Source organism: Pseudanabaena mucicola FACHB-723 (assembly GCF_014696385.1).
GTDB lineage: Bacteria > Cyanobacteriota > Cyanobacteriia > Pseudanabaenales > Pseudanabaenaceae > Pseudanabaena.
Window position 1 is genome coordinate 1 of sequence record NZ_JACJQB010000020.1, and the last position, 57,671, is coordinate 57,671.

The 57,671-nt window shown below is 43.7% G+C and carries 51 protein-coding genes, 2 tRNA genes and 1 other RNA gene (1 of these 54 running past the window's edge); 24 read left to right on the forward strand and 30 right to left on the reverse strand.

Annotated elements, in window-relative coordinates; all coding sequences use genetic code 11:
- Positions 1–155: 155 nt before the first annotated feature.
- Positions 156–710: a sterol desaturase gene (locus H6F41_RS10915; protein WP_190403511.1), complete on the forward strand. Its 555-nt coding sequence runs from the start codon at positions 156–158 to the stop codon at positions 708–710.
- Between the two features lie 69 nt (positions 711–779).
- On the opposite strand, the gene H6F41_RS10920 is transcribed toward H6F41_RS10915, so the two are convergent.
- The 6 genes from H6F41_RS10920 to thrB all read right to left on the reverse strand — a co-directional run bounded on the left by H6F41_RS10920 (position 780) and on the right by thrB (position 5,723).
- On the reverse strand, positions 780–1,274 hold the full coding sequence (locus H6F41_RS10920) for a hypothetical protein (protein ID WP_190403512.1): 495 nt from the start codon (positions 1,272–1,274) through the stop codon (positions 780–782).
- A 121-nt stretch (positions 1,275–1,395) separates the two neighbouring features.
- Entirely contained in the window at positions 1,396–2,157 is a 762-nt protein-coding gene (locus H6F41_RS10925) for an SIMPL domain-containing protein (RefSeq protein ID WP_190403513.1), read from the reverse strand.
- A gap of 118 nt (positions 2,158–2,275) precedes the next feature.
- Positions 2,276–3,310, reverse strand: coding sequence for a DUF928 domain-containing protein (locus H6F41_RS10930; RefSeq protein ID WP_190403514.1), 1,035 nt, complete (start codon positions 3,308–3,310; stop codon positions 2,276–2,278).
- A gap of 81 nt (positions 3,311–3,391) precedes the next feature.
- Positions 3,392–4,390 carry a Gfo/Idh/MocA family protein gene (locus H6F41_RS10935; RefSeq protein WP_190403515.1) on the reverse strand — a complete coding sequence of 333 codons (999 nt, stop codon included), beginning with the start codon at positions 4,388–4,390 and terminating at the stop codon, positions 3,392–3,394.
- Between the two features lie 68 nt (positions 4,391–4,458).
- Complete coding sequence (locus tag H6F41_RS10940) at positions 4,459–4,746, reverse strand: hypothetical protein (RefSeq protein ID WP_190403516.1); 288 nt, start codon at positions 4,744–4,746, stop codon at positions 4,459–4,461.
- Between the two features lie 68 nt (positions 4,747–4,814).
- A complete protein-coding gene (thrB, locus tag H6F41_RS10945) occupies positions 4,815–5,723 on the reverse strand; it encodes a homoserine kinase (protein WP_190403517.1) in 909 nt (302 codons plus the stop codon).
- 138 nt (positions 5,724–5,861) lie between these two features.
- Here thrB and H6F41_RS10950 point away from each other — a divergent pair, with 138 nt between their 5' ends.
- The gene (locus tag H6F41_RS10950; RefSeq protein WP_190403518.1) at positions 5,862–8,522 is read left to right on the forward strand and encodes an ATP-binding protein; all 2,661 of its coding nucleotides are present in this window, start codon (positions 5,862–5,864) and stop codon (positions 8,520–8,522) included.
- A 14-nt stretch (positions 8,523–8,536) separates the two neighbouring features.
- On the opposite strand, the gene H6F41_RS10955 is transcribed toward H6F41_RS10950, so the two are convergent.
- The 9 genes from H6F41_RS10955 to H6F41_RS10995 form a co-directional block, all read right to left on the reverse strand.
- The gene (locus H6F41_RS10955) at positions 8,537–11,368 is read right to left on the reverse strand and encodes a hybrid sensor histidine kinase/response regulator (RefSeq protein WP_190403519.1); all 2,832 of its coding nucleotides are present in this window, start codon (positions 11,366–11,368) and stop codon (positions 8,537–8,539) included.
- A gap of 15 nt (positions 11,369–11,383) precedes the next feature.
- Positions 11,384–14,125, reverse strand: coding sequence for a methyl-accepting chemotaxis protein (locus H6F41_RS10960; RefSeq protein WP_190403520.1), 2,742 nt, complete (start codon positions 14,123–14,125; stop codon positions 11,384–11,386).
- Between the two features lie 73 nt (positions 14,126–14,198).
- On the reverse strand, positions 14,199–14,720 hold the full coding sequence (locus H6F41_RS10965) for a chemotaxis protein CheW (protein WP_190403521.1): 522 nt from the start codon (positions 14,718–14,720) through the stop codon (positions 14,199–14,201).
- A gap of 113 nt (positions 14,721–14,833) precedes the next feature.
- Entirely contained in the window at positions 14,834–15,199 is a 366-nt protein-coding gene (locus H6F41_RS10970) for a response regulator transcription factor (protein WP_190403522.1), read from the reverse strand.
- A complete protein-coding gene (locus H6F41_RS10975) occupies positions 15,196–16,380 on the reverse strand; it encodes a response regulator (protein ID WP_190403523.1) in 1,185 nt (394 codons plus the stop codon). Before H6F41_RS10975 ends, H6F41_RS10970 begins: the two co-directional genes overlap by 4 nt.
- 432 nt (positions 16,381–16,812) lie before the next feature.
- A complete protein-coding gene (locus H6F41_RS10980) occupies positions 16,813–18,084 on the reverse strand; it encodes a hybrid sensor histidine kinase/response regulator (RefSeq protein ID WP_190403524.1) in 1,272 nt (423 codons plus the stop codon).
- Positions 18,085–18,121: 37 nt separating this feature from the next.
- Positions 18,122–18,595, reverse strand: a complete 474-nt coding sequence (locus H6F41_RS10985) for a nitrate reductase associated protein (protein ID WP_190403525.1) — start codon at positions 18,593–18,595, stop codon at positions 18,122–18,124.
- Positions 18,596–18,800: 205 nt separating this feature from the next.
- Entirely contained in the window at positions 18,801–20,849 is a 2,049-nt protein-coding gene (locus H6F41_RS10990; protein WP_190403526.1) for an endonuclease MutS2, read from the reverse strand.
- A 115-nt stretch (positions 20,850–20,964) separates the two neighbouring features.
- Positions 20,965–21,183 (reverse strand): hypothetical protein, encoded by a 219-nt coding sequence (locus tag H6F41_RS10995; RefSeq protein ID WP_190403527.1) that lies wholly within the window; start codon positions 21,181–21,183, stop codon positions 20,965–20,967.
- A gap of 184 nt (positions 21,184–21,367) precedes the next feature.
- Between H6F41_RS10995 and H6F41_RS11000 the strand changes: the two genes are divergently transcribed.
- On the forward strand, positions 21,368–22,528 hold the full coding sequence (locus H6F41_RS11000) for an NAD(P)/FAD-dependent oxidoreductase (protein WP_190403528.1): 1,161 nt from the start codon (positions 21,368–21,370) through the stop codon (positions 22,526–22,528).
- On the opposite strand, the gene H6F41_RS11005 is transcribed toward H6F41_RS11000, so the two are convergent.
- Both H6F41_RS11005 and H6F41_RS11010 read right to left on the reverse strand, forming a co-directional pair.
- Positions 22,490–23,740: an MFS transporter gene (locus H6F41_RS11005; RefSeq protein WP_190403529.1), complete on the reverse strand. Its 1,251-nt coding sequence runs from the start codon at positions 23,738–23,740 to the stop codon at positions 22,490–22,492. The two genes, H6F41_RS11000 and H6F41_RS11005, sit on opposite strands and share 39 nt — an antisense overlap.
- Positions 23,741–23,826: 86 nt before the next feature.
- Complete coding sequence (locus H6F41_RS11010; RefSeq protein WP_190403530.1) at positions 23,827–24,483, reverse strand: pentapeptide repeat-containing protein; 657 nt, start codon at positions 24,481–24,483, stop codon at positions 23,827–23,829.
- A 306-nt stretch (positions 24,484–24,789) separates the two neighbouring features.
- On the opposite strand from H6F41_RS11010, the gene H6F41_RS11015 reads away from it, so the two are divergent.
- Both H6F41_RS11015 and gcvH read left to right on the forward strand, forming a co-directional pair.
- On the forward strand, positions 24,790–25,518 hold the full coding sequence (locus H6F41_RS11015; RefSeq protein ID WP_190403531.1) for a TerC family protein: 729 nt from the start codon (positions 24,790–24,792) through the stop codon (positions 25,516–25,518).
- A gap of 170 nt (positions 25,519–25,688) precedes the next feature.
- Positions 25,689–26,075, forward strand: coding sequence for a glycine cleavage system protein GcvH (gcvH, locus tag H6F41_RS11020; RefSeq protein WP_190403532.1), 387 nt, complete (start codon positions 25,689–25,691; stop codon positions 26,073–26,075).
- Here gcvH and H6F41_RS11025 read toward each other — a convergent pair.
- A complete protein-coding gene (locus tag H6F41_RS11025) occupies positions 26,072–26,713 on the reverse strand; it encodes a TMEM165/GDT1 family protein (protein WP_190403533.1) in 642 nt (213 codons plus the stop codon). The two genes, gcvH and H6F41_RS11025, sit on opposite strands and share 4 nt — an antisense overlap.
- 524 nt (positions 26,714–27,237) lie before the next feature.
- Between H6F41_RS11025 and gatB the strand changes: the two genes are divergently transcribed.
- Positions 27,238–28,707 carry an Asp-tRNA(Asn)/Glu-tRNA(Gln) amidotransferase subunit GatB gene (gene gatB, locus H6F41_RS11030; protein ID WP_190403534.1) on the forward strand — a complete coding sequence of 490 codons (1,470 nt, stop codon included), beginning with the start codon at positions 27,238–27,240 and terminating at the stop codon, positions 28,705–28,707.
- A 59-nt stretch (positions 28,708–28,766) separates the two neighbouring features.
- Here gatB and H6F41_RS11035 read toward each other — a convergent pair whose 3' ends face one another.
- Positions 28,767–29,705 (reverse strand): alpha/beta hydrolase, encoded by a 939-nt coding sequence (locus H6F41_RS11035; RefSeq protein ID WP_190403535.1) that lies wholly within the window; start codon positions 29,703–29,705, stop codon positions 28,767–28,769.
- Between the two features lie 196 nt (positions 29,706–29,901).
- Between H6F41_RS11035 and H6F41_RS11040 the strand changes: the two genes are divergently transcribed.
- From H6F41_RS11040 to H6F41_RS11065, 6 genes are all read left to right on the forward strand, one after another.
- A tRNA-Leu gene (locus H6F41_RS11040) sits at positions 29,902–29,982 on the forward strand.
- 135 nt (positions 29,983–30,117) lie between these two features.
- Positions 30,118–30,297, forward strand: coding sequence for a hypothetical protein (locus H6F41_RS11045; RefSeq protein WP_190403536.1), 180 nt, complete (start codon positions 30,118–30,120; stop codon positions 30,295–30,297).
- Positions 30,298–30,409: 112 nt separating this feature from the next.
- Positions 30,410–33,829: a transcription-repair coupling factor gene (gene mfd, locus H6F41_RS11050; RefSeq protein ID WP_190403537.1), complete on the forward strand. Its 3,420-nt coding sequence runs from the start codon at positions 30,410–30,412 to the stop codon at positions 33,827–33,829.
- A 173-nt stretch (positions 33,830–34,002) separates the two neighbouring features.
- Positions 34,003–35,736, forward strand: coding sequence for an EamA family transporter (locus tag H6F41_RS11055; protein WP_190403538.1), 1,734 nt, complete (start codon positions 34,003–34,005; stop codon positions 35,734–35,736).
- An 80-nt stretch (positions 35,737–35,816) separates the two neighbouring features.
- On the forward strand, positions 35,817–36,569 hold the full coding sequence (locus H6F41_RS11060) for a hypothetical protein (protein WP_242023018.1): 753 nt from the start codon (positions 35,817–35,819) through the stop codon (positions 36,567–36,569).
- Between the two features lie 45 nt (positions 36,570–36,614).
- The gene (locus tag H6F41_RS11065) at positions 36,615–37,118 is read left to right on the forward strand and encodes a hypothetical protein (RefSeq protein WP_190403539.1); all 504 of its coding nucleotides are present in this window, start codon (positions 36,615–36,617) and stop codon (positions 37,116–37,118) included.
- A gap of 64 nt (positions 37,119–37,182) precedes the next feature.
- On the opposite strand, the gene H6F41_RS11070 is transcribed toward H6F41_RS11065, so the two are convergent.
- Complete coding sequence (locus tag H6F41_RS11070) at positions 37,183–37,530, reverse strand: hypothetical protein (protein WP_190403540.1); 348 nt, start codon at positions 37,528–37,530, stop codon at positions 37,183–37,185.
- A gap of 325 nt (positions 37,531–37,855) precedes the next feature.
- On the opposite strand from H6F41_RS11070, the gene H6F41_RS11075 reads away from it, so the two are divergent.
- The 3 genes from H6F41_RS11075 to H6F41_RS11085 all read left to right on the forward strand — a co-directional run bounded on the left by H6F41_RS11075 (position 37,856) and on the right by H6F41_RS11085 (position 40,962).
- Positions 37,856–38,257 (forward strand): pentapeptide repeat-containing protein, encoded by a 402-nt coding sequence (locus tag H6F41_RS11075; protein ID WP_190403541.1) that lies wholly within the window; start codon positions 37,856–37,858, stop codon positions 38,255–38,257.
- 165 nt (positions 38,258–38,422) lie between these two features.
- A complete protein-coding gene (locus H6F41_RS11080; protein WP_190403542.1) occupies positions 38,423–39,499 on the forward strand; it encodes a PIN/TRAM domain-containing protein in 1,077 nt (358 codons plus the stop codon).
- Positions 39,500–39,543: 44 nt separating this feature from the next.
- Positions 39,544–40,962, forward strand: coding sequence for a hypothetical protein (locus tag H6F41_RS11085; RefSeq protein WP_190403543.1), 1,419 nt, complete (start codon positions 39,544–39,546; stop codon positions 40,960–40,962).
- 38 nt (positions 40,963–41,000) lie between these two features.
- On the opposite strand, the gene H6F41_RS11090 is transcribed toward H6F41_RS11085, so the two are convergent.
- Positions 41,001–41,468, reverse strand: coding sequence for a tetratricopeptide repeat protein (locus tag H6F41_RS11090; RefSeq protein ID WP_190403544.1), 468 nt, complete (start codon positions 41,466–41,468; stop codon positions 41,001–41,003).
- 91 nt (positions 41,469–41,559) lie between these two features.
- On the opposite strand from H6F41_RS11090, the gene H6F41_RS11095 reads away from it, so the two are divergent.
- Positions 41,560–41,898, forward strand: coding sequence for a rhodanese-like domain-containing protein (locus H6F41_RS11095; protein ID WP_190403545.1), 339 nt, complete (start codon positions 41,560–41,562; stop codon positions 41,896–41,898).
- Positions 41,899–41,910: 12 nt separating this feature from the next.
- Here H6F41_RS11095 and H6F41_RS11100 read toward each other — a convergent pair whose 3' ends face one another.
- On the reverse strand, positions 41,911–42,093 hold the full coding sequence (locus H6F41_RS11100; protein ID WP_190403546.1) for a hypothetical protein: 183 nt from the start codon (positions 42,091–42,093) through the stop codon (positions 41,911–41,913).
- 158 nt (positions 42,094–42,251) lie between these two features.
- Here H6F41_RS11100 and H6F41_RS11105 point away from each other — a divergent pair, with 158 nt between their 5' ends.
- Positions 42,252–43,226: a M48 family metallopeptidase gene (locus H6F41_RS11105; RefSeq protein ID WP_190403547.1), complete on the forward strand. Its 975-nt coding sequence runs from the start codon at positions 42,252–42,254 to the stop codon at positions 43,224–43,226.
- A 365-nt stretch (positions 43,227–43,591) separates the two neighbouring features.
- Positions 43,592–44,866 carry a two-component system response regulator gene (locus H6F41_RS11110; RefSeq protein WP_190403548.1) on the forward strand — a complete coding sequence of 425 codons (1,275 nt, stop codon included), beginning with the start codon at positions 43,592–43,594 and terminating at the stop codon, positions 44,864–44,866.
- On the opposite strand, the gene H6F41_RS11115 is transcribed toward H6F41_RS11110, so the two are convergent.
- The gene (locus tag H6F41_RS11115) at positions 44,863–46,758 is read right to left on the reverse strand and encodes a tetratricopeptide repeat protein (protein WP_190403549.1); all 1,896 of its coding nucleotides are present in this window, start codon (positions 46,756–46,758) and stop codon (positions 44,863–44,865) included. The genes H6F41_RS11110 and H6F41_RS11115 overlap by 4 nt on opposite strands.
- Positions 46,759–46,918: 160 nt before the next feature.
- On the opposite strand from H6F41_RS11115, the gene H6F41_RS11120 reads away from it, so the two are divergent.
- Positions 46,919–47,137, forward strand: coding sequence for a hypothetical protein (locus H6F41_RS11120; protein WP_190403550.1), 219 nt, complete (start codon positions 46,919–46,921; stop codon positions 47,135–47,137).
- An 8-nt stretch (positions 47,138–47,145) separates the two neighbouring features.
- Here H6F41_RS11120 and H6F41_RS11125 read toward each other — a convergent pair whose 3' ends face one another.
- A complete protein-coding gene (locus H6F41_RS11125) occupies positions 47,146–48,558 on the reverse strand; it encodes a serine/threonine protein kinase (protein WP_190403551.1) in 1,413 nt (470 codons plus the stop codon).
- 15 nt (positions 48,559–48,573) lie between these two features.
- A complete protein-coding gene (aat, locus tag H6F41_RS11130) occupies positions 48,574–49,155 on the reverse strand; it encodes a leucyl/phenylalanyl-tRNA--protein transferase (protein ID WP_190403552.1) in 582 nt (193 codons plus the stop codon).
- Positions 49,156–50,309: 1,154 nt separating this feature from the next.
- Here aat and H6F41_RS11135 point away from each other — a divergent pair.
- Together H6F41_RS11135 and H6F41_RS11140 are read left to right on the forward strand one after the other, a co-directional pair.
- Positions 50,310–51,362 carry an NADP(H)-dependent aldo-keto reductase gene (locus H6F41_RS11135; protein ID WP_190403559.1) on the forward strand — a complete coding sequence of 351 codons (1,053 nt, stop codon included), beginning with the start codon at positions 50,310–50,312 and terminating at the stop codon, positions 51,360–51,362.
- A 70-nt stretch (positions 51,363–51,432) separates the two neighbouring features.
- The gene (locus H6F41_RS11140) at positions 51,433–53,238 is read left to right on the forward strand and encodes a phosphodiester glycosidase family protein (protein ID WP_242023021.1); all 1,806 of its coding nucleotides are present in this window, start codon (positions 51,433–51,435) and stop codon (positions 53,236–53,238) included.
- A 45-nt stretch (positions 53,239–53,283) separates the two neighbouring features.
- Here the strand turns inward: H6F41_RS11140 and hemH are convergent, their stop codons facing one another.
- From hemH to H6F41_RS11155, 3 genes are all read right to left on the reverse strand, one after another.
- Complete coding sequence (gene hemH, locus H6F41_RS11145; protein ID WP_190403553.1) at positions 53,284–54,297, reverse strand: ferrochelatase; 1,014 nt, start codon at positions 54,295–54,297, stop codon at positions 53,284–53,286.
- A 173-nt stretch (positions 54,298–54,470) separates the two neighbouring features.
- Positions 54,471–54,863: a response regulator gene (locus tag H6F41_RS11150; protein ID WP_190403554.1), complete on the reverse strand. Its 393-nt coding sequence runs from the start codon at positions 54,861–54,863 to the stop codon at positions 54,471–54,473.
- The gene (locus H6F41_RS11155) at positions 54,850–55,815 is read right to left on the reverse strand and encodes a DUF362 domain-containing protein (RefSeq protein ID WP_190403555.1); all 966 of its coding nucleotides are present in this window, start codon (positions 55,813–55,815) and stop codon (positions 54,850–54,852) included. The genes H6F41_RS11150 and H6F41_RS11155 overlap by 14 nt, the downstream gene beginning before the upstream one ends.
- Positions 55,816–55,990: 175 nt before the next feature.
- On the opposite strand from H6F41_RS11155, the gene H6F41_RS11160 reads away from it, so the two are divergent.
- From H6F41_RS11160 to H6F41_RS11170, 3 genes are all read left to right on the forward strand, one after another.
- Positions 55,991–56,731 (forward strand): DUF554 domain-containing protein, encoded by a 741-nt coding sequence (locus H6F41_RS11160; RefSeq protein WP_190403556.1) that lies wholly within the window; start codon positions 55,991–55,993, stop codon positions 56,729–56,731.
- Positions 56,732–56,747: 16 nt separating this feature from the next.
- Positions 56,748–56,935: non-coding RNA, 6S RNA (gene ssrS, locus H6F41_RS11165), on the forward strand.
- Between the two features lie 77 nt (positions 56,936–57,012).
- A tRNA-Met gene (locus tag H6F41_RS11170) sits at positions 57,013–57,086 on the forward strand.
- Positions 57,087–57,133: 47 nt separating this feature from the next.
- Here H6F41_RS11170 and H6F41_RS11175 read toward each other — a convergent pair.
- Together H6F41_RS11175 and H6F41_RS11180 are read right to left on the reverse strand one after the other, a co-directional pair.
- Positions 57,134–57,412, reverse strand: a complete 279-nt coding sequence (locus H6F41_RS11175; RefSeq protein WP_199288747.1) for a hypothetical protein — start codon at positions 57,410–57,412, stop codon at positions 57,134–57,136.
- A gap of 26 nt (positions 57,413–57,438) precedes the next feature.
- On the reverse strand, positions 57,439–57,671 hold the final stretch of the coding sequence (locus H6F41_RS11180; RefSeq protein WP_190403557.1) for a PP2C family protein-serine/threonine phosphatase. Its footprint extends 1,180 nt past the window's final position; the window shows 233 of its 1,413 coding nt (coding positions 1,181–1,413); the start codon falls outside the window, past its right edge; the stop codon is at positions 57,439–57,441.

Sequence of the window (57,671 nt, forward strand, 5' to 3'; positions counted from 1 at the left end):
GAACTTTAGACAACGCTAATGCGAGAATTCATCTTTGCTTTATTAGGCTTATGCTTAAGCGCCTTGCCAAAGCTTCCTAAGATACCAAATGGGTTCTATATAAACCTAACTTTAACTTCATCTCTTAGGCTTAAACCAAGTTATGAGGATTTACTTTGGAAGTTACTTTAGAGTTTCTTAAAGCGATCGCAGCAACAACGCTACTACTTCTGCTAGGCGACTTCTTTTCCACATTTCTGTATCATGTTCCTGAGCATGTATTTGGTAAGTTCCATTGCCTCGTGCATCATGGTAAAAATCGCAGCTTTCTCCATTATGCAGTTTTAACCAAAAATCCTTTAGTCTTGCTAGACGGTATTCTAGGCGCAGTTCCCTATTTCATATTTATTCCATGGCTATGGCAATTATCGGCAGTGGGAACAGTAATTGGGCTTTTGTTGGGTGAATTTCATGTTGTGTGGCGGCATGTCTCAATCCTTGAATGGAAAACACCAGAACCTTACAAATCTTGGTGCGATCTATTATTTATAACCACTCCCGAAAGACATTGGCTACATCATCAAAATGCCTTTGCCGCCTATGGTGATATTTTTTCTTTTTACGACTATCCAGCACAAAAATGGCTATCTTTCTTGCGTCTAGTGCGTCGCAAGTTCAAAAATAAACATCAAACTAGTGCCACCCATGTTGTGGGCAGCACTAGTTTCTAGAGTCTATATCTATGGAAAGGCGAGGCGGCGCGATGCGCCGCCTTTCTATTCTTAGGTTAGCGACGGTAGCTATAACTTTGACTTGAGATTGGATAAAAACGATCGCCAATATGCACCAATCGGAAACTGGGTGTAGTCTTGCATAATCGATAACAACACCGACAAATGTCCGACAAATGTGGCGACTGCCCAAAATTTGGGAAACCAAGCTAAGGGAACATCAGGCTCAGTCGGGAAAAGATATACGGCTGTAGTAATGATCGCAGTTGGCAAAATGACTAGCAAAATCCCCAAAATGCTGAGCCAACGACTGTTATAAACCTGAACTGCATTAGCGTTTTCCCAGCGCTTGCCAGTCCACAGCCACCGCAATGTCGAGATTGTATCCGCCATTCGCAAAACCTGCTGCCTTGGATCAGGACTTTGGTCAAGCACAAAAATATGACTACAAAAGTTACAACCCAAAGAGTCCATCATCGGCATCTCGGCGATCGTGCCACGCATACAGACGGGACAAGGTGCAGATCTAAAGGAAAATTGCGATCGCGAACTAGCGTAAGTCATGGCTGAATCCAAAAGATTAAGTAGTGGCAATTATTAAATTGTCACTACTTGAATGATTATAGCGATAGAGAAGAACCCACAACAAAGCCCAAAATGGCGTTGCCATTTTGGGCTTGAGGACTTATTCCACAGCAAAGGTAATGGCAACCACTGCGCGAATGTCTTTATCAATGGAAGTGGTGTTATAGGAACCACTGTTGCTTACTTCGGTGGAGTACCTTGCCGTAATTTGGAAGACATCGGTTTCGGCTTTACGAATTGTGCCAAGACGACTACCTGAAACATTGACAATTGCCTCACCTCTAGCTTTGGCATCCTTAGTCGCTTCCGAAATCATTTCCACGCGCAACTGACTAAGCTGCGTATAGAGATATTCAGGAGGTTCGGAGGTAAAAGGAATTCCTTCATTAATCAAATCGGTACTCGACTGAGCGATCGCACTGATGCCATCAACATCCTTAGAGCGAACCTCAAAACGTTGAGTCAATCGATAGGCTAAATTGCGACCTGTTTGATAGCCATTAGCATTCGTTTCAGGAATCGGTTGGGTATCAATGGCACTGAGGGCAATCGCATCGGCGGGAATATTTTTGCTTTGCAGATAAGCACTTACCCGCTCATTGTGGCGTTTGAGTTCTTGATAAGCCTGCGGCAAGGTCGGCTGCTGACTCGCCACAGAGCTACGCCAAATCACATAATCTGCACGGATGGGGCGGGTTGAGGAACCAATGACCGTTAAGACATCATTGGAGCGCAATGCTTTGAGGGCATTACCCGCAATATAAGCACTACCAACGAGGGCGATCGACAATGCCAACATTCCGCTAAAGAGTTGGGGGAATTGTGGCACTTTGGGAGGTGAAGCATTATGTTCAGGCAACATGGCTTTGAGGGGAATGAAGGCTATGGAGATCGACGAAACCTCGGATTATCTAGTTACGGGCTGCAATAAAACTCAATGTAGATAAGTTTTCATTTTGCCTACGGCAAAATGAAAATCGCTATAGTTGCTCAGCAGGAACATTTTGGGGATCAATTTCTTTCTCGTTAGTATCTAAATCAGCACCAAAATCAATATTGAGATTTGTGAGCAGACTATCCACATCTAAGTTGTCATGGTTGGCAAAACCTGCCTTCAGAATTTCATTTCTTGCAGTCCTCGCACCACTGTCACTAGGTTTGAAATTCAACCATTTTGTATAACCATCGATCGCTTCAAACCAATAGCCCGCTTGGGCGTAAATTTTGGCGCGATCGCGAGAGGTCAAAGCCCTTGTTAAGGCAATTTGCAGACTTTGCTGAGGCGGTGTATAAACAACCCATCCACTGACATTAACTTGTTCTCCCTTCGCAGAGGGAAAACTGATCTGCCAGCGATAGTTTTTATTAGGTTGTAAGGAAGCTGCGATCGGTAATTTAAAACTAGACAAACCGCTAACTAGGTTTAATTCAGTTTCAAAGATTGTTACCACTCCTTTGTCAACCTTGGTGAGGCTAAACTGACCAACCAACTTGCTATGGCAATCGCTTGCCGCAGGATTATCATTAGCAAGAGCAGTCAAGGCTTGAGGCGATAGATACCAATATAGTGTTGGTTGTGGGCTAGCAGTCCTTGCGCCGTCCTCAGGTGTGAGCAAGGTGATGAGCGGCAAGTTCGGAACGATTTTGCGGTATAGCAAGGGTGGTCTCGAGCGTGGCGCAGTGCGAGATCTAGGTATACTCGGGACAACCTTAGGAATAACTGGGGCTGTAGGTTGTCTTTCCCAATTTTGTTCAGGTGGCTCGATTAGCCTTGTGCCGCCGCCTGTGCTAGCGGTTTTGGGCAAGCCTAAACCGTAACTATTGCCACTCGCCTGTGCGATGATCCAAGTCTCTGCGATCGCAATTGAAGGCATCAGGAAACTAAACATTTCGAGGCTCAAAAAAGAGCAGGAAAAAACCACAAATAAGCCACCTAGATAGGCCCGTGTTTGCTGTCTATTATTGGTCGGGCAGATGGAACTAGTTGAGCGAATTTGTATCTTAGAGCTAGACATGGTTTTAAGCCCTAGAAATGTTATTCCTACTAAAGATCATAGCCCTATATTTGGAGGCTTGGAGCGCAAAGTATACAATGCTTAAAGTATGACGGTTTGATTAGTGGCGGCAGATTTTTCGGCGGCATTGGCAACGGCTAGGGAATGCAATACACTGTCATGATCGTTATACAGAGGTGTGCCTGTAAATAAATGGGAAAGCACATTTTCAGTATCTTTCTTAAAGAGTCCTCTGGTTGTACCTGCATCAAGTTCCATTTCACCATCGGCAGAAATTAGCTTGCCCTTATCTCCTGAAAAGATGATTGCGCCATGACTGCCCTGCAATTCCATAACTCGCTCTGGCTGCCAAAAGTTTTCACCTTTGCTATAGCTAATGTCGGCAATTACTCCATTCTCAAACTGAAGTTGAGCATTGCAAACACAGGAAGTAAAATGATGCGGTAAATTGTCGCCACTATAGCGCAACTGGCAGGAAACTGCCTTCACCTTGCCAAATAGAACGATGATGCGATTGAGGCGCGAAACGGCGGCAGTGAGAGGAAATCCAAATAAGTCAGGGCGATATGTCCATTTGTCGGGAACGGGACGTTGAGGGCTTTTGGTGGAATATCGCGCATAAAATGGATTGCCCACTTGATCTAGATGTTGCAGCACCAATTGATGCACGCCGCCCAATAGCTCAATATGTTCGACATGGAGCATTAAATTCTTCTGCTTTGCGATCGCAATTAGTTCTTCTGCTTCCGCAACAGTAAAGGCAAGGGGATATTCGACAATGACATGTTTTCCCGATCGCAGTGCTTGTCCAACCACGGCGGCATGATCACGATTGACATTGCAAACCACCACCAAGTCAACATCATTCCGCATCACTAGTTCTGACCAATATTGATGCACATGGGGAATGGCAAACTCTTGGGCAATTGCCTCAGCCTTGGTGATTGTGCCTGCAATGGCTTGTACCTTTAGCCGCAGATCTTGACTAAAAATTTCGGTGCGTAACTTTGCCACAAAGCCAGTGCCAACAATGCCAACTCGTAAAGGTTGCTGAAATGTCGCGTAGCTATTGCTGGTCATAATTTGTGGGTTATTTTGATGTTGTTTAAAAGAAGTCTCTCCTATAGGAGAGGATTAAGATCTAACTATTATTTGAGGCGATGGAGTTTGGAGGGTGGGAGGAGTTTGCGCTCGGGGACAACTTTTTGGCGAGGGGCGCGCACATAAAAGATCTTACGTCCTGTCACTTGATTGATCCAACGGGCAAAGCGACTCCAGACTTTTTCGGATAGATAGCGCTGAGCCACGATCGCTAGACCGATGACTACTGCGATCGGGAATACAGAGTCAAAGGGATTGCCATCGCGGCTACCGACAAATAACAGTACCACTGAGGAAATCAGCGCCGAGATTAGTAAAAATTGAAATTTAGACATATCTTTCCTACAGTAAAGGCTTTTTAAGCGATTGTTTCCCCGCCTTCGGCGGGGAAACAATCCTCTAATTAACGAGTTGTGAAGGTTGTACCATCTTTTGCGATCGCAAGACATTTGGTAATTGCCGTCACCCCAAGCGCTGACCATGCCTGTTGCATAGCGCTTGCGACTACTTCTATTGTACCCACGGGCGCTAAAGACAGTAAGGTTGGACCAGCACCACTAATGACCATGCCATAGGCTCCCGATGCCAGCGCCGCCGCCTGTACCTCTGCCATCCCTTTAATTAAGCTCTGGCGATAGGGTTGATGCAGCCGATCTTGCAGTCCCGCCCTGAGCCAACTCGCATTGCCCGACTGAATGCCATGACTCAATAGTGCTAAGTGAGAAGCATTAAAAATAGCATCTGCCATCGAGACTTGCTTGGGCAAAACCTTACGCGCCTCAGCAGTCGATAGCTCAAAATCGGGAATTGCTACTGCGATCGCAATTTCGGCTGACCAACCTAAATCACAAAATTCCCATCCCTCCGCTTGATTGGAAGCCATCAGTTGACAACCGCCCAACATCGCAGGGGCAACATTATCAGGATGTCCTTCCATGGCGATTGCAAGGTCTAATAATTCGTGACGCTCAAGGGGTGCACCCGCCAACAAATTTGCGCCGACGATGCCCCCGACAATTGCCGTTGCCGAGCTACCCAAACCACGGGAGAGGGGAATTGCCGTATCGGTGTGAAATGCGATCGCAGGAATCGGGCGATCAATATGTTGGTAAACCTTAGCAATTGCCTGATATACAAGGTTTGTTTCGTCCCGTTCCACCTTGTCTGCGCCTTCACCCGATGCCGTAATCGTCAAGCGATCGGCGAGGGAAAACTCAAAGCGGTTATATAGCGATAGGGCAGCCCCAAGGCAATCAAACCCAGGGCCAAGATTGCCAGTAGTCGCAGGAACGGAAACTTCAAAAATGGTCATGTTGAATTTTTTTATTTTTTAATGCAGGTGCTAGGAGTTACCAGCTAACCTCTGTCAACGTAGGACATTATATCGCCTCATAAAAACAATAAAAAAGTAATAGAATCAGACTTGAGCGCCAAACTAAACTAAATTCCCATGACCAACGCCAACATGCCCCGCCGCGAAAGTTTAGTTAACCGTTTGATCTTTGGTCTAACTACGAGTACATCATTGCTAGCCACGGCGACCTTGATCCTGTTGCTCCATATTCAACAAGGTACGCCTGAACTAGAAGCTTTTACGACATGGCTAGCGATCATTATTTTTTCAGTGGGATTAGGTTCAAGTTTATTTGTTGCGATCGCAATTGTGCGGAGCATCCAACCGCCACTGATGGAATTAGCAGAAACGGCGGAAGAACTATCGGCGGGCAATTTGTCGGCGCGATCGCAACTGAATCGGGCGGATGAAATTGGTGAATTTGCCAGAGTCTTTAATCGCATGGCAGCCCAGTTCCAGACCAAAACTGCCACCCTCGAAGCGCGAGATATTCAATTTGCTTTACAAGCCCTCGATCGCGTCTTGGTGAACACCACCGATCAGTACAAATTAATTAAGGCAAGTCTCGAAGAAATTTGTAAACTCACAGGCGCTCAGCTCGGTAGTATTTATCTCTGGGAAACCTCAACGGCTAGACCCGATGGACAGCTAGTGCTGGCGGCGGAATGGGGCTATAAAACCAGTCAAGCCCTCACGGAAATCACATTGGGGGAAGGCATTATTGGTCAAGCGGGACAATTGGAAGAGCCGATTATTTGGGAAGGCGATCGCCTCAAAGGTCAGACTTTGGTCTATCGCACTCCCGTTGGCGATCTCTTACCCCAAAGTCTTTCAGCATACCCTCTGATGTTGCGGCGTAGCTTGGTGGGGGTTTTGTTCTTAGGCAGCCTGACCCCACTGTCAGAAAGGGGTCAGAATATTTTGCAGTCCATTGGTCGTCGTCTTGCCACGGCAATTAGCAATGCCCAGAGCATTGAAACCATTGCCCGTCAACGTGAAGAATTAACAACCGTATTTGAACAGCTTGCCGATGGCGTGCTGCTCAGTGATCCCGCAGGACGCATTCTCAAAATCAATTCCGCAGGACGCAAAATTCTTAGTTTCAATGCGATGACCGCTGTTAATGGCGTGCCTGTGTCGCCTGTCATTGCCAAATCCATGGAAGAGATTGTCAAACAATTTGACATCAGACACCAAGATGGCGAACCCGTTGATTTAGCTAATTTGGTCGTATTTCGGGCGATGTCCACAGGGGAAGTTGTCGAAGATCAAGTCGTGTTGCGTCAACCTGAAGGCAATGAAATCATTCTCAGCACCAAGGCTGCACCGCTAGTTGGCACGGAATCAGAACTGATTGGGAGTGTAATGATTTTGCGTGATGTCACGGAGCAACGTTATCGCGACAAGGTGATGCAAGAGACCAACAAAATCATGATTGAGCAGCAAAAGCAAATGAGCATTTTGCAACGCCTCACCAACTTGATCAACCAGCAATTACAGGATCTTGATGTTCTCTTGGAGTCAGTAGTAGAGGCAACCTGTGATGCGATTATGTGGGCGCAGATTTGCGTAATTGCGCTCTATGACCCTAAGGAAAATCGCTTAATTCTATCGGCGGCTAAGGGTTTACCCGAAGATTTTCCTTTGCAAGAGTCATCCGAGCTAGGTGCGCCTAATTTGATTGCACAGGTTTTTAAAGAGGGTATTCCCATTGAAATTAAGGCAGGGGAATCGCAACTGGTGGATTCGCTACCTGTAAAAAGTGCTTTATGTGTGCCCATTGAATCCAATCGTTCGGGGCGTTTGGGCGTGTTGGCAATTGGGCACTTTGAGATTGAGCGGGCGAGTTCTCGTGAGGATTTGAACCTGTTGGCATCCTTTGGCATTCAAGCTGCGATCGCAATTGGCAATGCCCAGTTAATCAATCAGATTGAAGCCCAAAATGCCCAGTTATTAGAGGCAACGCAACTAAAGAGCCAATTTTTAGCCAATATGAGCCATGAGTTGCGGACACCGATGAATGCAATTATTGGCTTCTCACAGGTGCTATTACGTCAGCGTCGCGAAGCTCTGTCTGCGAGTCAGATGGATATGGTCGAACGTATTCTCCGTAATGGTAAGAATTTACTAGATTTAATTAATGACATTCTTGACCTGTCAAAGATTGAAGCAGGGAAAATGGAATCCCATCCTGAATTTTTCAACCTCGATGAATTGATTCACCATACCTGTGAGAGTCTCCAGCCCTTAGCTAATATCAAGTCCCTCAATTTTGTGTTTGAGAATCGCATTGGCACTTGCGCGATTTACCATGACTCGATTCGGATTAAACAGGTGATTACTAATCTCGTGTCCAATGCGATTAAATTTACGGATCATGGCGAAGTCTGTGTCGAGTTGAAATACGCCTCAGATAGTGCTAATGGCTCAAATGTAAAGCTAGCCAATCCAGAAACCAATGATGATTCTCGTAATCTCGCTAATGAAACTGTGCCAGCTTCTCCCTTTGCGACCTCAAATATTCTCATCTCGGTACGTGATACAGGTATTGGCATTGAGCCTGAGTTTCAGCGTACAATTTTTGAGCAGTTTCGACAGGTTGATCAATCTTCTACTCGCAAGCATGGTGGCACAGGCTTAGGATTAGCGATTACGGAGCAGCTGGTGTTGCTGATGGGTGGCACAATTTATGTGGAAAGTGCCGTTAATCAAGGTTCGACTTTCACGATTGAGTTGCCCCCAAGATTAAGAGATTAGCTATCTCTGAGAAGTTATTTAACGAACTCTGATAAACAATCAATCAATTCGCTAACTACAACTGGCTTGCTGAGATATTTATTTGCCCCAAGACTGATTGCCTTTTGGCGATGACGATCGCCTGTGCGTGAAGTCAGCATCACCACGGGCAGCGCATACCAATGCTCGTGGGTGCGGATATTTTGCAACAGATTAAAGCCATTAACTCGCGGCATCTCGATGTCAGAAATGACCATACTGACCTTACCTTGTGAACGAGTGAGCATATCAATTGCTTCTTGTCCATCACGACAAGCAATGACCTCAAAATCTAACTGTTTCAATAATCTTTCTAAAAGGTTACGAGTGGCGATGGAATCCTCGGCAACCAACACTGTTTTAATTGTCGGAGATGTATTGCTGCTTTTAACAATTCTACGACGAGATTTCTTGACCTTTTTCTCAATGCTTTCTTGCAGCAAAATATGTAAGTTCTCAGCGCTCAACACTGGCACAACCTGACCAGTACCAAGGACAGTACAGCCCATTAAATAGCTAGGCACAGCCACACTATTATCAAAGGGTTTAAGAATTAATTGTCGCTCTTCTTGAATGGAATCAATAACTACCGCGATTGCTTGATCATTACGATTTAAAATCAAACAGATTTTACCCTGATCTCCATCGTAATGCTGTTGGCTATAGGTCAAGGATTGCTTGAGATGGAGTAAAGGAATAAATTGCTTGCGCCAAGTAATACCTAATCCATTGTGTTTATGATGGGAATCATCTTCATCATAAGCAAAGATATCGAGAATATCACTGGCAGGAATTGCAAGAAGATTGTCATTGATAGCACAGATTAGTAAAGCGACTAAGCTCAAACCAATGGGCAGACGGATTGTAAAAGTTGTACCTTGCCCCGGTAGGGTTTCGACTTGAATTGTGCCGCGCAAACGGTTAATTTGAGATCGCACAATATCTAAACCCATGCCGCGCCCAGAAATATCCGTAACCACATTGCGTGTTGAGAAATGGGGTTGAAAAATAAAGTTGAGAATTTCTTGACGAGGAATTTTGCCAATGGGAATATCCGCAGGGAATACCTTATTGGCAACCGCTTTTTCATAGACACGATTGAGATTAATGCCATCACCATCATCCTTGAGACAAATGATGACCTGATTGCTAGCAATCATCGCACTCAATACAATTGTGGCTGTCTCTGGCTTACCACGCTCTACACGCATTTCAGGAGATTCTACCCCATGGTCAAAGGCATTAATGATTAAATGATTGAGTGGTGTTTGTAGTTGTTCTAAGACCACTTGGTCAATCAGAACATCTTCACCTTCAATGATCAAATCTACCTGTTTGTGATAGCGTTGGCAGAGTCGCTTGAGCTGCGGTAAAAAACGATTGGCAACGGTTTTAAAGGGAACCAGCCGAGACTGGGTAAGTTCTGCATAGAGATTGTCTAGATCTTGACGGAGATATTGAATTTCTTCACTAAATTCGCGATAGCTTAGATCAATGTCAGAACGGCTTTCGCGGACTCTGAGCAAAACTTCTTGAAGATTTTGGAGGGTGGTATGGGAAGAAGAATATTGATCGAGTTCCAATTGATCAAAATCATCGCTAACATCATCAGTTTGGTTTTCTAAGCTTGATTCAGGATGCTCATCATCTGAATCAGAATTGTCATTGTTGGTATTTGCGATCGCAAGTCCATCATAGAGCTTCTGCACTTGATCCTGAAGGGGAATGATTTGCAATGCTAGCGCTTGGAGGTTCTTATTTGCTTGACCTAGCTGCTGCTGTTGCCTGAGCAAGCGCTCATGGCGCAAAATCATCTCTGCAACTGTATTGGTCATGTTCTCAATTTGTGAAGAGGGAATCCGCAGATAGGAGATGGTCGCTCTAGGCGTAGCAATTGCTTGGTTGGTAACCGTTGTCGGTGTGGTAGATGTCTCGACTACTGCCAGTGCCTGCTCAGGAATTGGATTGGGGACAGGGACAGATGTGACTATTTCTTCTATAACTTCTATTTCGTTAGAAGCTTGTTTACTCTGCGGATGGAGATATTGATGACGCTGCGATCGCAAACTGACGATAATCGCTTTTGCCTCTGCAAATAAACTGTTTATTTCTATATTCTGTTGAAGATTTACCTCTAAAGGTTCGACGGTCTTAGAAATCCATTGGATGCCAAAGGCATCACCAAGCAGAAAACATTCTTCGCAAAAAAACTGCAATTCTTCCTTGATCTTGCTGGCAGATAGCTCTCCCGACTTGGCTAATACCTGATTTTCTAATTGTTGAATACAGGCTTCGAGATCCTTTTCCAGTGCTGCTAATACAATCGCACTAACGGTTGATGGCGGTGCTGGAATTTCATTGTCACTATTCTCCTCCGCCCGTGCTTGCTTTTGTCCATCCTCCTCTTGCTTGACAATGGCTAGTAATGTATCTAATCGTTGCAACAGGGCTTGATCGACCTCGATATCTCCTAATGTATGCGTGGGCAGACTGACGGCTTGGGCAATCACCGAGGCGACTTCGTCGATGCCATCACTTAACACTTCCGCAATTGTTTTGCGATCGCAAAATTCGTTATGCTGCAAAATCTCCAGCAGATCCTCAAGTTTATGGGCAATCTGACTAAGGCTCGTTAGTTCAGCAATACCCGATCCGCCCTTGAGCGAGTGGGCAGCATGCATTAAAAACACATAGTCAGGTTGCCCCGCTTGCAGTTGCAACAGTCCCTTTTGAAGATTAGCGATATAGGTAGGCGCATCCTCATGCAGAAAGCATTGACGGGTTTCTACCGCGATGTCCTTCAGAACTTCTAAATTTAGAGATTTCATGGATATTATTTAGGACTATTCAGACTTTTCTAGACGGAACTGACGTACAGAGTCTTGTAAATCGTCAACAACACCCACCAGAACTTGCAGCGAAGATACAACACCTTGAGTATCAGTTGCCGTAGTTTGGGCGATCATGTTAGCGTTTTCCATAATCTCATTCACCTTTTGGGAAGCCTGTGTTTGCGAAATCGTACTCATCGAAATAGTCTGTAAGTACCTATCAATAGTCTGGCTTAGCTCAGCGAGGTCTTTGAGCGTATCCCTAGTTTCCTCCACCGATTGAGTTCCTGCCACAACTTCCGAAGTACCGACTTCCATCGCTTTCAATACTTCCGTGGTTTCATTCTGGATGTTATTAACCAGCAGTTGAATCTCTCTAGTCGCATCGGTAACACGGTCAGCCAAACGCCGCACCTCATCCGCAACTACGCGGAATCCCTGACCATTTTCACCAGCTCTTGCTGCTTCAATAGAGGCATTAAATGCGAGTAAGTTGGTTTTTTCCGAAATCCCAGAAATAATTGCCACAATCTGTGAAACCTCCTGTGATGATTCTGCTAGTTGCTTCATCTTCTTGGATGTTGCCGCCACCGTAGACCGAATCGCCTTAATGCTATTAACAGTACGATCCATCTTTAGATCCCCTTCACGAGCAGCAATTGCCGCTTGCCTTGCCACATCCGCAGCATCCTGTGCAGACTTGGCAACTTGGACAATCGATTGTGTATTCTCTTCGACTGCTTCCAGTGCTTGGGCAATGCCATCGGACTGTGCTAGGGCAGCAGTCGAGAATTTCTCTACAGACTGCTCACTTGCCTTCGCTAAAGATTCCGCCTGAAAAGCCGTCTCTTTAACCTCTTGCACCAGATTTCTGAGTTTGCGTAGGGTGGCATTGAACGCATCAGCGATCGAGCCGACTACACCATCTGTTACTTTTGCCTCAATGGTCAAATCTCCCTTCTGCGTACCTTCAATTTCCAAGAGTAACTTCATAACTTCCTGTTGAAGAATCTCTGTCTCTCTCCTCTGTTTATGCATTTCCTCCCCTTTAGTAATTGCTAGCTGTGCTAGTTCCTGTTCAGAGGCGGCAATACTATCTGCCATGGTATTAAACGAGCGTGTCAATTCGCCAATTTCATCCTCAGAAAAAATCTCCGCCCGCACCTTCCGATCCCCAGATGTAAATCGTTTGGCAATGGGAATTAGTGAGGTCACTGGTTTGACGATGGCTCTATCTAACAAACGTGCTAAGAGCATATCCAGCAAAATGACGATAATCGAAGAGATTCCCAAGGCGATCCATGTGCTTTTCAGCAAGTCGTTCATTTCGGTCTCAGGCGTGCCACGCACCAAGATCCCCGTTGCGACTTCACCATACTGAGGTACAGCACCCTTCTCAGTCTCAATAATCCGACTAGGAACGGCTCTCGCTGACATGGTGTAGTAGGTCTCACCCACCAAAACTCGACCTGTGACTGGTTGCCCATTGGGAGCAGTTGCCGCACGCTTGAGCAAGTCCTCAGCCGCCGCGCCAGAAATAGGCAAGTTGGGTTTTCCCAATCCAAAATCTGCCTGTTCCACGGCTGTTGCCATCATAAATTCACCCGAAGGCTTGCGATAGTAAACCGCACCATAGCCACCTAGCCCTTTTTTATCGGCATCCTGTTTGGCAAGAGCTTTGATCGTGTTATCAACAATAGGTGTTTTCTGATTGACGATATCGCCTGAGATTAATATCCCAATTACTTTCTGGCTAGCGGGATCTTTGACCGCAGTTGCCGTGTAGCGAATTAAGGAGTCAGTAGGTGTAAATCCTTCAGGTAATGGTGGGGCTTCTTTTTTGAGATCATCGGCACTGACAATCGCTGTAGCCTTAATCTGACTTGGATCTTTGAGAATGTCGTTGACCAAGTTGTTAGGGTTAAATTCCTGCCCACTGCGATCGCTATTGGCATTGACAATAACCTTGGCATCAGTACCAACTAAGGTTGCGTATTCAATCTTACGCGCCTTAATTTCATTCTCTAGAATTTTTTTGACTTGATCCTTGAGTGGGGCAGGCATTGCTTCCTTGTTGTTATAGAGGGTTGCCGCACTGATTACGGCCGCATTGTCAGACTGTCCTCGAAAACCAAAGCCCATTTGGTTGATTTTAATATTGTAGTTAATGTCCATAACCGACACTTCTGATTGGGCTTGCTTGAAGAGTTGATTTTGTAATGACTGTCCGACCAATAGCGCCCCAAAACCCACCAATGAAAGTGATAGAAATTCCGAAGCAATTAATGTTGCCAGTTGCTTGCGACCAACTGGCAAATCGTAAAACCAAACTAGAGAAGAATGTCTTTTTGAGCGTGTTTTTTTAATTCCTGAGACTGCTTTTGTTGATGCCGACTCTTGAGATTTCTTGGCGGGTTTTTTGTTGATTACATTCCCCCGATATCTCAGCACAAATTGATCGTCATCATCGGCTTCTACAGTTTCTTCGACTTTGGGCATGGCGGCGATCGCCTTGGAAGCAATTGCACCGTAAGTTCCGTCTGCATCGTCATCAACAATTCTCTGGTAAATTGTTCGCGCCGCATCGATATTACCTTGACTTTCTAAGTCATAGGCGCGGAGAATTTCTGACATCGGATCACTAGCTGCTCCATAGGCTCCGTTATCTCCGTTATCAATGCCAATAATTTGATCACTTAAGACATATTCAGGAGAGAGAGTTGCCGAACCAAGCGTACTATTGTTGTCAGTCATGGGATTCACCTAATTTGTTTGGGATTGTATAGAAGTTATCAAGCCGATGTGTATGACGTAAAAAATCAGCCCCCTAGGCTGTGGAAATACCTGCTAGTTCACCAATGACTTGATTAATACTTGATTGCTCATCATCTCCAGATGGATTGAGAATTCGGAACATTTCCTCAACATTCAAAATTCCATAGGTCTTCTTATCTAAATTTACTAATCCTGACAATAATTCCCGCGCTCGCTGGGGTAACTTATCGGGTACAGGCACAAATTTTTGAGAATCAAGGGTAACGATTTCCTCCAAGGAAACGACAACACAGGCAACGCGACTAATTCCCGCCGCATCTTGCTTGGGTAAACGAATAGTAATCGTCAATAATTGTTTTGGTAAAGGATTTGCCTTAATTCCTAAGAACTTCTCTAAATGTAGAATCCACAGCAATCTCCCCCGTTTGTTGGTGATTCCCAAAAGGCAAGGGTTGACCGCAGGAATGAGACTAATATCTTGAGGCTGTAACTGAATGACTTCTTCGACGCAACTAACTGGTACAGCAATCCATAGCAATTGCGAAACCCTAATCCTGCAATATTCTTCAATCATAAGTCAATTAATTGATAGTAATAAAGGTTTATCCAGTTATGGAGAACATCACCTTGCTATGTGATGCCCTCCTTTCCATCAGTTTGTTGCCTTGATACTGGCGATGATTGCGTTTAGCTAACGTACTGATAGACAGTATCTAACAATTGCTTAGGTGCAAAAGGCTTGGTCAGATAGGCATTTCCCCCTTGCCGTAATGCCCAAAACTTATCAAAATCTTGATCCTTAGAAGAGCAGAATACAATCGGAATTTGTTTTAATGCCTCTTGATCGCGGATTGTCCGACAGAGATCTAATCCATTTTGTCCAGGCATAATTACATCAAGAACAATTAAGTTGGGGGGAGTATGGCTAGAGAGCCATTGCCAAGCATCTTCAGCATTGGACTGTAAAACTACAGAAAATCCTGAACGAGACAACAAACTAGAAATAAGTTGTTGTTCTGCATGTCCATCTTCGACAACGAGTACGGTTTTCATAGCGCCTTAAGTGATTGTTGATTGATTTGATTAATGGTTTTAGAGTCATTCTGAATTAGTTTCTGAACCTTGGTGAGTAATGTATTGACATTAACAGGTTTAGTAATGTAGTCATTTGCTCCTACAAGTTGCGCTCTCATCCGATCGATGATGCCATCTCTCCCCGTGAACATGACAATAGGAACTGACTTCATTTGTCTTGATTGTCTTAACATATTGCAGAGTTCATACCCATCAATTTCTGGCATAGTAATATCCATTAAAATTAAGGCAGGCTTTTGTCTGATTAATGAAGTAAGACAACTAGTAGGATCAGTAATTCCCAGAACTCGAAATCCAGATGCTTCCAAAACCATCTTAACTTGTTTCTGGACGGTATTACTATCGTCGATACAAGCTATTAGTGGTTGTTGGGTTTCTTCAGAAATTATTTCATTATTCGCTTCTGTTTCAGAGTTTAATACTTCTAATACTCTTTTCTCAATTAATGAATATAGGAATAGTGATAATGCATGGGGTTCTGTACCTAAGCGATCGCAAATCTCATAGATATTAAGTTTCTGCTCTAATAATTCTACCCAAGTTGCCAAACTGAAGTCTCTAGCTGATCCTTCCCCTATTTGAGTGTTATTAGAACTATCCCAACAATTACTAAATTCATCGATTTTATTGGGAGCTAGATAAACCTTAGAAAAGGGTGATGGTATGTATGTATGCAATCTGCGCCAGAAGCTGATGTGGTCAGTAATTGGCGAAACGAGATCAGCAAGTGGTGCAGCAATTAGTACAGGTTTAATGCAGGCTCTAGGTTCAAACTTGACATAGGCTTTGGAATGAGAAATTGCCTGAATGATTGCTTCTCTGGAAAAATGCAGAAGTATTTGTCGAAACTCAGTTAATGAGAGATGGTTATCAACTTGCCATGTGTATAGATTTTCATATTCTGATTTATCAGGGTCAAAATTTGGTAATTCAGAGCTTTGGTTAATTTGCTTCCAAATAAAATTAAATCTTTCTGGGTGATAGCCATTTACAGTCGCAAAATATAGTCTTGCTCCCCCGACATATAGTTGCCAAACGGTTGAGCTATCTTCTGGGGTTGATATTGATACACAACCTGTCAGCTCCCTTTGGGCTATCAGTTGTAACAACTTGTATGGGTTATTCAGATTACCTTGCATGGAGTTGACTTGTTAAATTGTTGTAAAAGTTGCTCGTAAGTTTCAATTCCCTATGATAATTATGGAGCATCTACTAAGACAAAGGTAATTGCTTTAATCGTTATTAGTTGCAACTTGCTTTTATAAGTATAGTTAGTCGCGGCACTGTGTAAACATTTGCAAATCCCTAATTATTAACTGTCTCGTCTCGGGTTATTTAGAGCTATACAAGATTGCAAGCTCATTTGTACAAATCTTAATCACAGCAGTATAGGTAGGATGGGTGACAGGAAATTGTAGCCTTTAATACATGTATGTGAAGGTTTATGTTGAGCTACACTTGTTTGTCTAAAATTTCTGTCTCTGTACAGTTCATATTCCCTTCCCATTGAAAGATTATCGTTTTGGCGCGAAGCGCCGCAACGATAATTCTTGGTTGTTAAATATCTATTTTTAGACTGGGAAGGGAGTAGTTTCTAAATTGATGGGTAATGTAAACCAAAATGTAGAACCGACTTGCGATTCGGAGGTTACGGTAATTTGTCCGCCATGGGCTTGGACAATTTGCCGACAGATGTATAAACCTAAGCCAAGACTGAGCGAGCGCCTATTTAACTTATTATGGGACTTGCCGTGAGAATATAGTTCAAATAGATCTTCACTTTGTTCTTTGGTCATGCCGATGCCATCATCTGTCACCGCACAGAGCAGCATATTATCCTTGTTAAGTTGGGCGGAAATGGTGAGATTGAGTTGAGGAGGATTGTGTTTGATCGCATTGGCGATGAGGTTTTGAAAGACGCGGCAGACATGGGCAGAATCGACGAAAGCTAGAGGTAAGTCATCGGATATTTGCACATGGGTTGCTGTTTCTTCTTTATCCAATAAGGGTTGCATATCATCGATCGCAGATTGAATGATGTCTCTAATTGTGGTGGGTTGCTGGTGAATGACGATGCCATGCACATCATTGACATGGGACTCTAGCAATGAATTAATCAGGGTTAATTGCCTTTCTCCACTTTGGCGCATTCGCTCAAGGGTGTCTTTGGGTAAAACAATATTGCCTTCGTAGTTGGAGGTCTGAGTTAAGTTATTTAGCACCATCAAGAGACCTGTGACGGGGTTTCGCAAGTCATGGGAGACGGCATGGAGGAAAATAGTTAGGGCTTCTTCGGCACGTTTGCGATCGCAAATTTCTACTTGCAAATCCTGATTTTGCGATTCAATAGTTGCTCTTTGTTTGGCGAGGGTGAGATGGGTGCGAATTCTGACTAATACTTCTTCATGCTCAAAGGGCTTAGTTATATAGTCCACTGCGCCGATGGATAGTCCACGGACTTTATCGACGGTTTCAGAGAGAGCCGTCATAAAGATAATCGGAATCTTGGCGGTGTCAGGATCTTTTTTGAGCCGCAGACAAGTTTCAAAGCCATCAATTCCCGGCATCATGACATCTAATAAAATTAAATCGGGCTTAATGTAGCTAATCTGATCGATCGCGCTCTCGCCATCAGTTGCCACTAACACCCGCATTCCCACATCACGCAAGAGATTTACCAAGACACTCAAATTAGTGGGATTATCATCGACAACCAATACACAGCTATCGAGGTTTGGGCATAAATTAGAAATATCTAATTTTCTGTCTTTCTCTGATGTCGTAACTTTCGATAGGTTTCTATCATTATAATCATCGTTAAGGCTGTCTAGACGTTCGCTCATGTTTGTTGCTTTGCTAGTGAAGAACTCATCAGAATGACTATTGCGGTTGTGGGATGGAATGACTTAATCCAAATTCCTGTAAAGCGGGTAAGAAGTTATTATTTTCATGGTTGGATGTGCTGAGTTTAATCAGGGCAAAACGCTGTAATGGATTCAGAGCTTGCCACTGAGAAATGCTGATCTCAAGGGGGATATTCTTAGCGTGATTGATTACCGTGTTGGGAATTAAATCGAGCTGCATCCATTCAGGATTTACCGCAATTGGTAAATCGCTGGGATATTCCTTAAGGTTTTGAAAAACCTGCGATCGCAAATTCTCGCGATAATTGGCAATTTCAGCATCCGTATCGCAGGGCAAGTCAATTAGTCTCTGACGTTGAAGTGTAGAAAAGCTGTGCCAATGTTGCAGTTTGAGCTTGATGCCGCAGGTATCTAATTTGTAGCGTACTTGCATGGGAATGCAACGTAAGGAGGCAACAAAATCGGCTTCAAATTCAAAAAATTGCAACATAAAAAGTAGAAGTATGGGAGTTAGCAATTGCTGTGATATAGAGTGTCCCCACCCATGTGAAGCACGAGGTTGCTTCCCTTACTTAAACGCCGCTATATCAGAGCTTTGAAAATATTTTTTTGGGGTGTAATTGCATTTTATAGCGCTTCGCACGTCAGTAAATAATAAATAAATAAACGTAAAGATCATGGCTAGGGGTGAACTTCTAATTGATCATCTCAATATCCGTAAGATTAACAGTGAGCTTCATATGCCCCAACCTGACGGAAAATTCCCCAGAGCTATTCGGTGCAGTCAACACCTGTGCCACCTTGCCAAATTTAGGAATCCGCACCCGATCGCCAACCTTGACTTGCACCTCGATCTTTTCTTCAACAATCACAGGAACATGTCGCTTGGTGAGTTCCTCAATTCTCTGCTCTGTGCGCTGAAGTGCCGCCACCTGTTCGCCACTCTGTTCCCCCTTTTGCAATTTGCGAATGACGCGACCAACTTCCTTTTGAGCTTGAGCAATGGCAGCATTGACTTCTTTTTCTTGCCGTTCGCGCAATTCCTTCGCTTGCGATCGCATTAGTTCAGCACGATCCAAAATCTCCTTGTGCAAGCGTTCAGTTTCGGCGAGTAAATGGGCAGCCGCTTCAGTTTTTTGAGTTTGTTCACGGCGTTGCGCTTCTAACTCGGCAATTACCTCATTCATTTCCGCAGAGCCAAGCCCCACTCGCACTTGCGCTGCTTGAAGAATATCTTCTGGTAAGCCTAAGCGACCTGCGATCGCCAAAGCATTGGATCGTCCGGGAATACCCCATAGCAAACGGTAAGTGGGCGCAAGGGATGCATCGTCAAACTCCACCGAAGCATTTTCAAATTTAGGATTTTGATATTTGAGAGCTTTGAGTTCGCCAAAGTGGGTTGTGGCAATGGCGAGCCTTGTATGCTCACCCAAATATTCCAATAGTGCTGTGGCGATCGCACTGCCTTCAGATGGATCAGTACCAGCGCCAACCTCATCCAATAGCACTAGGGATTGAGGTGACATTGAGTCCAAAATGCGCCCAATGCGGCGAATATGTCCTGAAAATGTCGATAGATTTTGTTGTAAGGACTGCTCATCGCCAATATCTGCAAGTACCAAGTCAAACCAAGGTAATTCCACGGGTTCTTTAGCAGGAATAAACATGCCCGCTTTTGCCATTAAGGCTGCCAAACCAAAGGTTTTTAAGGTTGCAGTTTTTCCGCCTGTATTTGGTCCCGTAATCACAACCACCGAAATCTGCGGTGATACCAGCACATCCACAGGTACAACTTCGCGCCCCTCTTCGTTTTGCTGTTGCCATACCAGCAAAGGATGCCGCAATTGCCGCAATACAATCGATTCATCCTCGACAAAATGGGGCGGATTTGCCTTGAGCCAATAGCCATAACGCGCCCTTGCCACCGCTAAATCAATCTTGGTGACAATGATCAGCAGCTTTTGTAAATCCTCTGCGATTGCAGTTACTTTGGCACTGAGCATCTCCAAAATAATCTCAATTTGTGCTTGTTCCATTTTGAGGAGTTGCCGCAGCCGATTATTGGGCTGCACAATCGAGTTAGGCTCTACAAATAGGGTCATGCCTGTACTCGAAGTATCGTGAATCACCCCCGGAATGCGATCGCGTTGGGGAGACTTCACCGACAGCACATAGCGGTCGCTCCGTTGCGTAATAATCTGTTCCTGCAATGAGCTAGCATTGCGCTGCATGATATTTTGCAGCTTGGTAATAATTTGATCGCGCACGGAGGTTAGCTCATGGCGAATTTCCCCTAAACGTACTGAGGCACGGTCAAGCACATTGCCCCCCTCATCAATGCAGCGATAAATTTCCTGCTCTACGTCAGGATAAGTCCGCAACTCACTCGCTAGTATTTGCAAATTGGGGCAGTAATCAGCATTATCTAGCTGACGGCGCAAATTTCTGGCTCCTGCGAGGGTGGTGGCAATTGCCCATAGCTCCACTGCCGACAACATCCCCTGTTTCTCAGCACGTAATACTGCCTCGGTAATATTTTGAATCCCATCTAGAGATATCCCCGCATTACGTTCTTCTAGAGCATAGGCTTCTTTCGTCTGTGTTAATAGCTCTAAGGTTTGCCCATAGCTATCGACTATCGGCAAATGTACAGCGGCGATCGCCCCCAGCTTTGTCGTTGTAAATGTTGATAGATGCTGACATAAACGATTCCATTCCAACAGATCTAACGTCTCAGCTTGCATGACACCTCAAAAATAGCCCTTAGAAATAGACTTTAAAATCAACAACGGGATCAAGCAATGCCTAATCCCGTTGATCATACTTTTCTATTGTGCCAAAAATTTGTCAGGAGCGTATCTATAGACGAGAGGCTAATCTCTCAAAATCTGCTTGAGTGCTAGACAACATCATGCTACGGCTATCTTGGTTGCGGTTGCTACTCAAATTGGGGACGAGATTGCGGGCTTGCAATGCCATGTGTAACTGTAAATGTGCGACATATTCACTCAAATCGCCTTTTAACTCAGTTTGTTGGAGTTCGACAAATTTACTGTTAGTCACCGTGTTACCTCTCATCTATATGTGAATGTAAACTAAAATATAATTTTTTTAAGAATTATCTTGCGATTTATCGAGATTAGAGAAGTTTTTCTATAACTTTCGATATAGAACTTATCATACAGTCGTTATTGTCCGATCTGCCTAGATACGAACCGTAATCTTTTGATGTAATACTTAACAATCTATCGATGTAAAAAACATGAAGTACGATGCGATCGCAATTGGGGCAGGGCTATCGGGTTGTAGTGCCGCCATCCAGCTTGCTGAGAAAGGTTACACTGTCCTATTGCTAGAGCAAAGCCATTACCCGATGCACAAACTCTGTGGCGAGTTTTTATCGGTAGAGGTTACAGAAGCCTTTGCCAACCTTGGCATCTTGGAACAGGTTTATCAAATTGGCGCACACCCGATTCATCGGGCTTACTTAACCACGGCTAGCGGTGCATCCTTTCGTGGCAAACTCCCCAGCGCGGCATTGGGACTCAGCCGCTACCAATTGGACTTAATGCTATTTCAACGGGCGCAAGCGGTGAACGTAGCTTGTCTGGACAATACGAAAGTGACAGGGGTAACGGGCGATTTAGGCTCAGGATTTACGGTCAGCACTAATAAAGGCGAATTTTCGAGCAAGGTTGTTCTAGGGGCATTTGGCAAGCGTTCCTCCCTCGATCGCAATTTGAAGCGGGACTTTATTCAAAAGCGATCCCCATGGATTGCCTATAAAGGACATTTCACAGGTATAGACATTGCCGATGTGATCGAGTTGCATAGTTTCCCCAATGGCTATTGTGGACTCTCGCAAATTGAAACTGGTGAAGTAAATGTGTGCTGGATAGCCCATGAACGGGTGATGAAGGAAGCCACGCATCCAGATCTCGATATTCCTGAATCTCTAGCCCAAAACCCTGTCCTCGCCGACCGCTTTAGTCAGATGCGGCGAACATCAACATCTTTGCAAGGCTTAAGCCAAATTAGTTTTGCGCTCAAGGGCAATTTTTATAACGATATTTGCATGATTGGTGATACGGCGGGGATGATTACGCCGCTATGTGGAGATGGGATGGCGATGGCCTTGCGATCATCAGAAATTGCTGTCCCTTTTGTGAGTCAATTTCTCGAACATCAAATCACGGCAATTGAGTTTAAAAACCAATATGCGATCGCATGGCGCAAGGAATTTCAAACCCGTTTGCAGTTAGGGAGACTGATGCACAATTGCTTTATCCAGCCACCATTAGCGCATGTGGGGGTGAGTCTCTGTCAAACCCTACCTGCCCTTGGTAATTGGATCATCGGTGCAACTCGTGGTAAACCGCATTCCTCAATCAATCACGAGCTGGCGAGTAATTCTGTCTCCTAGGGCAATACCCAATCCTGCCGCAAGGAAGGCGATCGCAGTTAACAAAATTGCATTGGGTGTGGATAGCATTTCCGCAGATTTAGGAACTAGATATCCAAACATAGCGATTGCCCCTGAAAGTCCACCAAAGAACATGCCCACAGTCAGACCGCTAAGTTGTTTAGGAGCCATGGTGAGGGCAAAGGCAACCATGCCATTGTTGACGGCACTTAGGCAGGTGAGCATCAAGAGCAGAATGATCATTGCGGGAACTGCCCCATAACCTGCGGAGAGCAGACCTAGCCCTGCGGCAAGCCCCCCCAAACTGATGATCATCAAGTGTTTGTTATTAATTAGTTTAGAGATTGGGCCTGTGACTAGGGCAAGCAATGCTTGGCTGATCAAGGCAGCTCCCATTAATACTTCAAAGGGTAAGCCCGTAAATCCTGTAATGTCAGATCGGAGAGTACGGGGTACTACGTCGCCCATTAATAGGCGGATGCCCAAACCAATTGCCGCGCCCACAAACATGACAATGGCGAGATGGCTGACAAAATCTGAAATTGGTAATGGTTCATCCTGCTCTAAATCTGGATTTAACTTTTTGGGAATGTAGATCATCGCCGTTCGTAAACTTGCCACTGCGGCTAGCAAAGTAATTGATGCGATCGCAAAAGTGGCAGGTGCCCCCAAATCCAAAATAAATTTTGTGGCGAGCGGTCTGATCGACCCTACAAAACCACCAACGAGGGTTAACACACTACCCGCCATCGGTAATTGCGTAGCTCCTGCAAAGCTGCCAAGTAAACACATGACGGGACTGCGAAAGCTGGACATCACAATTGCCCATAAAATCGCAAGACTGAGCAAAAGTATTCTTGTTATTTCATTCGCGCCACCAAAAATGACCGCACAGGGTAAGCCAATAAACAGAGCCGTTGCGGCAATGGTTGCACCGACAATAAAGGGCATCCGCGAGCTATACCAACGTTGCCAACGGTCAGATAGTCCACCAAATAATGGCTCAACAATTACTGCGATCGCACTTTCAATCACCAAGATCAGCGCTGCAAACTGTTGGGCTTGACTAGCAGGATAGCCAAATACCTGTTCAATAAATTTGGGTAAATAGATCCCATAGGCAATCCAAGTCAGGGACATCGCTCCTTGTACTGATGCCAAGCTCCATACTTGCAGCCAACGCACTTGATTAGATGAATTTGCGATCGCCATACAGCTCTCCTAATTTATTCCAATCATCATAAAAGAGAGTCGCATTGCGACTCTCTTTTTATGAAACTTTTTACAAAAACTTTTGCCTAAAAATCGGTACAGCCTTGCATCGAAATTTTGCCATCGGGCATGGTCGCACGGCAAAGGTTTGCTTGGCTCAAGTCCACATTCGTCACAATCGCATTGGTGAGATCGGCACGATACAAATCCGCACCCTTGAGATTAGCGCCTGTGAGGTCTGCACCATACAGACTGGCATTACGCAAAGAAGCATTGGCAAGATTGGCTCCATTGAGCTTGGCATAGACTAGCTCAATATCAATTAAATTGGCATCTTCGAGCTTGGCACCAGTCAGGTCTGCATATTTCCATCGGCTATTGCGTGCATTTGCCCCAGACAAATCTGCTTCGATCAAATCACCATTAATCAAGAAAGTGTTTCGCAGATCAGCGTTGGTGAGGTCAGCACCTCGAAAATCGGCATAATACATGGTGCTAAAAGCCAAAATTGCACCAGAAAAAGAACTATTTCGCAGATCGGCAACATCTAAAAATGATTCGCGTAAGTCCGATCCATCGGCTTCAACACCACTGAGTTCGCAGCGCTGACAGGTGCGGTGATCTATCAAAGACTGGAGATGTTCTTCATTTTGCGCTTGCACGTTGGTTATACCCATGGCAATGCTAGCAACGAGGGCGCTTGCGATCGCAATCACCGAGTGAGTAGAGGCTGTTGACTTCATAAAAAAGCACCTAAATTTAGCAATCCCTGTCTAATTGTTATCACATCACCGAGTATCTATGACACCGCAAAATGCAGTAAAAACAACCGATGTCTGGGGCTATGATGACCTTGTTAAGCCATAAATCACCACAAATCATCATAAAATGCCATAAGAAATTAATACGCCCATCGTCGTTGGTTGTAATTAATTCGTAATAGTTAAACCTAAAGCCAGAATTTGGTTCGGTTTTAATTACTACGCGGACAGTCTAAGGATTTTGTATACTTAAAGTATTTGTTAATGTTTTGTTATGGATCGTACTGAATGTTCGAGCAGTTTCTAGATACGAGTGCCTTATCATTTCGCCCCGAAATTATTCCAATTTTAGGCGTATTGATCTTGCTAGAGGCGATTCTATCTGCGGATAATGCGATCGCATTAGCGGCGATCGTGCGGAGCTTGCCCGATCCGAAGCAAGAAGAATGGGCGCTACGTTATGGCTTAATCGGTGCATTTGTCCTGCGTGTGGTGTTGATTTTTACCGCCACATGGGTAATTAAATATTGGCAATTTGAATTAGCAGGTGCAGTATATCTGCTCTGGCTGTCGGGCAAATTCTTCTTGGAGAAATCTCAAGAGGGGCATGACACTAAGCATCCTGTGAGAATGGCAGATAAGTTATGGCAAGTTGTGGCACTTGTGTCTCTGACAGACTTAGCTTTTTCGTTAGATAGTGTTACCGCGGCCGTGGCAGTAGCTCAAGAAACTTGGCTAGTGCTGATTGGGGGTGTAGCAGGAATTATCACCCTACGTTTTTTGGCAGAACTGTTTATCAAATGGTTGTCCGAGTTTACTCACCTTGAGTCGGCGGGTTATCTAATTGTTTTATTGGTGGGCTTACGTCTATTTATCAAAGTATTTTCCGATAGCCTCGTTCCCCCTGAATGGCTAATGTTGAGCTGTATTGGACTAGTCTTTATTTGGGGATTTTCTAAGCGGGAACCCGTTGACGAAGTTAGCCCGATCGAAGCACTTTCAGATATCAATAAGTAAAACCTGACTATTTTTATAGACTCACCCAAAGATGCCACTTAGCGGCATCTTTCTTTTTAAGCGCGATTTTTTGGTATAAAGTCTCAAGATAGCGATCGCAAAATCCTGCTGCGTCGATCATCTTCACCTAGCACTCATACCAGTTCAAAAAACAAAGGAAAATTAGCCAAATGTTTGAATATCCCGAAGACCTAAAATACACCAACTCCCACGAATACATTCGGCTAGACGATCAAACTGCTACGGTTGGCATTACTGCTTTTGCGATCGATCAACTCGGCGACATTGTATTTCTTGACCTTCCAGAAGTCGGAACTAAAGTGGAAAAAGGACAAACTTTCGGTACGATTGAGTCAGTCAAAGCTGTAGAAGATATCTACTCCCCCGTAACTGGAACCGTATTAGCCGCGAATTCTGACCTTGTGGATGCACCAGAAAATATTGCTAGCGATCCCTACGGTACATCATGGCTCTTGAAAGTCAATATCGAAGATGCGAGCGAACTGGATGGAACTATGTCTGCGACGGAATATCGCAGTAAAGTGGAAGGTGTTTAAACACCTTGCCAGTATGCGGTTGCACCAAAAATTAAAAATAGAACGCCGCCAATTCCTGTAATTAGACGTTCGGAAATCCTTCCCGCCACTAAGCGCCCGCCAATTACAGCAATCAAGGTACAGATGGCATGTCCTAAAATCGCTCCCAAGGTTACAAACAAGGGATCATTTGCCGCAGCCAAGGCGATTGTGCTGATCTGAGTGCGGTCGCCCCATTCTGCCAAAAAAGTCATTATAAAAGCCTGTACCCAAATTCCTAATTCAGGATAACGCCGTAAAAATTTGCCCAAAAATTTTGCATTAACTGGATGCCCTTGATCTTCTACTGCCTCTTCTGCTTCCTTAACCACTTCTTCGGTGGAATTAGCAGGCATTCGCAGGGCATCAATAATTAGCTTCATTCCAAAGATCACAAATAATGCGATCGCACCGTAGTGAGTATAGAGTTTTGGTAACAGCGATACAGCTTTCCCCAATAACACCGATAGCACAGTCATCGCTGCCAAAGCCGCTAGCACCGATGAAAATACTGTGCGATGGTTATGCTTCATCGATAGAATTACCGCGATAAAAAAAGTTTTATCACCTAATTCAGAAATAGTAATTAGCAATAAACTGGCTGTAAAAGCTTGAAGCAATTGTTTGGTTCTCTCAATAAATGTAAATTCTCAAGTTACTGGGATTACAGTTTTACATCCTATTAACTGGCGTTCATTATAGAGTATTTTGAATTTTTATTGGTTTTTTTTCCTATCATCAAGAATACTTGAAACCTTTGCTGGCTAAGTAATTCTCAAATAATTTACATCATGAATTGATTATGAATTGATTGTGAATCAATCATGAACTGAGAAGACTAAAAAATGAGAATTATTGATGTGATTTCTTATGTTGAAATACTTAATAAGCGGGAACAAATAATTTAGTGCTGTCATATATAGCAAACCCAAAAATTTACCAATAGCAACTCAAGTTTTGTTCTTAACCAAAACCCAAGAAGCGAATTGCGGTGATTTGCGCTGCAATTCGCTTCTTGGGTTTTGGTTTGTATTGGCTAACTCTTGCTTTGCTATATAATGAGTGGTCAGATTGTAACTAAAACATTACAGACTGCCCCAATCGATATTATTTTGCTAAACAGCATCTTAAAAAATTACCAGCTATGACTGCAACCGCTACTAAGACCAAGACAGAATACGAAGCCGTGATTGGGCTAGAAACTCACTGTCAGTTGACCACAAACTCAAAAATATTTTGTAACTGCTCAACTCAGTTTGGCGCACCACCCAATACCAATGTTTGTCCTGTGTGTCTAGGGATGCCGGGAGTATTGCCCGTACTCAATGAAAGAGTATTAGAATACGCAGTCAAAACTGGACTAGCCCTCAATTGTCAAATTGCTCGTCATAGCAAATTCGATCGCAAACAATATTTTTATCCCGACCTTCCCAAAAACTATCAAGTTTCTCAATACGACTTGCCGATCGCTGAGCATGGCTGGTTAGAGATTCAATTGGAAGATGGTAGCACTAAGCGGATTGGGATAACCCGCCTCCATATGGAAGAGGATGCAGGAAAATTAGTCCATGCAGGTAGCGATCGTCTATCGGGTTCTAGTCATTCGCTAGTGGACTTCAATCGGACAGGCGTTCCCCTATGTGAAATCGTCTCCGAACCAGATATGCGCTCAGGGGTAGAAGCTGCTGCCTATGCTCAAGAATTACGTCGTATTTTGCGCTATCTCGGTGTCTGTGATGGCAACATGCAAGAGGGTTCTCTCCGTTGCGACGTAAATATCTCTGTCCGTCCTGTCGGGCAAGAGCAGTTTGGAGTCAAAGTGGAAATCAAAAACATGAACTCCTTCAACGCCATTCAACGGGCAATTGATTTTGAAATCAATCGTCAAATTGAAGCCATTGCCTCAGGTGAACCAATTAAGCAGGAAACTCGCCTCTGGGAAGAAAACTCTCAACGCACAATCAGTATGCGTTCTAAAGAAGGCGCAAGTGATTATCGCTATTTCCCTGAGCCAGACTTGATGGCGATCGAAGTTCCCTTAACGACATTAGAGCATTACCGCGCCGAACTTCCCACCCTTCCTGCTGCACATCGCCAACGCTATCGAGATCAATTTGGGCTGACTCCCTACGATGCTGCTTTAATTGCCGATGATCGCAGCATTGCTGAGTTCTTTGATGCCACAATCTTGACAGGTGCAGAACCTAAGCAGGTCTTTAACTGGGTGATGGGTGATGTCACGGCCTATCTCAATGAAAATAAACTCAAGATTGCCGATATTGCCCTTACTCCTACGGTATTAGGTGAAATGATTGCACTCATTACCGATGGCACGATTAGCAGCAAAATTGCCAAAGATATTTTGCCCGAACTGATTGTTAAGGGTGGCTCTGTGAAAGAGCTAGTAGCATCTAAAGGGCTAACGGTCTTGGCAGGTGCAGAGTTAGAGAAAATCATCGATGAAATCATCGCCGCTAACCCCAAGGAAGTTGAGCAGTATAAAGCTGGCAAAACTAAGCTCCTTGGATTCTTTGTTGGACAAACCATGAAGAAAACTCAAGGTCGTGCGGAGCCACAAACAACCAATCAATTGATTGCTAGCAAATTGGCATAAATTCAGCGCTTTGCTAGGATTGGTCTATAAAAAAGAGAGTCGCGAAGCGACGCTCTTTTTTATAGATTAAAGAAGCTGCGAATAGAGCTTGCATACAATGATTCATTGGTGGTGGCATTGTTGTTATGTCCGCCATTGGGAACGATCACCAACTTTTTCCGTGACGGGGTAGCGGCATATAAACGCTGACTCATCTCCGCAGGAATTAATTTATCCGCACTGCCATGAATATAAAGTACAGGCATGATGAGATTGCCAACTTTACTGAGGGAGTCAAAGCGCTGATGAATTAATAAATCGATCGGGAAAATCCTGTATTTTGGGTCAGTCAATGCCATATCGCTCATTGAGGTAAACGAAGCATCAATGATTAGTCCTGCCATATCAGGATTTTTGGTCGCTAGATCAATGGCGATCGCACCACCTAACGAGTGTCCATAAACAGTAATTTGGCTAGGTTTAAACCCCTTTTGCCGTAAATAGTTCCAAGCAAACTGAGCATCTGTATAAACATCTGCCTCCGAAGGCCAGTCGCCTTCGCTCTTGCCGTAGCCACGATAATCAATAATTAATACCGAAAAGCCGAGTCGCATTAAACGATTGGCATGTCTAGCATTGGCACTAATATTTTTAGAATTACCATGCAGATACAACAACACTTTGCGATCGCGTAAATCACTGCCTCCATTACTCTGAGCTTGGTTAGGATTGGGAATCCACCAACCATGACGATTTTCTACAGTGCCATCGGCTCTTGTAACAGGAATTAGCACATCCTCATATTTAGCATTAAACTCGGCGGGTGTGGTGGTAATTTGCCTCTGCGGGGAAAACACAATCCTAGTCTGACCAAACCATAGTCCCGCACAAACAGCACCATAGAGACTAGCAATGGTCACGCCTGCGATCGCAATTGATCGTTTCCAAGATTTAGGTGTTGGTGGGGCTAGTTGGGGTTGCTCTGAGATCGCAGATGATTGAGTGGTTTTGGTTTCCATGGGTAAGCAATATCAGGGGCAAGTAGGTTTTGAAATTTTGCAAGGTGGTAATTGAGTATTGCGATCGCAATACCTATACATTATGGAACGGCAAAAAATATTTAAGTGCGTGAATAAAAAATATTGCCGAAAATATTGCCCAGAGTATTGCATATTGGCGCGATTGCTGTAATATAGTAAAGCACTTGAAGCAAAAGCGGTCATGGTGGAATGGTAGACACGCCATCTTGAGGTGGTGGTGGCGAAAGCTGTGAGAGTTCGAGTCTCTCTGACCGCATTATAAATCATACAAAAGAGCAATAAAAAAGAGCGCTTAGCGCTCTTTTTTATTGCTCTTTTATTGTCCCTAGCATTGAGCGAAGCCAGAGATTGTAGTAGCCTTAAGGCTGAGTTTATCCAATGCACCAAATCCATGTCTCGCCAAGTCAATTGTCAAGAAGAATGTACCAATGGCTGTGTCCTCGGTGATCAATGCCCCAATTTAGAATATTTAGCAAAAGCTCGTAAGCTCTTAGCTGACACGTCCATTGATAAGTTAATCGAAATTTCTGATTCTCGGTTTCTCCCCCCTGAACCTCCCACCGATCAATAATTTAGCAGCTTCGCCCGCAACGAGGGCAACACAATCTCTAGTTAAGGGGTAGATACTGAGTTATTGCTAAACTTTTATGTATCGCCCCGTTGCTCACCTTTTCCTGTAGACCATGCCATTTTCTTCTGTCATCCGTTCGCTGATTCGTTCCCCCCTCACCGATGAACTAGAGAATAAATTGGTGCGATCGCATCAGCTTACACTTTCAGGACTATCCCGAGTCGGAAAGGGGATCGTCAGCTCAATTTTAAGTCAGAAGCAAGAACGGCTGATGCTTGTGATTGCCGCAACCATCGAAGAAGCAGGGCGATGGTCAGTGCAACTCGAAACGATGGGTTGGCAGACCGTGCATTTTTACCCAACCTCGGATGTCCTGCCCTACGAACCCTACAGTCCTGAATCGGAGATTATCTGGGGACAGATGCAGGTACTCTCAGATTTGGTAAATATTAGTGCCGAGGATCAGAAGAAAATTGCGATCGTGGCAACCGATCGCGCCCTTCAGCCCCATTTACCTAGCCCCACAGAATTTAAAGACTATTGCATATCCCTTGAAATCGGCTCAGAAATATCTTTGCGGGATATGGCAGAAAATCTAACTCTGATGGGCTATGAGCATACATCCACAGTCGAGACTGAAGGGCAATGGGCAAAGCGTGGCGACATTATTGACATATTCCCTGTATCCAGTGAAATGCCTGTGCGGATTGACTGGTTTGGTGATGAAATCGAACGGATTCGTGAATTTGAGCCTTCTACTCAAAGACCTCTCGATAGTATTGCCTCTGTATTATTAACGCCGCTTACCTATGCACATATTCTCGGCGGACTACCTCAAGTTACCGATGCATTAGACGATGAATTTGGCATCCAAGGTTTTGCAGTTCATCCCCGCTCCACTGCTTCGATCCTTGACTATTTACCCGATCCTTCTCAATGTTTAGTCGTGATCGATGAACTTGATCAATGTCGCGCTCACTGCGATCGCTGGTATGAGTCTGCCGAAGCTTTCTTCCCTTCGCTTGCAGACAATAACAATGACACAAAACTACATCGCTCCTTTAATGAATGTTTATTGCATCTCCAAAAATTTGATTGCCTAGATCTGTGGGAACTTGCCGAAGAAAATCGTGGCATCAACATGGCAAGTCGTCCTGTACCTGTAGTTCCCCATCAATTTGGCAAGATTGCTCAAACAATTCGTGAATATCGGGAACAGAAGTACAAAATTATTCTGGTTTCAGCACAGCCATCCCGCACTGTTGCCCTATTACAAGAACACGATTGCCAAGCGCAGTTTATCCCCAATGTGCGCGACTATCCTGCCATTGAGAAGACTCATAATTTACGGATTGCCGTGGCGCTCAAGTATTCAGGGATCGCCGAAATTCAGGGCTTTGTGCTACCTACTTACCGCATTGCCATAATTAGCGATCGCGAATTTTTTGGACAACATGCCCTTGGTACGCCGAACTATGTCCGCAAACGCCGTCGCGCCGTCTCTAAACAGGTTGACCTCAATAAACTCTCCCCAGGAGACTATGTTGTGCATAAGAGTCATGGTGTTGGGCAATTTCTGAAATTAGAGAAATTAACCGTCAATCATGAAACCCGTGAATACTTAGTTCTCAAATATGCCGATGGGATTTTGCGGGTAGTCGTGGATCAAATGTCGATTTTGTCTCGCTATCGAGGCATGAATGAATCGAGACCAGAACTCCATAAGATGACTGGCAAAGCATGGACAAACGCAACTAACAAAGCTAAAAAGGCTGTTAAGAAAATTGCCTTCGATCTATTGGAACTCTATGCGAAACGGGCGCAACAGGTCGGCTATGCTTTCCCTCCTGATAATCCTTGGCAACAGGAAGTCGAAGACTCTTTTCCCTATCAGGCAACACCTGATCAGCTCAAGGCAACACAGGATGTTAAGCAAGATATGGAAAGTTCTCGCCCAATGGATCGTCTTGTTTGCGGCGATGTTGGCTTTGGCAAAACAGAAGTTGCCATTCGGACAATTTTTAAAGCAGTGACATCGGGAAAACAAGCCGCCCTCTTAGTTCCCACAACAATTCTGGCACAGCAACATTACCATAGTCTACAAGAGCGCTATGCTGCTTATCCTGTAAATATTGCCTTGCTCAATCGCTTTAAAAGTAATGCGGAAAAGAAAGAAATCATCAGAAAATTAAAGACTGGCGAACTTGATATTGTGGTGGGGACACATCAACTTTTGGCGAAAGATGTGGAATTTAAGGATTTAGGCTTATTGGTGATTGACGAAGAGCAACGCTTTGGGGTTGCCCAAAAGGAAAAGATTAAAACCATGAAAACGGAAGTGGATGTGCTAACCCTATCAGCAACTCCAATTCCACGGACTCTATATATGGCAATGTCTGGCGTTCGAGAAATGAGTCTGATCACCACACCGCCACCATCACGGCGCTCGATTATGACCCATCTTTCGCGTTATAACTCGGAACTAGTGCGGGCAGCGATCCGCCAAGAACTCGATCGCAATGGACAGGTTTTCTATGTAGTATCGCGCATTGATGACATTGAGAAGGTGGCGGAACGAGTCAATGAAATGTTGCCCTCGGTACGTATTGCGATCGCCCATGGACAGATGCCCGAATCAGAGTTAGAAACGACGATGCTAAGCTTTAATAGTGGTGAAGCCGACATGATGATCTGTACCACCATCATTGAATCAGGGTTAGATATTCCCCGCGTGAATACCATCATCATTGAAGATGCTCAACGCTTTGGGCTTTCACAGCTCTATCAATTACGCGGTCGGGTTGGTCGAGCAGGCATCCAAGCCCATGCTTGGCTCTTTTATCAAGAAAAGGGTGAGCTTACCGATGTGGCAAGGCAAAGATTAAAGGCAATTCAAGAATTTACGCATCTGGGATCGGGGTATCAGCTAGCGATGCGTGATATGGAAATTCGTGGTGTTGGTAATATCCTTGGATCTGAGCAGTCGGGACAGATCAATACAATTGGCTTTGATCTATACATGGAAATGTTGCAGGATGCGATCGCAGAAATCCGTGGTTCGGAAATTCCTGAAGTTGATGATACTCAAGTTGATCTACCCGTCACCGCCTTTATCCCTGCGGAATATATTGCCGATAGCGATCGCAAAATGAGTGCTTATCGTGCCGTTGCTTCCGTAAACTCGCGCCGTGAACTCGCACAGATCATCGAAGAGTGGAATGACTGCTATGGCAATGTCCCTACACCTGCAATGCAGTTGATCAAGGTCATGGAATTAAAACTAATTGCGAAAAAAATCGGCTTCTCTCGGATTAAGTCAGAGGGTAAACAGCATGTGGTACTCGAGTCAAAAATGGAAGAACCTGCATGGAAACTGCTGCATCAACAGTTACCTAGTCATCTCCAATCGCGATTTGTTTACAATCTTGGCAATGTGACAGTCCGTGGACTAGGCACACTCTCCCACGATAAGCAACTAGATAGTCTGATCGAATGGCTCGACAAAATGTACCTTGCCAAAGCTGAGGCTTAATCTTCTTGCTAATTTGATCACAAACAAACCAAACAAAATATGTCAGATGCTCAAATTAGTGCTATAAAGTTCGCAAACTAGACGCAAGCAATAACAAACAGTTAACAGCAGTGCCAAACTTAGTTGCGGACAGCATGATTCCAGATGGCATGGTTACGAGGTGATTTCTGAAAATGGAGAGTAATAATATTCGTAGTAGTGCTTACGAGCAGACCCTCGCGGGAGTTACCAAGGACTTGTCAGACCTACGGGCAAACATCTTGGGTAAGCTCAGCCGCGAAATTTTGATTTTGCAAGCCCAAAAAAATGCCCTTAATGATGATATTCAAAGGCTGCAGTCTCAGCGCAAGGAGCTAGAGGTACTAACAGTGGCGCAGCAGGGGATGAGCCAACAGGAAATTCAGAGACAGCAATGGATTGAACAGCTTGCCCAAGCGATTACTTACCATCTCAAAAATGATGTTATCGCCGCCGACTCACGGGTACTCAGCGATCATTCCGAAAATTTTGAGCAATTAATGCTCAACCTTGACAATGCGATTCGGGCTACTTTTCAGGTACTACAGCGTGATGTAGATACCTATCAGCGCGATCTTGACGATCAAATGCAGCGTATGTTTACCCAAAGACAGCAGGGTGAGCTAATGCTCTCTGCCCTTGTCGAAAGAATTGATGAATATTTGCGGCGTTCTGCGGGTGAACGCTATTCGCTCAATCCACCGATTAGTCCCTCCATATCGCCATCACCAAATGATTTTACAGGCGCGATCGCTACTAGCGGTAATCCTACTGTTCCCAATAGTAACGGCAGCTTTAGCCAAATTCAGGTTCCTAATTTCAGTAACAATCCGCCTAGGTCGTATGACCAAAATGTTACCCGCCCCTATGCGGATCTCACTGAGCCGCTAGAACTCGTAGAACCAATGCAGGGAAAGCCTCATCATCAACAAAATGATTGGTGGACAGGTTTTACCCTTGTTGTTATTGCTTCTGTGGTTTTATCCTTGCAGCATATTTTGGTACGGCTAGTTTTTGTCAACTCCACAATTTTTGGCGCGTTTAAGTTTGGTGGACTGCTCGAGGCCAATATCTCTAATTCCTTATTCTTATTACTACTGCGGATGCTCTTTGCCACGCCAATTATGTGGTTACTAGCGAGATTTTTATTTAGAGTCGATGTCACCCGCGACTTTCAGCAACTACTCGCACCTAGTCGTAGACTACTATTCTGGCGAGTTGGGTTTAGCGCTTTCCTACAGATGATTTCCTTTGTCTTACTCTATGTGTCACTGGGACTAGTTAGCTCTGGGTTAGCTGTTACCCTGTCCTTCATCTTCCCGACTATCACCGTCCTCATCGCATGGTTCTTCTTTGGTGAACGCCCTAGTAGTGAGCGATGGGTGGTCATCGGTGGTGTTTACCTTGGCATTGCCTTAGCCTGTAATATTTTCGGTGTACCAAAGCCAGATACATGGGGGATTACGGCGGCAATTCTTTCAGGAATCGCTTTTGCGGGATATATCATCACCTCACAGGTTTGCTTTAAGCAACTAAATCCTGCTTCATTTGTATCGATTAACTTTGTCATTATTTTCTTAATTTGTCTTGGTGCTTTGCCTTTCACCCTAGCTACCGTTTCTTGGAGTGGTTCACTTGTCTGGATTGGTTTCTTAATTGCGCTAACAACTTTGGTGGGATATCTATTGACTAGCTTCGGCACAAAGTTGATGGGGGCAGCTCAGGCATCGATTGTCAGTGCTAGTGCGCCATTGTTTACCACGATTTTGGCTTCAGTAATTTTGTCGGATAATTTAGGTTTTGGACAGTTGTTTGGGGTGTTTTTGGTGACAGTGGGTGTGGCACTGATCCACTTACAAACGATGCATAAAAAGCCCAATCGTCCTTAACTAAATCAACAGCCATATATTAAAGCGTACATTTTGAAACTGTGTACCCTGTTTTTGGATTAAAATTCTGTACAGTAGCTATGAGAATCCCTAGGGATAAAAGTGGTCAAGCAGTGGTTAAAAACTCACATCCAGACATAGAATCAACAAACTCATCAACCCAGCAGCTAATGCGATCGCTATGGCGAAATTTGTCGCGAGAGCAAGGATTGCCAGTCTGGGCATTGCTTGCTGTATTTTTTGTGATGTTGTTACTCTGGAATTGGCAACTAATTACGGCTACTGGCACAGGTATTTTGGCAATGGTTGCGGTCTATATGGTGCAGGACTGGAACTGGAATGTGATTCTGCGCCGCATTCAAAACTTTTTGCAGAGTCCTTACCGTCACTTGCCTTTGGCTGTGGGTAGCGGTACGGTTACAGTTTTTTTGACCTATACAATTTTGGCAGTGTGGTCGAGCCAATCAAATCACTGGTTAGCCTCTGCCAATATTTTGCAACTAGTGGCGACTTTAGGGGTTTTGGCGTTACTTGTCCGACAAGCTTTCATCCAGTGGCTGCAAAGGCAACAGGATAATTTTGATCAGTTAATCACGCAGTTAATGGTCAATGATGATCTGACTAGACTAATTGCAATTAAACAGATTAACCAATATGTTCAAGATAATCGCTTGCCTGCGGCTCAAGAAAAGGCGATCGCAGATTATTGCCAGATTTTGCTCAATCGTGAAACCGAGCCAACGATGCGAGATGCCCTATTTGAGACTATGGAGTCGCTGCATACACTTGCAGAACTGCCCTTGCTAAAGCGCTCGGCGCATAATATTCAATAACGCCTAAGGTTTATAGTTTTTATATTCACAATTGCCCCAATACTAATGCTTACCAAAGACCAAACTCTTGATCACCAAGTAGCTTTATTAGTTCAAAGTACCCCCGATCAAGAAACTGCAAGTGCGGTTAGTCTGATTGCATCGGTACTTAAAGCGATTGCCCAAAATTTAAAACATGTCAATTATTTTGTAATTCAGGGTATTGAAGGTGGTTGGTTACTTACACCCCTGAGCAACCATGACAATCCTGAGTTAGAAAAGACGACAATCTATGCCTATTGCGATCGTACTGCCGCCAATATTGATCGCCTCAAGCTCAACGATGAAAATCTAGAATGTGCTGAATATAGTGTGATTGAGATGCTATTTCGATTGATCGGCATGAAGCAGGTGGACAGTATCGTATTTTTTGATCGGGCGACAGATACGCAAAGAGGGATCGAGGTGATTCGTACTGATATTGAGTCGCTATGTGAGAAGCAAATTAAACGCGCTCAGTTTGGTTTACAAAAGCTCAATGAAATTAAACATAATGCTGATATTGCCTGAATAATAAGAGCGCCGCGAAGCGGCGCTCTTAGCAGAAAAAAGGGATGCGTTGCATCCCTTTTTCTTATTCATAATCGATAAAACCACACATCACAGCTCCATCGGCAGAGCCATTACCATTGACCATGCAGGCTAAACTTTCATTACGATTGATGGTAACAATCCGATCATAGCTAATGCCATTGACCAGACTATCGGCAATGGCTAGGCCGTCTGGAGTAGTGCTAATCGCCAGAACGATTGGATTGTTATTAGTATTGCTATTAATATCTTCTGACTGTATTTCGGTTGGCAGAGAGTTATCACTGGGATAGAGTGCAGCGACGATCGCAGTTTGGGCATTGGCGGGCGCGACACTGGCAAGGGCAAAACCTGAAACGGCTAAAAATGTGGCGATAATTGTATTTTTCATGACTGCCTCTACTCTGCTTTCTTTAATTACTAGCAACGAATTAAAGAATTAAACTTCTGTGGTTTAATTCTGTGGCAAAAGTAGCAATTGCTACTTCCTGCTACCAACTCAACCGACTGGGTGATCTTTGCTACTGAGCAATTTCCTCAACCGATTAACTTAATGAACTCATCATCAGATTATTTCGACTAGCTGCCAGTGATGTCATCCATAGGCTAGTGTGATTGCGATCGCAATCTATAAAACATCACCTTTACTTTCTCGGTTTTATGTCATAACTTAATGGACAACGGCATCGATAACCGAACACTCAAGAGGACTAAAAATGAAGACTACAATTAATTACTGGTTAGTAATTTCAGGATTAATTGGTGCGATCGCCTCTACGAGTTGGGCTACCTCAGCTTTCGCCAATCCCAATCAAATTCGTCAAGTTCTCCAAACTAGAGAATGTCAGGGCTGTGATCTGGCAAGGACAAAATTAAACTTTGCTAACCTAAGAGGAGCAAATTTACGAAATGCCAATCTATTTTCGGCCGATCTCAAGCTTGCGGATCTACGTGAAGCTAGTTTGATTGGTGCAATTCTGGACAAGGCTGATTTGCGGGGTGCGAATTTACTGGGTGCAGATTTGACCAGTGCCTATATGTCAGAAACCAACTTTTGTGGCGCAATTATGCCCGATGGTCAAAAATCAGTACAGGGCTGCCCAGAGACTGCAAAATAGCCCCAACCCTAGACAAAGCTGATGGAGAGTTGTGTAGAATTGTATACAAAGGATTGAGAAAGTCGAAAGAATATTTCCAAAACCACAGTAAAACCTCTAGTCTAGAGGTTATTCACTATTCATCTTCCTTCCTTAAATTTATTCGTCCAAGCGGAGTTCCGCCCTATGATTGACGCTATTATCATTTTTACATTCATCCTTGCAGGAGCAGGCACTGGCTTCCATGGTATTGATTTCTTACCATCGGAGACAATTGCTCATCTTAATATCCAAAATTTACGTTGGGTAACGCTTGGAGTCGGCTCAGTTGTTGGACTCATCGCAGGTTTACTTGTCCAAAACACCTATCGACGAATCGAATCTAATGTGCGGTCGATGCCGCTTGAGACGATCTTAGGAAGAGCGGTGGGATTAGTGTTTGGTTTGCTAGTCGCAAATTTGATGCTAGCACCATTATTCTTGGTTCCGATTCCTGACAACTTTGATTTTATTAAGCCGCTCACTGCGATTCTGGTGAGCATCATCTTTGCCTATTCGGGAATGACTCTCTCGGATACCCATGGACGGGCTTTGCTACGTCTAATCAATCCTAACAATGTTGAAAGCAGCTTGCTTGCCGATGGTACCTTGCGGACAGCCACGGCTAAGGTGTTGGATACCAGCACCGTCATCGATGGACGGATTCAGACCTTGATGGAAACAGGTTTTCTTGAAGGTCAACTTTTAATTCCTCACTTTGTGATCCAAGAGTTACAAACCATTGCCGATAGCTCTAACGATCAAAAGCGGGTACGTGGTCGCAGAGGTTTAGATATTCTCAACAATATGCGCGACCAATTTAGCGATCGCATTACAATTCATTCCGCCGATTATGAAGATCTAAATACCGTTGATGCAAAATTGGTAAGGCTAGCTCAAGAGCTAAGCTGTACGCTAATTACCAATGACTACAATCTTAATAAAGTTGCGAATTTACAGCAGGTTGAAGTTTTAAACATCAACGATCTGGCTCAGGCTTTGCGTCCCACCTATTTACCTGGAGATTTAATTGAGATCAAGGTGTTGAAGGAAGGCAAAGAAGCATCACAGGGAATTGGCTATCTGGAAGATGGCACAATGGTAGTCATCGAAGAAGGGCGCGAATATCTTGGCAAGCAAATTATTGTGATTGTCACAAGTGCCTTGCAAACTTCAGCAGGGCGAATGATCTTTGCCCGCCACGAAGCGATCGCCACCGTTTAATTTCCCTTAGATTCTGATTCTTTATAGTTAAATCTTGATTGCCTATGCAAGTTTCGCCTTCCCACTCACAGCGACAGTTGGTATCAGGTAAAGTCGGGTGGGGCTGGCGGCAGGCAACTTATCCGATCTCTGTGAACTTTGTGTTTGCAGGACTACTAATTTTGATGCTATCAATTTCTCAGTTGCTCCAACTAGGAGCATCAAGCTTGGTGGATTTGGCTTTCTTAGTAGTGGCTGTGGGATTTGTGATTGGTCTATATAGCGCCAAATCAGTTGTGGAAGTATGCCGCCAAAATACAGACTATGTGTTTTTGCGATCGCAACTAATCGCAATTACGGCCTATTGGCTAATTTTAATTGCGGGACTCAGTATCGAAAAATCCAACAAGATTTGGGTAGCTTTCTGGTGGATTTTACCTGCGGCAATTTTTACAGGTATTGCCAGTTCCCTAATTTTGCGATCGGGGAAATCCAAAACTAATCCTAAATTACAAACCGTTGAACCTGCTAGTATCGATACCCTCAATGTAATCACCTATTCAGATCAGACTGTCCTGATTAGTCCATCAGCAATAGGTCAACAACCTCGCCAATTTAATAGCTTGATCTTGATAGTGATGGGGTTGTTCTTTTGGACTATGCTCGACTTTTCGACTAATTTAAAGGCAATTGCTGCGATCACACTTACGGCAACTGGTTTAACAGGATTTTTTACATGGCAAGCGCAATTACGATTGTCAGCGAAAGTTTTGGAGCTGAAATTCAGTGGCTTATGGGGACTAACTTCCGAATATGCCATTGATTTACGATCATTTTCTTGTTTGTCTTTGATTAAGTTGCAAGAAGCTAGTGGTGAACTAACTTGGATGCAGCTAACGGGAAGCAAGATCGATATTACCCTTCCCTTAGCAATGACAACCTTGCCATCTTCTATGACCAAGGATGTTACTAGTCAAAGCGATCAGTTTGGTCAAACGATTCGCGAACAATTTCATCTGGCTAACCAAGAAACTGAACGCGATAGTCTAGGTTTAGCCAATGTCCTATTGCCACAGGGTGCAGGAATCTTAGCGGGAACGGCTTTTATATCGGTGGGTGGGCTACTACTATTTATTTTCCCCCTACCGTCGGAGATGACAGTTGCCACTGCGATCGCTTGGTTAGGGGTTTTGCTACTTAGCCCGATGATTGCCCGTTTTATGCTGCAACTAGTCGCAACCAATAGTCTCCAGAGCGATCGTCATGATGATTCTCAAAATCATCTGTACCCATGGGAGATCGGCATATCTTTACTCTTAGTCAGCATCTTTTTGACAGCTCCCAATACTAATACAGTCCTCGCTATCTCCACATTTAATCAAGTATTACCTTTACTCACACTAATTTTTGGATGGCTTGGTATCAGTATTGGTATATGTATTCTTGCCTTTGTACGCCGTACACCACTTTGGCATCTAAATTAATGAAGGCAGAGCGATGCGCCGCCTTCATTAATTTAAAATTAGCTAAGCATGGCTGTACATTCGAGGATCAATTTCTGGTTAGTGATAGAATAGGGTTGAATTTCTAAGGCTCTGCGAAAAGCGGCAATCGCTTCGAGGTAGTTACCAAGCGCAGCATAACAAAGTCCCAAACCATGTACTGCCCCAAAATGATAGGGATTGAGGGCGATCGCCTTCTGACAGTCCTTAATCGAACGTTTGTAATCTCCCTGCATGTAAAAAATTACGGCGCGGCGATTCCATGCCTCGACAAAATCTGGTTGAGCATGAATTAATTGCGTTAACATTAACTCCGCCTGCCTAACATTGCCACTATCTGCCATGATTTGGCTCTGACGCAAAACCTGTAGCCCTTGCATTCCCTTCTGCATAAACCACATTTCCCATAAGCCCTGAGTCGCCCGCTCACGAATACCTTCATCTTCACTCCTGAGATCCTGCAATAATTCTTCGATGGGTTGACTCATGGGGATAAGAGTTAATTGATTAGTTAGTTTGAAATAAAAGCTTGAGCTTATGGTAAGTTGCTAAATTAAACTTTAATAACATCTTGAGCCTATGTCTATCATACAAATTACTGTCCAAGAACTAGCGGCACGATTGACAGGTGAGCGGCAAAACTTACAACTAATTGATGTCCGCGAGCGTGATGAGGTGGAAATTGCGTCGATTGCAGGGTTTGAGATTTTGCCGCTCAGTGAATATGATCAATGGTCAGCGACATTTGTCGAAAAATTTGATCCCCATACGGAAACATTGGTACTTTGCCATCATGGAATGCGATCGGCACAGATGTGTCAATGGCTAATTAATCAAGGGTTTACTAATGTCAAGAACATTGGCGGCGGCATTGATGCCTATGCTTATGTGGTTGACCTCAATATGCCTAAGTATTAACTCTTCAAACCATTAGTCAGTTAGAAACGGAATACTGAAAAATACGGCTAGACCGATCGCGGAAACAATGCAGGTGATGATCGTGATGACAATGAATTTGCGATCGCTAGCACCATAGAACTTATTTGGCAGTGAACTGGCTAACACCATTAAGCCAATGACAATGAGGATAACAATAAATAGATTGCGATTCATCGATTTTACCTGTCATGTTAATTACTGTTAATTACCTTGTAGTTCACCTAAGTTCCAATTGTCAATGACTCTGCGGATGCTGCCCTCCATCAAAATGCACAGGTGAGATTGCGATAGAATAGACCAAAGCATTAACATCCAAACGGACAGATACAATCATGCCACGCTATACAGGAATTTCTAGCGAAGCCTTTCGTCATCCGCTTGATCGTCAAGCTGAACAAGCTCTTCGTAGTGTCCCTGGGTTTGATCTGGTGGCGGGGAAATTTGTAGAATTTATGTATGAGCGTCCACAAACTATTTATCACATTGGCAATAGCATTCAAGTTAGTCATCGCCAATATGCAACAATTCATCGCATTTTTCGCGAATGTATCGCCGATCTTGATGTGCAGCCCGAACCAACTCTATTTGTTTCGCAAAATCCGATCGCAAACAGCTATGCCCTTGGGAAAGATCATCCCTACATTGTGATCAACTCAGGCTTACTCGATCTATTAACTGAAGATGAAATTCGGGCTGTACTTGCCCACGAACTTGGGCATATCAAATGTGGGCATACAACCCTAATTCAGATGGCAATGTGGGTTATGAGTGTTGTATCTTCAATTAGTGAAATGACCTTTGGTTTGGGAGGATTGGTCAGCAGTGGTCTGATTTATGCCTTCTTTGAATGGCGACGCAAAGCTGAGCTATCGTCGGATCGGGCGGCTTTGTTAGTAACCGATCAGCTCGATACAGTTCTCTCGACAATGATGAAGCTATCGGGGGGAAGCTCGGCTTTTGCCCATGAGTTGAGTTTGCCCGAATTTATCCGCCAATCCCATGATTATCAAGAACTAGATAAAGATAATCTCAATCAGATTTATAAATTTATGCTCTATAACGGTTTTGGCGCGGGATCAATGCTCAGTCATCCATTCCCTGTAGAACGTGTTCATTACATTCGTGAATGGGCTGAATCGGAAGAATATCTTAATATTAAGTCAGGTCAATATAAACGCGGTGATACGACGGGGGCAGTTGATGTATCACCTAATTCTGAACCAGAACAAAAGACCGAAACTGAAGCTGAGCGACTCAAGCGACAAATTGATGAACTACAGGCAGAAATTAATCGCCTCAAGCGTTAATATTTAGTGTTTTTTTTGCAATAATTCCAGATTTAATTCTACTTAAAGTCAGATACGATCATACTTGTAATATTTTGTAAGGATGACTCTAGAGCTATAACAAAGCGAGAGTTAGTTAGTACAAATCAAAACTCAAGAAACGGGTGGCGGCGCGCAGCGCCGCCACCCGTCTTCTGGTTTTATGTCCTAAGCAAAACTTTTTTTGCTATAAAAAATTACTGTTTACAACAAAATACTTAAAATTTACAAAAGTTAGCTTATGTGGCTAAATCTTTTATGTTGTAATGAGTACATAATACATATTGTGTAAGAAAAATATGCTGAATACTTACTTTCTTTTACTTTAGCAAGCATACTGTTTTTCAATGAGCAAAAATAAAATCACTATTCTGATAGTTGATGATACTGTATACAACTTAAAGATATTATCAATTATGCTTTCCAACCAAGGCTATGTCGTCTTGGAGGCTACGGATGGAGTAAAAGCAATTGAGCTTGCGATCGCAAATACACCAGACTTGATCTTATTAGACATTAAAATGCCATCAATGGATGGATATCAAGTTTGTACAAATTTAAAAAGCAACCCGATTACGCAGCAAATTCCAGTTATTTTTATTAGTGCAATCGAAAATATAGAAGAAAAAATCGAAGCATTTACGGTTGGGGGAATTGATTTTATTAATAAGCCATTTCACTTAGTTGAAGTATTGGCAAGGGTAGAGACGCATTTACGCATTAGTTCTTTGCAGGCACAACTTTTAGAGCAAACTAAATTGCTAGAGTCTCGCAATATGAGTTTGCAAAGAGAAATTTCGAACTTGACAGGATTTAATTGGGAACTTTATGAAGAACTTAAACAAGCCATTGAGGAATCTCAACTACAATTATTCTATCAACCAATAGTTAATTTTGAATCTAACTTAATTACAGGATTTGAGGCTCTAATTCGTTGGGAGCATCCCCAAAAAGGTTTCTTGAATCCGTCTGATTTTATCGATTTTGTGGAGGCAACCGATCTAATTTACCCTATTGGTCGTTGGGTGATAGAGACCGCCTGTCAGCAGTTAAAGATTTGGCAGCAGTTGTCGCCTAAATATTTAGATCTGACCATGAATGTGAATGTGTCAACTAAGCAACTGGCTGATTTTAAGTTTCTCCAATATATTCGCGAAATTGTACAAGATTCACAAATCAATCCCCATTGTTTAAAGCTGGAAATTACGGAAAGTACAGTGATGGGAGATCTTGACCGCACTCTAAAAATCCTGCATCAATTAAAAGATTTAGATGTGCAGTTTTGTATTGATGATTTTGGTACAGGCTATTCATCTTTGCGACGACTAACGGATTTTCCCATTGATATTCTGAAAATTGATCGTTCGTTTATTGTGAATGAAGAATGGGTAATCGTTAAGGCGATCGGCACTTTGGCTTTTACACTAGGTAAAAGTGTTGTGGTTGAGGGCATAGAAACATCTTTAGAATTAGAAACTCTAAAGAGCTTATTTTCTTCCTATTTGAATATTTCCTATGGGCAAGGATATTTATTTGCAAAACCCCTTGACTGTCAGGCAGCTTCTGAATTGTTATTGAGTAAAGCTGAACAACCCGAATATAATTACACCAACAATTGCTAGTCTTCTCCTTGCTGATAGCGCTTAATTAGATGGGGTAAGTGATCAAATCCATCGACACCAATTACAGCAATTAATTGCGATCGCAATTTTTGTAATAGATTCGCAAAATCATCATCTCCCAGCTTGCCTTGCAAAATCACCACTAAAGCCGCTGACTGTTTCCATGTTTTGCTTTGACGTTGCTCCAAGAGATACATCCCCAAGCAAGTGTGATAGCTGGCGTATTCCAGTTGATGCAGTTGATAGAATGTTTCACCGAGATAGGCGTGACTGATGGCGAGTAGATCGCGATCGCTAATTTGTTGAGTAACAACTAAGGATCTTTCTAGGGCGATTTGAGCTTGACTTGGCTGCTCGATGGCGACATAAGCCGCACCGATACCAACCCAGCATAATGCTTGATTTTGAAGATCGTTGAGTTTCTCCGATAGCTTTTGTCCACGATCTAAATGACTAATGGGGATTTCCAATTCTTCAGGCGTAATTACTTCCTGTTGTCTGGCGATCATCACTTCGCTATAGCCTAAATTTGCAAGGGCATTGGCTTCACCCTGCCGATCGCCATGTTGACGCGCCAAAATCAAAGCACGTTGAGCTTGAGATTCGCTATTAAGAAAATCCTTTTGAACGAGACTAATGCGACTGAGATGATTGAGATTGGCAACTTCACAGCGTTGGTCGCCCACTTCACGGGCAAGATTTAGGGCTTCTTGATGCAGTGCGATCGCAGATTGGGGATGCCCCATCCATGTTTGGGAATATCCTAAAACTGTCAGAATCCGTGCTTTTTCTTGGGTATTTTCTGACTCTTTAAGGGGTTGGTCGAGGTAGTTAATAGTTTCGCGGAAGCTCTCTCCTGAAAACGAAGCAAAGACTCCACCGTAGAGTGGAAAGTTTTCTCTTTGGGCAAAGGTTCTCAGGGTTTGCAAGCTAATTCGGAAACAAATTTTGGCAAGGGATTGGCACTCGCTGGCGGTGAGTTGCGGCGAGTTTTGGAAGCCACTGCTCAACTCACCCCAAATCATAGCAAAGGCAACGAAGGTAACTCCTGTCATGTGCATTCCTGCTTTGGCATCATAGGCTTGTTGGTCAAACCATTGCACCAAGCCATTTTGCAAATATCTTAAAAGGATTAATAATTCCACCCATGCGCTGATATCGATGGTGCGTTGTGCCATTGCGATCGCAGAGGCAGATTGATTATTGGCTTGCCCTGCGAATAAATCCCTTGGTAAAGGACTTACAATTTGCTTTGCCCAAGTTTGCCATGGGCCAGTTCCTTTAGAACGCTCAAAGCCAACTTGTTGTTGGGGTTGGTATAGCCAACTGACCAATGAACCTTCTAGTTCCGCAAAACTTGTTAAACCACGGGTAAGCCCGATCGCAAATTGACGGAGAACAAAGGCTTCGCGATCGTCGGGCATTGTATCTGCTGCTTTTTGAAGTAATTCCGTCAATATCTGAATATGTTGGCGCTCAAAAACAGGTATATGGTTAGGGTCAAGCACTTGAACTAATACGGATAGTCGTTCCTCTGGTGCAGCATTCAAGATTTTTTGTAAACCTAATTGACAACTATCCTGAATTTGATAATTAGCTTGCCACTGTTCCCAAGCATCCTTGAGAATCTTCATGGCGCGGATTTTTTGAGTTGCTTTTGCTTGCTTGACTTCATCGGTTTGAGCGATGAGATTAGCTTGCAGAAGCTCCGCATGTTCCGCCAAAGCCCTTTCAAATATTTCGCCAGTTCCTGCCTCTAAACTTTCGCTAAGAATACGATACACATGTTCTTTTGATAACAATTTGCCGTTTTCAATGTTGAGGATGATGCGTTCAACAAAAATAAGATAACGTTCACGAGTTGTTAATGGTTTGCTGGCGGAATCTGACATAGGTGCAATCTAAGAATTGGCTAATTTATGAAAATTTAGTTTTAAAGTTGAGAGGTTTTGTTTGTGATCAAGATCACAGTAAAGATACTGCTTAATCACGAGGTGAGATCACAATAACCGCGAGTATAGTGGGTGGGAAATCAGAGGGTAAAGAGAAGTCATGAATTGTCGATTTTGCAAAAATTATGATCCAGTCGGCAGAAATGGGGGACATTGCCACCTATTATCTGTGCCTGTGCAAGGGGGATGGGATGCTTGTAGCTGTTTTTTAACAAGGTTTCCCGAAAAATTGTTATCAGAAACGTTATTAGCCGCTAGCTTTAGTGTAGTCAATGTCGCCATCGTTGTTCAGGAATCTAAAACGAAAACCAAGGCTTGATGTCTAGATTAATGTCGTAATCTCCATGTTTCTAGAAAATCATTGAGTTCTTGCAATAGCCATTCCTTCTCAGGACGACTTAGCCCTGCACCGAATTTATGAGCAAAGATACCTTGATTTAGTCGCAGTTCCATCACAGGTTGATTATTGACTTCATAGGAGCTTTTTAGCTCAACTTGTCGCAAATCTTGAGTTTTTCCTTGAATGTGGCGCTTAACACCGAGGATATCCCAGTCAATGCTAAAGGTGTGATCGCTAATAATAATGCAGACTTTACCAAATACCGTCGATAGTCCTGCATAGGCAACGCCTACGCCAATGATCCAAAAAGGAATTGAGAATAGGGCAAAAACGCCTGCTCTGAGTGCCATTGATGTCCAAAAAATTAAAAAACCATTCCACATAATCGCAAAGATCAACAGACTCATCCCCTCAGAACTAAACCCTGCAGGTGGAATTTCCAGATGCAACATCGTTTCTGTCTTTTTTAAATCGATGCGGCTACCCAGTGGCTTAGCAATATATCTATTACTGCGATGTTGATTACTGTAGTCATTCGGAATCAACAGGCTTTGAATGTACCGATCGCTGAGTCTTGTTTCTGCTGATATTTCTGGGGTTTGTAAAACCCTGAGAGCCTGTCTGGCAGTACTAAAGCGATCTTCAAGGGCAGGCTCAATCATTTTATCGAGCCAATTGGCAAAGTGATTGGAGATGGTTACGGAGTCACGAAAACAAATTTTGAGTTTGACTTCAGGTAATTCCGCAGGCGATTGTCCTGTCAACAAAAATAAAATCGTTGCACCAAGGGCATAGAGATCAGTCGCAGGGACAGCTTTGCCGCGAAATTGTTCGGGTGGCATATATCCATAGGTTCCAACGACGGTGCTGCCGCCCACTTGAGTGTTGCGATAGGTGTCTTGCACTGCCCCAAAATCGACGAGGGCAATTTTGCGATCGCGACTCAAAATAAGATTATTGGGTTTAATATCACGATGGATAACGGGGGGCTTGAGTTCATGGAGATAGATCAATACTTCAAGCACTTGTTCGGCAATTCCTTGAATGTCCTCCTCGCTGCCATGCCAACCATTGGCAATTGCTTGGGCAAGAGATTGACCTTCGACCAATGCCTGAACAATATAAAAATCGCGATCGCGATCGCTGTCAATTTGAAAATAGTCTAAATATTTGGGAATCGCAGGATGGTCAAGTTGAGCCAGTACCTTCGCCTCTCTTTCAAATAGTTCTAGCACTTTCCAATCATTCATCCGCCGAAATGACAAAGCCTTGAGTGCCACTGCATCACCAGTTTTCTCATCAACTGCGGCATAGGTAATCCCCACTCCCCCTTGACCCAATAACCCTGTGATCCGATAACGCGCCTGTACAATTTCGCCAGTTTGCAGTAATTCCGTCACCAGATTTGTTTCACCTCATAAAAACACACAAGATTTGCTCAAGCCTTTTCTCAGTAGTGCTTGATAGCCATCGTCATCAATTTCAAATGCACCAAATCTCTCCAGATGCGGATTCATTAACTGAGCATCAAATAAAACATATCCTTGCGATCGCAAATGTTCTACTAATTTCACCATGGCAACTTTTGATCCATCGGGAATTTTAAAAAACATGGACTCGCCGATAAATACACCACGGATTGCGATCCCCAGAATACCGCCCGCCAATTGCTCGCCCTGCCATGTTTCAAAGCTATGCGCCCAACCAGCTTGATGTAAATCGCTATACAGTGACTTCATCTCTGTCGAAATCCATGTGGTTTCGCGATCGGCACATCCTGCCACCACTTGCTCAAAGGCTGTATCTATTTTCACCTCAAATCGATTTTGATTGAGTATCCTTTGCAAAGATTTAGGATAGCGAAAGCGCTGATCGAGAGGAATTAAAGTACGGCTGTTGGTGTAGTACCACTCAATTGGTTCACCATCATCCTCTGCCATTAAAAAATAACCTTGGCTATAGCCTTCAATAATGCTACGGATACTGAATCTTTCCACAAATATAGGGTCAACTCGCAAGTAGGTGTTTAAGTAATCGTAACTTAATCGAATTTTGCGATCGCTTAATAAATTTATATAGTTATTAACGAAGCTTCAAGATCTCAAACAGACTGATTTATGGCAATTAACTATCATTTAGCTGAGTTTTAACCAAATCGAATTACACTTGCTTTACCGCTATTGCTAAAACAAATGGCTTGCCCAAAGTAAGTAAATCTACTTAATCTGGACAAGCCATTTGCTTATATAAAATTGTTCTTAAATGGGTTTTAAAGGTCAGAATCTTTAAATGGGCTGATTCCGTTTCAATAATTTTATTCTCTAAGATAGAGGACAAAAGTTGGGATCGCTTAATGTTTTCTTTATAATTCACAGGCGTTAAACCTAACCAGTATTTGTACTTATCCACAAACTGTTGACTGGCAATGGTTTTGAGGATTATCAGCAAAAAAATGCAAAAAACAAAGTATTCAATCTGATTTTCTACTCATATTCACAACAAAAGTGATAACTAAAAGATATTTTGTCTATACTCAAAAAAAGTAAGTGACCTCTTTGACCTAGGTAAAATTACCGTTGGTTTTGAGAGATCACTCACTTTTTTAAGGGTTTTTATTAATTTGGTATTTAAATTCAGAACCTATAAATAAGCTGGTTCCGTTTGAATGACTCTATTTTGATCGAAATTTTGTCACTTTGGGGATCATTTAATACTTTCTTTACAGTTAATGATCAAATCTGTTGACCTAAGTATTTGTACTTATGGTTTAACACAATTAGGGGGTGATCCCATGGATGTTTATTTGCGCCTTAATCGCTCAATCTAGCTCTAATTTTCTGGCTTATTTTTGATAGTTGATTGGTTAATTGATCAGCCTTACAATATTAACTTTTGTATAAGTTTGTTTCTAATTGTCTCTACTATTCTTAACCGTTCTTAATATTAAAGCTTTCTTTAATTTGATTTGTCGAACATTCAGTCGTAAATATTGGTAACCCATATCTAAGCAACTAGGGGTAATTAAATATAAAAAACAGCCCGTGGAGCACGCGCGTGCTCCACGGGCTGTTTTTTCATTATGCCGAGCTACTTAAGTGTCAAACATCTATTTCCGTAGTATTGTTGTGTTTGCGGTATGTATATGTCGAATATGGAATATAAAAGACTTGGATCAAGTGACCTTTGGGTATCCGAAATTGCTTTAGGGACGATGACCTACGGTCAGCAAAATACGATCGCAGATGCCCATGCCCAACTCGATTTTGCGATCGCACAGGGGATCAACTTTATCGATACCGCCGAAATGTATCCTGTACCGCCCAATGCCAAGACTCAAGGACTAACGGAACAATATATTGGTGAATGGTTAGCACAACCACATATAAAGAGCCAACGCCAGAAATTAATTATTGCGACTAAAGTTATTGGCACAGGTAGAAATTACAAATGGTTGCGTGATGACTCAATCGCCGCCTTGAGTCGTAACAATATTTTGCAAGCGGTGGATGATAGCCTCAAACGTTTGCAAACTGATTATATCGATCTTTATCAAATCCATTGGCCCGATCGCAATGTGCCGATGTTCGGACAAGTAGATTTTGATCCTTCTCAAGAACGGCAGATGGTTTCCGTTGCTGAGCAACTAGAAACTTTTGCGGAGCTAATCCAAGTTGGGAAAATTCGCAACTTAGGGGTGAGCAACGAAACATCATGGGGTATTTGCGAATTTAGCCATACGGCAAAAGCCATGAACTTACCAAAAATTGTTTCCATTCAAAATGCTTACAATCTAATCAATCGCACCTTTGACAGCCATCTTGCCGAAGCTTGTTATCGCGAAGACGTGAGTCTGCTAGCCTATAGTCCGCTTGCCTTTGGTTACTTGTCTGGTAAATATATCCATAAATCACCAACTGATGTGCGGATGAATTTATTCCCTAACTTTGGTCAGCGCTATAAAAAAGTCAATGTAAAGGCAGCGACTACAGAATATATGGCGATCGCGAAAAAATATAATTTGTCGCTAGTGCAGATGGCATTAGCTTTTGTCCGCAGTCGTTGGTTTGTGGCTAGCACAATTATCGGGGCAACTAATATGGAACAACTCAAAGAAAATATCGACAGTGTTAACGTTCAGGTAAACGATGAAATGTTGTCAGAAATTAATAGCGTTCATGCGCGTTACTTCAATCCTGCCCCTTAAAGTTCAAAGTTATTCAAAGTTAAATAAAAGTTTTTGAATAGGACTGTAGTCAATGCTTAGCACCATCAAAATGACACCCCATAGAACTCTAATTTCTGCGATCGCAGCAGTAAGCTGTCAGTTTTTAGCGGTTAGTAGTGCGCCTTCGGTGACGATACCTGCTAGCGGTAACGTAATCCAATTAAATGGGCAGGTTTGGCCCGTGCCATGGATTAGGCGGGTTGAGCAAGGTCAGCAAAGCTTTTATGTGCCAGAAAAATGGCTCAATACTGGCTTAGGGGTACAAATGATGGATTCAGACAAAGCTGAGCGTCAGCGATTGCGGTGGTTTTCGGCTCCGATGTTTTCGCAGGTAGCATTTGATAGTACAGGGCGGTATCGTTATCTTGACCTCGCTCCTTTTGCCTCCCAGTGGCGGACAGAAATATCAGGAAATACCCTAAATATTTATACCCCTGACGCGACGATGCAAGCCATTCGCCGTGCTAAACAACCTTGGGGAGATCGACTTGTCCTTGATCTCGATCGTCCTACGCCTTGGCGAGTTACGCAGCAGGATAATCTGATCAGTATAGTAGTTTCGGCGGAGGTTGCCCCCAATTTGCCGATTGGTACAGATGCGATCTCAGGCAATCTCATTAAGTCAATTACAGTGCAACCGCAGGGAAAATTAACGCAAATTCAGATTCAAGTTAATGAAGCAATTAATCCTGCCATTGAAATGCTCAGTAGTCCTGCCCCAAAGTTGGTAATTGATTTGAGACGCGACTATTTACCACCCAATTTAACGGTGCAGTGGGCGGAAGGGATCAAACGCATTGAGAGAGTTGTAGAGATTCCAACTAAACAAAAAAATACTCAAGATCCCAAAACTATCAAGTTTTCAGTTACGGCTTTAGAAGTTGATCTGAAGTCACCAAGACTAAAATTACGTCCCATTTGGAGTAATCCCGATGGCTCACCCAATGGCATGTTGGGGTTATTGCCATTTCCGCAAATGGTGGATCAAGCTCAAGCTGTGGGCGCAATTAATGCTGGCTTTTTTAATCGAATTCGACGATTGCCCGTCGGTGCAATTCGTGAAGGGGGGCGTTGGCTATCGGGGACAGCCCTAGTGCGTGGAGCAATCGCGTGGGATGAGAAGGGAGAAATCATCATTGATCGATTAAGTTTCAAAGAGGAAATTAGCACCGCTAATCAAACAACGATTGCGCTGACTAATCTCAATAGTGGCTATGTGCAGAAAGGCATTGCTCGCTATACCCCCAACTGGGGAGCCTACTATTCACCACTCACGGAAAATGAGCTTTTATTGGTGGTGCAGGGCGATCGCGTAGTCGCTCAGTATCAAGGCGGTGCAGTTGGGGTGGGACAGCTTCCAATTCCCAACAATGGATACATCCTTGTGGCTAGACAAACCCCTGAAGCGGCGAAACAATTGCCTGTGGGGATGACGGTACGTGGTCGTCAAGCTTTTATCCCAACAAAGTTTTCCAGCTTTCCCAACTTGATTGGTGCAGGGCCCCTATTACTCAAAAATAGTAATCTCTCTCTAGATGGCAAACTAGAACAGTTTCAAGCGGGATTTGATACGCAGGCGGCTCCACGCAGCACGATTGCGACCACTAAGGAAAAAGGAAAATTGTTGCTAGCGACTGTGCAAGCTGTCCCGAGGGGAGTTGCGCCAAATTTGCTCCAAACGGCAGAAGTTTTGAAAAAGTTGGGGGCAGTGGATGCACTAAATCTCGATGGGGGTAGTTCTTCGGCATTGTCGTTGGGCGGCGATGTGCTGAACCGACCTGTTACCCAAATTGCGCCTGTCCATAATGCGATCGCAATTTTTATTAGTCCGCCACCTGCAAAGCCACAGTTTTAAAAATTGCCAGACCAAATCAAAAAGGGCGCTCAGCGCCCTTTTTGATTAAGCTACAATTGCCGCCGCTTTGGGCGTACCCAGTGATTCCATGATCAGTTCAGCGAGATCATTAATAAATATGGGATGACTATTTAATGCAGGAACACGATCAAAATTGTGAATCCCTGCTTCCTCAGCAACTTCACGATATTCGATGTCAATTTCTTGCAAAGTCTCAATATGTTCAGAAACAAAGCTAATCGGCACAACTAACAGATCATTAACACCACGCTTAGCAAGATTCTTGATCGCTTCTTCGGTGTAGGGTTGTAGCCATTCCACGGGGCCGACTCGACTCTGATAGGCGAGAGTGTGGGCATTGTAGCGTTGATGGTCACGGCGCAATGCCTTCATGATGCCATCGACGCAGTTTTCCATCTCAGATTGATAGGGGTCACCGTACTTAGTGACATATTTTACGGGTACACCATGGGCGCTAAAGAAAATATGTACGTTGTCAGGCTCGGCAAAATCTTGTAACTTCGCATCGATCAATTCATTCATGGCCCGAATGTACCCACTACGATCGTACCAAGAGTTAATGGTGATGCGCTCAATTGCCTGCAACTCAGGATCTTGCTCCCAAATTGCGTCTAGTTGCTTGATGCTAGAGCCACTGGTGCTAATGGAGTATTGCGGATATAGCGGCAACACCACCAGACGAGTGATGCCATCTTGTTTAATTTTTGCGATCGCTTCTTCGGTATAGGGATGCCAATAGCGCATTCCCACATACACCTTGGCATCTACGCCATGGCGTTGTAAAACATTCTCGATGTTTTCGCCCTGCTCCTCCGTAATTTGCCGCAAAGGTGAGCCACCACCAATCATTCGGTAATTTTCTTGGCTAATCGGAGCGCGACTCGCAGCAATCAGTGAAGCAATCGGCTTTTGTAAAAAGGGAATGGGGAGGCGAATAATTTCTGGATCAGCGAACAGGTTATACAAGAAAAGGTAGACATCTTCTAACTTTTCAGGGCCTCCTAAATTTAATAGCAACACTCCAACGCGACCAGACATAAAACAATTTCCTAAATTTTGTAGATTTTATAAATTCAATGAATGAGATAAATGAAACGAAGCTTGTATTAAATTATGAAGTTTTAAAACTTTATTTAAATATTAGTCTAAGTTATCTGGCGGCTGTCGTGTTAACAAAAGAGGAGTGTCGCGCTGCGACACTCCTCTTCATATCACTGGGTTTGCTTGTCCAGCCATTGCTGGACACAGGCTTCTAGTAAATCAATATCTAAAGGCTTTGTCAGATAATCATCACAACCCGATGCGAGGGCTGCTTCTTTATCCCCCTTCATTGCATGGGCAGTGACCGCCACGATCGGAATCTTGGCAGTGCGATCGCAGGCTTTAAGCTGCCTTGCCACCTCCCAGCCATCGATTTCTGGTAGCGATAAATCCAGCAGAATCAAATCAGGATAGTTAGTCTCAAGCCAATCTAAGGCGGCTTGACCATCTTGAATGCAAGTGACGCGATAGCCTGAATCTTGAAACACCTGTTCCACTAAAACTTGATTATCAGGTGCATCTTCGACCACTAAGATTAGCGGTGGGCTTTTAAATGCGGGCATAGGTGCTGAGAGGTTCTTTGATGAACTTGATATAGAGATGTTTAAAAGTAGAGCGTAAAACTCTGGGCATTCCAAAGTCGATCGCCATCATGGTTTCGGGGAGTTTCCAGTCTGGGCTATGCAATTTTGCGATCGCATCGCCGACGATTTCCACTGCGTCTAGATCACTACATAATCCCATACGGATGGCAGCCGCAACCGTTGGCACATCTTGGGGCTGTACGCCAAGGATCTCCACCATAACCCGATCGAGGGCAAATACATCACAAGAAGCTGCCAAAATTCCTAAATCTTTTGGTTCGCCAGCACTTGGTCCATTACCCTCATGTCCGACAATACCGTCAAGAATTGTCAGTTCAGGATTAATAGTTCTAGCGGTCTCAATTAGCATTTGTGCGAATCTCTCGACATCTTTGCCAGCTTCCATATGCCACCAAGCCTTCATTTTACCGGGGACACAGCCAAATAAATTCTTCACACCGAGGGTTAGCGTTAGTTGCATGTGCGACTTCACCTTTGGCAAATTAATCACCACATCGGCATCCATGGCTTCTTTACTAAGGCGCAAATGTTGTAGTTCGCCTTCGCCCTCAGTTTCATAGCGTCTGCCATGGAACTCAATGATCGGCAATCCCAATTCTTCGGCGAGGGGCAACAAGCCATTTGCCTTAGTGATGCCCTTAGCACTACCAAAGGCTGGACTATCTCCTAAAAATGGTTTACCACCAGCATCCTGAACCATTTTGGCAACGCAATAGATTAGCTCAGGACGAGTGGTACATTCTTTGGTGGGACGTGCGCCCGTCAGTAAATTGGGCTTGAGAAGAACGCGATCGCCTGCTTTGACGATACTGGACATACCTCCTAGGGGTGCAAGCACTAACTCAAGTGATTGCATTAGGGCTGTAGTTTCATAGCTAGAAGTATGTAGAAGACTGACGATTGGTTTCATGAATATTTCTAGAAGGTGGTAGGTCAGCGAATTACTTAAAAATATAGCCTAGTAAGTCCTAGGTATAATTAAAACCCAAAGCTAAAACCTTTGCCGCACACACAGCGCGTGCAGCAAAGGTTTTAGGTTTTTATATTGCGCCCAGCTACTTACAGTCTTTGGAAATGAGAATTAAATGCTAGATTTTTGGACAAAAACCAGTGGGACATGGATTAATATTTTTGCGATCGCAGTTGGCACATGCTTAGGACTAGTTCTGCGTGGTCGATTTCTTTCGCAGGTTTTACCCATCCTCAAACAAGCCATTGGGCTAATTACCATTTTTGTCAGCATTAATATGGCAAACAGCTTACTTAAGGTCAAAGCTGGCGATGTCGATGGTGTAATTTTAGCGCTGATTTCCCTAATCCTTGGCGGCGTAAGTGGCGAATTAGGACAGATTGAGCAGCGTTTAGAAACCATTGGCGATTGGTTAAAAAATCAATTTAAGGGTAAAGGAAAATTCACTGAAGGATTTGTCGCTGCTAGCCTTTTGTTTTGCATTGGACCAATGGCAATTATTGGCAGCCTCAACAATGGACTCAGAGGTGATGACAATTTATTAGCGCTCAAGTCGTCTCTAGATGGATTTATTTCGATCGTATTTGCTAGTACCTATGGCATCGGCGTTGGCTTCTCTGCCTTACCTGTAGCTTTGTACCAAGGCAGCCTATCGCTTCTGGCTGGCACAATGGCTCAAAGTTTGCCTGATCCTGCTAATGCCCCATCAGTTTTAATCATTACAGGTGTAGGTGGATTAATGCTATTGGGACTAGGTTTAAATTTATTGGAATTAGCTAAGGTCAGAGTTGCCTCATTTTTACCTGCACTGGCGATCGCACCCTTGATTTACTGGCTCGCCGATAGCTTCAAGTAATGTATACTTTTACTAAGCTCCTCTGTGGCGTGCGTGACTACCGATAATGTGTCTTGATCGATAATCGTTTTTAAGGAGTCTTCGCAGTCTTCGCCGCAGTATACCAGACTTGCTTCTGGGAACTTTAAGTTAGGCGTAGCGCTTCGGCTCCACCTGGTTTTACCGGGTCAAACAACTGAGGTAAGACGGCGTTGCGGAGGGGTCAAACACAAAATTTTAAAAAACTTTTGCATAATGCTTGCAATTGCTGCAAACCATGTTATATTAGTTAAGCAGAACGACGCGGGGTAGAGCAGCCTGGTAGCTCGTCGGGCTCATAACCCGAAGGTCGATGGTTCAAATCCGTCCCCCGCCATTAAACGAAAAAAAGACCCAGACATTTAGTTCGGGTCTTTTTTGTTTTTAGGCATTGGTAATGCTTCGGAAAAAGTATCCAACCACAACGCCAATCATCAGCGCCCAAACCTGTCCAGATTTGATAAAGTTATTCCATCCTCTGCCTAAATCTCCCGCTACGTCTTGCTTAAACTGTTGGGCTAGCAAATCCATATTGATGTACTGATGCAGATCAGCAATATTGAGAGATGAATCTATAGAGAAGCTGCCATTTAAATTAATTACCGATGGCGAAAGTGATGATAGATCAGTGCTAGTGAGAAGATTTTGAGCAAAATCAAGCATATTTTTTTAGGATTGAGTTTTCAGGGTTAAATCAATTTGCGGGAAACTTGTTCCAAAGATTTATCCAAAGATTTATCTTTTATGCACAAAACCACTAGGGTCATGTCATCAGTATGAGTATGCCCTTCTCCAATAAAGTTTTGCACTTCTTGGAAAATATAGTCAAGAATCATCTGTGGGCGGGTGACATCGTTAGACAGTGGAAAACAGCTCTGACATGCCCAATCTAAAGCTTTACGCAGATTTTCTTCGTCAAAGC

Bases quoted from the DNA above. Each gene is read 5' to 3' on its own strand.
- H6F41_RS10920 (WP_190403512.1), bottom strand. From the start codon at position 1,274: ATGACTTACGCTAGTTCGCGATCGCAATTTTCCTTTAGATCTGCACCT.
- H6F41_RS10925 (WP_190403513.1), bottom strand. From the start codon at position 2,157: ATGTTGCCTGAACATAATGCTTCACCTCCCAAAGTGCCACAATTCCCC.
- H6F41_RS10930 (WP_190403514.1), bottom strand. From the start codon at position 3,310: ATGTCTAGCTCTAAGATACAAATTCGCTCAACTAGTTCCATCTGCCCG.
- H6F41_RS10935 (WP_190403515.1), bottom strand. From the start codon at position 4,390: ATGACCAGCAATAGCTACGCGACATTTCAGCAACCTTTACGAGTTGGC.
- H6F41_RS10940 (WP_190403516.1), bottom strand. From the start codon at position 4,746: ATGTCTAAATTTCAATTTTTACTAATCTCGGCGCTGATTTCCTCAGTG.
- thrB (WP_190403517.1), bottom strand. From the start codon at position 5,723: ATGACCATTTTTGAAGTTTCCGTTCCTGCGACTACTGGCAATCTTGGC.
- H6F41_RS10950 (WP_190403518.1), top strand. From the start codon at position 5,862: ATGACCAACGCCAACATGCCCCGCCGCGAAAGTTTAGTTAACCGTTTG.
- H6F41_RS10955 (WP_190403519.1), bottom strand. From the start codon at position 11,368: ATGAAATCTCTAAATTTAGAAGTTCTGAAGGACATCGCGGTAGAAACC.
- H6F41_RS10960 (WP_190403520.1), bottom strand. From the start codon at position 14,125: ATGACTGACAACAATAGTACGCTTGGTTCGGCAACTCTCTCTCCTGAA.
- H6F41_RS10965 (WP_190403521.1), bottom strand. From the start codon at position 14,720: ATGATTGAAGAATATTGCAGGATTAGGGTTTCGCAATTGCTATGGATT.
- H6F41_RS10970 (WP_190403522.1), bottom strand. From the start codon at position 15,199: ATGAAAACCGTACTCGTTGTCGAAGATGGACATGCAGAACAACAACTT.
- H6F41_RS10975 (WP_190403523.1), bottom strand. From the start codon at position 16,380: ATGCAAGGTAATCTGAATAACCCATACAAGTTGTTACAACTGATAGCC.
- H6F41_RS10980 (WP_190403524.1), bottom strand. From the start codon at position 18,084: ATGAGCGAACGTCTAGACAGCCTTAACGATGATTATAATGATAGAAAC.
- H6F41_RS10985 (WP_190403525.1), bottom strand. From the start codon at position 18,595: ATGTTGCAATTTTTTGAATTTGAAGCCGATTTTGTTGCCTCCTTACGT.
- H6F41_RS10990 (WP_190403526.1), bottom strand. From the start codon at position 20,849: ATGCAAGCTGAGACGTTAGATCTGTTGGAATGGAATCGTTTATGTCAG.
- H6F41_RS10995 (WP_190403527.1), bottom strand. From the start codon at position 21,183: ATGAGAGGTAACACGGTGACTAACAGTAAATTTGTCGAACTCCAACAA.
- H6F41_RS11000 (WP_190403528.1), top strand. From the start codon at position 21,368: ATGAAGTACGATGCGATCGCAATTGGGGCAGGGCTATCGGGTTGTAGT.
- H6F41_RS11005 (WP_190403529.1), bottom strand. From the start codon at position 23,740: ATGGCGATCGCAAATTCATCTAATCAAGTGCGTTGGCTGCAAGTATGG.
- H6F41_RS11010 (WP_190403530.1), bottom strand. From the start codon at position 24,483: ATGAAGTCAACAGCCTCTACTCACTCGGTGATTGCGATCGCAAGCGCC.
- H6F41_RS11015 (WP_190403531.1), top strand. From the start codon at position 24,790: ATGTTCGAGCAGTTTCTAGATACGAGTGCCTTATCATTTCGCCCCGAA.
- gcvH (WP_190403532.1), top strand. From the start codon at position 25,689: ATGTTTGAATATCCCGAAGACCTAAAATACACCAACTCCCACGAATAC.
- gatB (WP_190403534.1), top strand. From the start codon at position 27,238: ATGACTGCAACCGCTACTAAGACCAAGACAGAATACGAAGCCGTGATT.
- H6F41_RS11035 (WP_190403535.1), bottom strand. From the start codon at position 29,705: ATGGAAACCAAAACCACTCAATCATCTGCGATCTCAGAGCAACCCCAA.
- H6F41_RS11045 (WP_190403536.1), top strand. From the start codon at position 30,118: ATGTCTCGCCAAGTCAATTGTCAAGAAGAATGTACCAATGGCTGTGTC.
- mfd (WP_190403537.1), top strand. From the start codon at position 30,410: ATGCCATTTTCTTCTGTCATCCGTTCGCTGATTCGTTCCCCCCTCACC.
- H6F41_RS11055 (WP_190403538.1), top strand. From the start codon at position 34,003: ATGGAGAGTAATAATATTCGTAGTAGTGCTTACGAGCAGACCCTCGCG.
- H6F41_RS11060 (WP_242023018.1), top strand. From the start codon at position 35,817: ATGAGAATCCCTAGGGATAAAAGTGGTCAAGCAGTGGTTAAAAACTCA.
- H6F41_RS11065 (WP_190403539.1), top strand. From the start codon at position 36,615: ATGCTTACCAAAGACCAAACTCTTGATCACCAAGTAGCTTTATTAGTT.
- H6F41_RS11070 (WP_190403540.1), bottom strand. From the start codon at position 37,530: ATGAAAAATACAATTATCGCCACATTTTTAGCCGTTTCAGGTTTTGCC.
- H6F41_RS11075 (WP_190403541.1), top strand. From the start codon at position 37,856: ATGAAGACTACAATTAATTACTGGTTAGTAATTTCAGGATTAATTGGT.
- H6F41_RS11080 (WP_190403542.1), top strand. From the start codon at position 38,423: ATGATTGACGCTATTATCATTTTTACATTCATCCTTGCAGGAGCAGGC.
- H6F41_RS11085 (WP_190403543.1), top strand. From the start codon at position 39,544: ATGCAAGTTTCGCCTTCCCACTCACAGCGACAGTTGGTATCAGGTAAA.
- H6F41_RS11090 (WP_190403544.1), bottom strand. From the start codon at position 41,468: ATGAGTCAACCCATCGAAGAATTATTGCAGGATCTCAGGAGTGAAGAT.
- H6F41_RS11095 (WP_190403545.1), top strand. From the start codon at position 41,560: ATGTCTATCATACAAATTACTGTCCAAGAACTAGCGGCACGATTGACA.
- H6F41_RS11100 (WP_190403546.1), bottom strand. From the start codon at position 42,093: ATGAATCGCAATCTATTTATTGTTATCCTCATTGTCATTGGCTTAATG.
- H6F41_RS11105 (WP_190403547.1), top strand. From the start codon at position 42,252: ATGCCACGCTATACAGGAATTTCTAGCGAAGCCTTTCGTCATCCGCTT.
- H6F41_RS11110 (WP_190403548.1), top strand. From the start codon at position 43,592: ATGAGCAAAAATAAAATCACTATTCTGATAGTTGATGATACTGTATAC.
- H6F41_RS11115 (WP_190403549.1), bottom strand. From the start codon at position 46,758: ATGTCAGATTCCGCCAGCAAACCATTAACAACTCGTGAACGTTATCTT.
- H6F41_RS11120 (WP_190403550.1), top strand. From the start codon at position 46,919: ATGAATTGTCGATTTTGCAAAAATTATGATCCAGTCGGCAGAAATGGG.
- H6F41_RS11135 (WP_190403559.1), top strand. From the start codon at position 50,310: ATGGAATATAAAAGACTTGGATCAAGTGACCTTTGGGTATCCGAAATT.
- H6F41_RS11140 (WP_242023021.1), top strand. From the start codon at position 51,433: ATGACACCCCATAGAACTCTAATTTCTGCGATCGCAGCAGTAAGCTGT.
- hemH (WP_190403553.1), bottom strand. From the start codon at position 54,297: ATGTCTGGTCGCGTTGGAGTGTTGCTATTAAATTTAGGAGGCCCTGAA.
- H6F41_RS11150 (WP_190403554.1), bottom strand. From the start codon at position 54,863: ATGCCCGCATTTAAAAGCCCACCGCTAATCTTAGTGGTCGAAGATGCA.
- H6F41_RS11155 (WP_190403555.1), bottom strand. From the start codon at position 55,815: ATGAAACCAATCGTCAGTCTTCTACATACTTCTAGCTATGAAACTACA.
- H6F41_RS11160 (WP_190403556.1), top strand. From the start codon at position 55,991: ATGCTAGATTTTTGGACAAAAACCAGTGGGACATGGATTAATATTTTT.
- H6F41_RS11175 (WP_199288747.1), bottom strand. From the start codon at position 57,412: ATGCTTGATTTTGCTCAAAATCTTCTCACTAGCACTGATCTATCATCA.